The organism is Anthropogastromicrobium aceti, assembly GCF_020687335.1.
GTDB lineage: Bacteria > Bacillota > Clostridia > Lachnospirales > Lachnospiraceae > Anthropogastromicrobium > Anthropogastromicrobium aceti.
The window spans coordinates 1-57,671 of the sequence record NZ_JAJEQN010000007.1 but is presented as its reverse complement, the minus strand read 5'-3'; the positions used below and the strand labels follow the sequence as shown (position 1 = coordinate 57,671).

The window sequence follows — 57,671 nt, the reverse complement described above, 5'->3', positions numbered from 1 at the left end:
ATTGTTTAGCACAACTACTGCAGGAGCAGACGGTGCCGCAAGCAGACGACGAAGCGTTCCCTCATAAGTCTCCTCAAAAAACTCATTTGCATCATCATTAACAGAAAAGTCAACCGTCACAATATCAGGACGATAGCATAGTACATCCTTCCATGCGCGTGCACCGCCGTAATGAGAAGTTGTACCGCCAATTCCGCCATTTACAAAGGAAAATGCCGCGTTTGGAAATGATTTTTTCCACCACTCATAGACTAGATACGCATAGCAAGTCTTTGGTGTTGACGATAGACTTCCCTGCGTGATAGAACCACCTAAAAAACCGATTACAAGAGATTCACCGTTTGCAGCTCGCTTCATCAGATTTTTTAATCGTGTCATATTGTCCATATCCTAATTTTTTCCTTCTTTACTCTTCTTCTTTGCACTTATTGATGTATTCTAAGTTTTTTCTGATCAAATCACATCTCTGCTGTACGCAAAGAACGCTTCTGCCTGGATCGGCTGGAGTTGAGAATACATAATCTACAAGTTTATCTACTGTTGTAGATGCCACATGAAGTCTTGTATCACTTGCTGCATAATAAATATACACATTTCCATCTTTCTCAATCGCACCGTTTGTGAATACAACGTTTGATACATCGCCGACTCTCTCCCAATCTCTTGGTCCTATTAACATGCCGGATGGCTCTGCGATTACCTTAGATGGATCGTCAAGTGCAGTTGCAAAAGCATAGATCACATAACGAAGACCTGCTGCTGTATTTCTTACACCATGTGCGATATGAATCCATCCGCGGTCTGTCTTTATCGGAACAGCACCCGCACCATTCTTTGCCTCAGTGATTGTATGATACTTTCTCTTGCTAGTGATAATCTCCTCATCAATAACAGCGTGCTCAATGTCCTCGCAAAGACCAAATCCGATTCCGCCGCCGCTTCCAGTATCAATGAAATCATCCATTGGACGGGTATAGAATGCATACTTGCCATGAATAAACTCTGGATGAAGCACAACATTTCTCTGCTGAGGAGAATGAAGTGTTTTTAAATTGTCCAAACGTTCCCAATGCTTTAAATCCTTTGTGCGCACGATTCCTGCTGCTGCAACTGCTGCTGAAAGGTCACTTGATTTTGTATCTTTGCTCTCAGAACAAAATACGCCATAGATCCAGCCGTCTGCATGCTTTGTCAGACGCATATCATAAACATTTGTCTCTTCCGGACAGATATCATCAAGCAGCACCGGATAATCCCAAAAACGAAAACCGTCTACTGGTGAATCACTCTCTGCTATGCCAAAGAAGGACTTTCTGTCATTTCCCTCAACACGGGCAATTAAATAATATTTTCCGTTTAACTCAATAGCACCAGAGTTAAACACGGCATTCACGCCAAGGCGCTCCATGAAATATGGATTTGTCTCTGGGTTTACATCATATCTCCACTCAACCGGGATATGCTCTCTTGTCAAAACTGGATCAGTATAACGATCATAAATACCATTATAAAAATCTGACTTCTGGTTCTTCTTTGCAATCAGCTTCTCTACTTTTGCTTTTTCCACATAATACTGCTCATGAAGCTTCATTGTATTATCTCCTCCTGTCTTCTTCATTGCGCTTAAAGCCTATTAATCATTTCAAAACACATACGTCCATTGTGATACGGACATTTCCACGGCTCTACGATTGGCTTTTTATCTGACGGTTGCTTATTTTCATCAAGATCCCAGAACCACTCAGAACCAGGGCGCTTATCAACCATGTACGTTTGAATATATTCCCAGATATCCTGTACAGCCTTAAAGTACTCTGTCTTTTCTGGATGCTTCTGATAATAATTCATAAAACCAAGAACAGATTCTGCCTGAACCCACCATACACGCGTTGTGTTATCTACACCTCTCTCACATTCGTTGATTACAGAATGATCTTTATAAGCAATTTTGTAAATCTGCTCTGCTAGTGTATCTGTAATCGGTGAGAGCTTTTCTGTCACAACCGGATCATTCAAAATCTCCAGTCCTCTGTCAATCAGCCATGATGTCTCTATATCATGACCATATGAATACAGATCAATCAGTGTATTCCAGTCCTTGTCAAAGAACACTTCCTGACGCTTCTTATCTGGATTATATACCTTTTTCGCAAAAATGTCTAACATCCAACGAAGATTTTCTCCTACCCTCTTATCCTTTGTCACACGATACAGCTCCGTATAGCCTTCAAATACATGAAGCAGCGTATTCATTGTTTTCTCTGCCATGACGCCGTTTTCTGAGAGCTTTTCGTTGCTTACTGGCTGGAAATTGCGGTCAAATGCTTCTAAATATCCCTTATCATCCTTGCAGTGTGCCTCAATCACATCATAAATGCTAAATGCAATATCGAGCGCCTCTGTATCACCTGATGCATCATAATAGGAAGAAAGTGCATAAATCGCAAATGCCTGATTATATGTATGCTTCATATCTTCCTCAGGCTTTCCATCAAATGTAACAGACCAATAAACACCGCCATATGTCTTATCAAGACATGCCTCTTTTAAAAATTCATATGCATGCTTTGCATAAGAAAGAAGCTCTGGACGCTTTTGGTTCAAATACGCATTTGCAAAAAACCAAAGAATACGATTATTTAAAATGCATCCCTTGACAGCCTTTTTGTCCACGTTCAGATCTATATCCATGTAGCCATAAAATCCGCCGTACTCATCATCTTTCAAACTTTCCCAAAACGGCAGGATGACTTTATCGAGATGATCCTGTATCTGCTGTTTCATTTTATTTATTTCCTGCATGACACGCTGCCTCCTGTTTGCCTTTTATCTTCTTCCGATCTCAGTGTCAGACTCTGTTAAATGACTGTGTGTCTTAATATAATCTACAATCTCATCAACTGTTGTGAAGGCAAGTCCTACATAGCTGTCTGCACATCCATAGTAAACAGCAATCTTACCAGAAACACTGTCATGGATCGTTGCACATGGGAATGTTACATTCGGAACAAATCCTCTCTCCTCATACCACTCTTCTGGTGTCAAAAGGAAGTTCTCACAGCGATACTTTACGATAGACGGATTGTCAATATCGAGGATTGCGCCGCCGATGCTGTACACATAGCCATTGCATGTACCAGAAACACCATGATAGAATAACAACCATCCTTCAGATGTTTCAATCGGAGCTGCTCCCCCGCCAATCTTTACACTTTCCCACCATTCACTGCTGCGTCCCATAACATGACGATGCTTACCCCAGTAAACCATATCTGGACTCTCTGAAAGGAAGATATCACCGAATGGTGTATGTCCGCTGTCACTTGGTCTTGAGAGCATAATGAAGTTTCCATTAACCTTTCTTGGGAAGAGAACAGCATTGCGGTTAAATGGAATAAATGGATTTTCCAGACGAACAAATGTCTTAAAATCAGTTGTCTTTGCCATTCCAATAGAAGCTCCGTAGAAATCCTGACACCAAATGATATAATATGTATCCTCAACCTTTACAAGACGAGGATCGTATGCATAGAGCGGCATGAACGGATTTCCATCCTCATCTACAAATGGAATTTTATTTGAATCAAACTCCCAGTGAATTGCATCCTTGCTTCTGCCTAAATAAATATATGGGATACCATTTGTCTGCTCACCACGGAATACACCTATAAATCCATCCTCATATGGCATTACTGCACTGTTGAATATTCTTGCAACTCCCTCGATTGGATTTCTTCCAATAATCGGATTTTCACTATATCTCCAAATCGGAGCCCCTTTTAACCCTTCTGGCTTCTCCTGCCATGGTACATTCTTTACTTCTGGACTAATCATTTTAACTTTGCTCATATTTTCCTCATTTCTGTGCACGGCAAAAGCCGCGCGCCTTATATATTTATTTCTAATTAACCCTTTACTGAACCTGCAGCAAGTCCGCCGTAAATCTGCTTCTGACACAGAATAAAGATAATCAATGCTGGAAGAAGCGTGATGATAACGCCTGCGCAGATGTAGTTATACTGATTTCCAAGAGGACCCGTAAATTTGTAAAGTGAAGTTGCAACTGTTACAAGACGTGACTTATCCTGCAGATATAAATTTGCCATGTAATATTCATTATAAGTACCAACGCCCTTTAAGATCATAACAGTAACAATTGCCGGCTTTAATAGTGGAAGTAAAATCTTGAAGAATACACCAAAATATGTACATCCATCCATGATAGCTGATTCATCCAGTGAATTTGGAAGATTCTCAAAGAACTGGATAAAGATTGTTACGGAAATAATATCAGTTCCGCAAAGAAGAATGATATAACCTGGTATGGAATTGATCAAATGCATGTTGTACATGATCTTGTAAACAGTAACCTGCATTGCAATACCAGGAAGAAGGCTGGCAAACAAGAACAGATTTTTAATTATGCCTCTGCCTGGGAAGGTGAAACGATTTAAGATGTAGGCAAGCATGGCACCAAACATGATTGAGAAGAACAATACAACAACAAGAATGATCAAGCTGTTTAGGAATGCCACTCCCATGTTTGCCTTTTGAAATGCTTCTGTAAAGTTTTTAAAATAAAATTTTCCTGGGAGCGTCATAACATTAGTTGACGCATATTCCTCCGGTGTCTTAAAGGCGGTGATCACACAGCTGGCAACCGGCAGCACGGCAATAAAACCTGCCAGAATCAGCGAAAAATATTTAATAAACATCCACAGATATTTCGCAATACGATTTTTTGCAGTCATGTCAATTCCTCCTTATTTGATACCCTGTTTTCTAAGCTGTTTTTGTATTTTACGATTTCTTCTCTCTTCTCTCGCCTCTTCATCAATCAGCTTCATTATTACCTGCTGGAAGATCGTTACAATAAAGATCAGACCCATCAATACAACTGCCATAGCTGCTGCCAGACCAATCTTGCCCTTCTCATGTGCTAAGCTGTTCATCATAACGAAATATGTTGCTGTTCCAAAGGTACCGCCTGTGATAACGTATGGCGGCTCGAATGCACTTAATGAACCTGAAATAGAAAGAATCATATTTAATACGATAACAGACTTAATACTTGGAAGCATGATATAGCGGAATTTAGGCCATGCATTTGCACCATCAATTGAAGCTGCCTCATAAAGACATGGATCAACAGACATCATTGCACCAAGAAAAAGTACCATATTTTGTCCCATGTAACGCCATACAGATGTTGCCGCAAGGGACGCATTGTTGATTCTTGTATCTTTTAACCAGTATGGAAGATTCTCTGGATTTAATCCGATACATGACAAAACAGTATCGAGTACGAAGCCTCTTGTGTAGAAAAATTTGAAAATAAATCCAATTGCGATACCACTAATCAGATATGGGAAGAAGATAAGTCCCTTAAATAAAGAGCTTCCTCTTACCTTGAAGCACAGAATTGTTGCAAAATACAATGCCATTGCCAGCTGAATAAATGATGCCACGATATAATATCCAGCTAGCTTTAATGAGTTAAAACAGTCATCTCTTGTAAATACATCAATATAATTTTTAAATCCCACATATGTATTGTTTTTGCTGTCGTAAGATTTCATCTTATATAAACTAAATTCAAACATTTTGGCAAACGGAACATATGAAAAAACAAGAAGCAACAGCACAGGCACAATCATAAATGATACAATTACCAGCCATTGCTGAACCTTTCTGCTTTTAAACCACTGTCCAAATGTTTTCTTTGTTTTCATACTTGTAGCGGAAGCAGCCATTGCATTTCCTCCTTCTTAAAAACGCATCCTTTTATCATATACGGCACACCTGAAAACTCAGATGTGCCGTTTGTGTAAGGTTTGCACCCTATTTTTTACTTTTTCTTTCTAAAACTAACTTTATTACTCAGCAGCTACGCCAGATCCGTATACATATGGTGCAGGAGTAATATCATACTCTTCCTGAGCATCTGTCCAAGCCTGATTCCACTCATCTGCGATCTCTTCCATAGTCTTGTCACCATTAAGCGCATGCTCAAGAACATCCTGTACATGTGTATTATCAGCATTCAAGGAAATTTCAGACTCAGTATTGATCTCACCAAACAGATCTTCCTCACCTTCTGGTGCCGGATTATCTACTACAAGCTCTACGCCATCAAATGCAGCAAGTACATCTGGGTACTCATTGCCTACACAGATCGGGATACCGCCCTGATCATATGAGAAGTTGGATTCTTCGGTCAGCCACTTTACATAGATCATGGAAGCTAACTGATTGTCATAATCAGAATGAACATTGATACCATAGCAATAGTCAGGACCTGCTGATGCATACTGCTTACCGTCTACTGTGATCGGGAATGGCATATATCCGATATCATCTGCATTATCGCCTGCCTCCTGCATCTGAACAACTGCCCAGGAACCAAGAACCATGCAGCCGATCTCGCCATTGTTGATCATACCCTTGCAGCCTTCCCAGTCTGTTGTTGTCGGGTCATCCTCAACAAGCTCCTGTGAAACTGCCTGATATAAAATGTTGTAAACTGCAAACGGACCGGTCTCATCACCATTATCTGCGAATGGATTCTCACCATGTACCATACCGTAATTCATAAAGTCAGGATCACCTGTTGCACATCCGCCGATATAAGCATCCCATGCACCCATGGTCCAGCCTGCTGCAAAGTTAGTGTACAGCGGAATTGCATCTGTGTTATCCTTAATCTTCTGCAGTGCTTCAATAAATTCGGTTGGTGTCTTTGGAAGCTCTGTAACTCCTGCTTCCTCAAATACCTTCTTATTATATACGATACCCTGTGCATTACCGGTAGAAGGAATTCCATAAACATTTCCATTATAAGCGAAATTATTTAACAGAACATAATTCTCATCAAGAGTTTTCTTATCACCATAGCTGATGAATTCATCTTCCAGCTCATTCTTCTGAAGATTTGTTGGGATACCACAGATATCGCCCCAATCATCTGTTGTCAGACGAAGCTTAATGTCCTCTGCATAATCAGTAACAGCCTCGTACTCAATCGTAATGTTTGGATAAGACTCATTGAACTTCTTGATATAATCCTGGAAAGTGGTGTCTACAATATCAGTTCTGTGTGTTAAAACCTTGATTGAAGCAGTCAGATCTGTGTAATCCTCACCAAGCTTAATGGAATCGATTGTTGGCAGCTCCTTTGCCTCATCTGCAAATGCAAAAGTTCCCATAGATGCTGTCATTGCTCCTGCTAACATAAGTGCAGTCATTTTTCTTACTCTCATAAATTTACCTCCGTTTTTTATTAAGTTAATTTAACTTAATTTTTATGATCTTATAATAGCATGTGTTTTTGCATTTTGCATCATTTAATCTTGTTTTTTATATAAGAATCTTGCAGAAATTTTCAAAAATAGCATAATGAACCTAATCAGTTTTATTTACTCATTATGAATTTTCACAAACGAAGTTTTATTTTTATTTACAGGCACAATTTTTATCATTGTTTGTCTATTGCTGTTTTATTTTATATTTTCCCTATTTTTTAGTTAATTTAATCGTTTTATTTATTATTAAATTTAATCGTTTTTTCATGTTAAAACTATTGCTTTTTTAGTAAAAAGTATTTATACTGTGATCTGGAATAAAAAATATATGATTCTTGCTAATGATCAAACAATGCTGCATTCGCATATTTTTATGAATAGTTACATTTTTGTATAGAAAGGGGTATTTTAACATGGTCAGTACTACTGCAAATTTTTTATCTAATTTTTTGTCAGGTATGACTTCTGCATCAAAAGTTTCCGTATCAGCGATGCGACGTTTAATCGAACATGCCAATCCACTCATTACCTCTCTCTTTGATCCTGAACCGCCGCTTTTTCTTCCTGCAGCGCTCTCACTCTCAGATATCCGCATTTTTGATGCTAACTTTGCACCGACTGACGGCTATTGCCTTCTCCTCATCACAGAAGGACGAGGTTTTTTAGAGTTCACCAAAAATACCGCACAGAATATAACTAAGGATGACACTGATCATAATAATTTCGACCATTATTCTTTAAAAAAATACTCTCTGTTTTTCTTTCCGCTCTCGAAGCGCTGGCGTCTATACCTAGAAAATGCACCGTGGAAGTTTTATCTATTCTTTCTCTCAGGATCATCTATTTCTTATTATAATAAACTATTCTCCGATTCAGTGAAAGAGCCTTTTGTAATTTCTGGTTCTTCTATGCTGCCTGTACAGCTTTCTCATCTGTATGATGCTCTTTCAAACTGCAAGAATGATCCACTTTGGCTAGACGAACAGCTTACCAGCCTTTTATGCTTAACTATAAAAGAGGCTCGCTGCCATGCGCAGTCGAGCCTCCCATATATGATTCCTTCTTATTTAATTTCTATTCGTAATTCGTTTCATAAAAATTTTGCCAAACCTTTTTCGCTGGCAGAATTAGAAACTCAATACGAAATCAGTCGTTTCCGTATTGCCCATGAATTTACAGCAGCTTTTGGGCAGTCACCAATTGCCTACCTAAATTGTCTTCGCCTGCAAAAAGCATGTGAGCTTTTAACGTGTAGTGATGACCGTATCGGAGAAATCAGCACAGCCGTAGGATTCGAAAACACGAATCATTTTATTAATCTGTTTCGAAGACAATACGGTATGACACCTGGTACATATAGAAAACACCACAAGCAATATATTACTTCTGAGCGTCGATCTGCTTCTGAGCTTCCTCGCGAATGGTCTCCCAACCAGCCTTCTCAAGCTCTTCATTAATGGTTTCTACCATTTCTCTAGGCTCTCTTGCGCCAGTAAACAGTTCTGAATAGTACTTCTCATATACGGCACGGCAGTTTGCAAGCTCTGTCTCGATCTCAGAGGTATCAAGGTTGAAACCGATCATAACAGATGGTTTTGCATTCTCGTTTAACTCTTTTACTTCATCCCACTGATTGAAATCAACATCATCAGTCTGAGTTACGTTGAAGAAAGTACCCTGTGTATATCCAGCCATCTTCCAATCTGTGCTCAGGCGATGTACCTTATTATCCTCGGTGTACTCGAAGTCAACGCCTTCTGCACCGTAGTAGAACCAGTCACGTACCTTAGAATCAGTATTAACAAGATTCAACAGCTCAAGTGCCTTATCTGGATGCTCACATCCTGAGTAGATACCATTGATAGAACCACGAACAGTTGTATTGGATACAACAGTATCGCCGTACTGAACTGCTGTACAGTTTTCAACACCATTGTTTGGTCCCCATGTTGTCTTTGCAGCGCCACTCCAGCCCTGTGCTGCGAAGAATGTTGCATACTTACTGGAATCATCTGCTGTCGGAGCATCTCCATTGATGATGCCTTCCTGATACATCTGGTGAATAATATCCAGCTTAGAAAGAAGTTCTTCATCATTTAATGGATTTACAACAGTCATAGTCTCATCATCATACTTTACGCCGATTGCCGGAAGACCAGAACTTAAATCATCATAAGATAAATTCAGCAGGAAGTTTGCACCGTTCTTGGACATGAAGTACGGAGATCCGCCCTCACCTTCCTTAATTGTCTTTAATGCTGTGTAAAGAGACTCAAAATCAGTTACCTTCTCAACATCGATCTCATACTTATCTGCAATATCCTGATCCCATACAAAGAACTCTGAAAGGGAGCTGTCCTTGTAGGTCGGTACGCCGTAAACTTTACCATCAATTTCTACTGCATTCCAGTAATCCTCTGGAATCATCTTATACAGCTCTGGTGCATTCTCTTCAAGCATATCTGTGATATCAAGAAGTACGCCTGTGCTTACCTCTGAGCCATAACGGTTCTGATCGGTAAACAGGATATCAAAATACTCACCTGAGTTTGTGATAACATTTCTTCTGTTATCCCAGTCGCCCCACGGTACGATTTCCATCTCTACATTCACACCGATCTTCTCTTCCAGATATGGATTAATCTGATCAAGCCACTCGTCATAGGTCTTTGGCATTCCGCCGCCAACCTGAATCCACTTTAAAGTTACCGGATCCTCTGCAGCGTTTGCACTTACCACGCCTGCCATCATTCCAGTTGTCATAGCAACGGAAAGTCCGAGTGTTAAAATCTGTCTCTTTTTCATTATTGTTTCCTCCTTAAAATTGAAATATATTAAAATATTTTTTATCTTCAACTGAAAATATTTCAGTATGATTCTCTTACATTATCCCTTTACTGCACCTACTGTAAGACCAGAAATGAAATATCTCTGGAAGAATGGATAGCAGCATGCGATTGGAATGATGATGATAATAGCCATCGCCATTCGTGCACCTTCCTTTGGCATTGAGTTCATATACTGTGCTGTACTAAGTCCAAGGGATGGATTATTTGCCATAACCTCGATATTTCTCTGTACGTGATCAAGCAATGCCTGTAAGGAATACAGATTTGTATTGCTGATGTACAAGGAAGACTGGAACCAATCATTCCAATAACCAAAGGTTAAGAACAATGCGATAGTTGCCATAAGCGGCTTTGATAACGGAAGTGCAATCTTTCCAAAAATCTGAAACTGCGTCGCACCATCAATCTGTGCCGATTCAATAACTGATTCCGGAATATTTGTCTTAAAGAAAGTCTTACATATTACAACATTAAATGAAGAAACACAAAGCGGTAAAATCAGCGACCAGATGCTGTTCTTCAAATTTAAAAGCTGTGTATTTACAACGTAAGATGAAATCATACCACCATTGAAAATCATCGGGATGAATACAACCATTGTAAAAAAGCCATTCAGCTTATAGTTGCTTCTTGAAAGCACATATCCCATCAGCATTGTCAAAATAACACCAAGTGTCGTACCAACTGCTGTAACCAAAACAGAAACACCAAGTGCTCTAAGGATCATTTCACCCTCTCTAAACAAAAACTTGTATGCATCAAGTGAATAAGATTCAGGAATAAACTGATATCCATTCATCTTAATTGACTGCTCTGAGGTGATCGAAATGATAAAGATGAACACAACCGGAATAATACAAGTCAGTGCCAGAATCACAAACAAAATATTAAAAACAACATTCGTCGACTTTTTAATTTGGTTTAAATTAGAAGAATCTGCCAAATCAAGATCTTTTTTATTTTTTGCCATTTTCGTACCTCCATCAAATAATCGCACTATCTTCATCGAACTTCTTAACAATTGCATTGGCAAGAATGATGGTGATACAACATGCAACAGATTGGAAGAATGCTGCAGCAGATGTCATTCCTATTGTGGAAGAGCGCAGTGCATTGTATATATATGTGTCGATGGTTGCTGTTGTCTTAAAGATCGAACCACTTGCTCCCTGTGAAAGCTGATAGAACAATCCAAAGTCAGAGTAGAAAATCTTACCAACATTCAAAATGAACATCATAATAATAACGTTCTTCAAACACGGCAGTGTAATGTGAAATACCTGCTGTCGCTTATTTGCACCATCCATAACGGCTGCTTCATAAAGAGTTGTATCAATACCAGAGATACTAGACAGATAAATAACCATATTGTATCCTGTTGATTTCCACAAATACATAAAAGTCAAAATAGCCGGCCATGCGCCTGCAGTCATGTACCACTGAATCGGCTGCTGTCCGCTGTTTCTTAACATGTTGTTAATCAAACCGTTGTTCTGATTTAAAAAGGCATCCAAAAAGTATGAAGCTACAACCCATGACATGAAGTATGGGAAAAACATCATCGTCTGATATACCTTTGACGCTCTCTTATTGCGCATCAGGCTGATCATAATTGCAAGTCCTACAGAAACGACCATACCAAGTACAATAAATACAAGATTGTATAAAATCGTATTTCGCAGAATTACGAACAAATCATTTGATTTAATTAAGAACATAAAGTTCTTAACACCGGCCCACTCACTGTGAATCAAATTGTAGATGAAGCTCTTTCCACCAATAACCTTGTAATTTTTGAATGCAATAATCAAGCCGAACATCGGCAAGAAACAAAACAAAATGTACCAGATCGTGGTAGGCAGCGCCATGATTGTTAACTCGGTGTCATTTTTCGTCCAGTGAGTTTTTTTCCTTTTTGTTGGTTTACTCAAGATTTTCTCCTCCTTTTTTCATTCTGGAACTCTTCACTTTTCTCTGTTTTTTTCAAACAGTCTGATTCAAAACCATTGTAAAACATCATTCTGAACACAAACTTTACACTAATTTAGAATTTTGTTTCCTTACCAATGGTTAACTCGTAGCTAAATGTTAACACGTTTTTTCTGTCATGTCAATAGGTTTTTTACTATTTTGCATATTATTTTTTTATATTTTTAGTAGTTATTTGTGTAGAACGTGTATACATGCACCTTGTCCTCGTTTTTCTCTCGTCAAAAAGATAGTGTTTTGTTACCTTGTTACTTAACATTTTTATGTTAACATGTTACTTTTCTTTCATTTAACATGTTAACTGTTAAATTTTACTTCAATTTGTAACTTTTCAACAACAAAAGAGCAGGTATTTTCCCATACCTGCTCTTTTTAATATTTTGCGACTATTCAAAACTTTGCAAATTGCATTCCGAATAGTTATTTATTTTTATATTAGTGCTCTTACACTCTCTCCGTCAATCAGATTTCCACTTATGATGCTAAGACGCCCCGGTCCCTTATCGAGTCCTTTAACTCTCGAGATAATGCGCTCTGCCGCCGCCTTTGCCATTTCCGGCATATCAACGCCATATGTTGTAATAGCCACATCGCATACCGGCATAAAGACAAAGTTATCATAACCAACAACTGAAACATCCTCCGGCACACGGTAGCCGTTTCCTTCTAGTTCATGAATAAGCACACTTGCTGTCTGATCACAATTGCATACAAATGCAGTTGGCATATCCTTTGGCAGCTTTGGCTCTATGATCTCCATAGTACCTGATGCGCGATCCTCAACAATCCATTCTTCACGTTCTTCAAGACCGTACTGACGCATCGCCTTTAAATATCCAAAGTACCTATCCGCAATGCTGTTACTTGATTTTACGCTTCCGACATAGGCAATCTTTTTATGACCTTTCTTAATTAGATGTCTTGTTGCTGTGTACATGCCATAGAAATTATTTGAAATGACACAATCTACATCAAACTCTGCTGCAAAAAAGTCCAGAAAAATCATCGGCATTCCAGCTTCTTTCTCAAGCATTCTTAAGTATGCTCTGCTGATCTCTCCCATTACTATAAGTCCATCAATTCTATGATCACTGACCATAACCGGCAGCACTGTATTTTTTTCTTCATCTGGCTTCAACACGCAGAATGCCAAAAGACAATTGTGTGCTGCACAGGCAATGGCAAGTTCCTGATAAAGTCTCCAATAAAACGATGATCCATTTCCCAGATAACGTTCCTGCACAAGCACGCCAATATTTACTGCCGTTTTTGCCATTATCTGCGTTCCTGGTGCATGATAGCCCATCTCAGATGCCATCTCCTTAATTTTTTCGCGAAGCTCTTCGCTGACACCACGCTGATTGGCAAGTGCATTGGAAACTGTTACTGTGCTGACACCAAGCTTTTCTGCTATATCGGACAGACGTACTGCTTTTCGTGCCATAAATATACCTCCACTCTATCCTTATATATAATTGTAGTTGTAACAACACAAATAAACCCGAATCTGTATCGCCACGTCTTTTAATTTATTTTAAGTATAGAATGCTTTAATAAATCTGTCAAGTGAATTTAATTCACATATTTTTCGCACCTTTAATTTTAAAAGTGCCTTTTCCATTTCGTTTCACATCATAGAGCATGTTGTCCGCACTTCTGCACAGCGAAACAAAATCCTCTCCTTCGCCAATAAAGGCTACTCCTCCTGCACTGGCAGACACCGTGACATGCTCACCTCCCGACATCATCAAATGAGAAATTTCTCTTTGAAATTCGTCCATATATCTATGAGCATCATCTGACACAGCATTCTTTATGTAAACAACAAACTCATCTCCTCCATAGCGGCCAAGAATACTATCCTTAGGGAAACATTTTTTCATAGTAGCTGCAAAATGCTTCAGGCACAAATCTCCATTAGCGTGACCATATTTATCATTATAATCCTTAAAGTTATCCACATCAATAAAAATAAAAATGCCTGCTATCCTCTTTAAAAGAGTTTCATCCACAGCTGCCTGAAATGCTCTGCGGTTAAAAAGCCCTGTGAGTGCATCAGTATCAGACAACCCTTTATAAATTTCCTTATCCTTCTTTTCCATAAGAAGAATTGTCAGCATATACAATATCGTAAATAACATGAGAATGCTTCCATACACAACACCCCAAGCAGAAAAATACTGTGTAATATTAGAAATTTTTTTATTTGCCAGCTGTACTATAATATACCATCCCGGCATACTCGAAATACTTCGATATGAAATAGTTGCGTCCTCGCCTCTGACATTTGCTGTAAATCTGCCTTCTTTTACCCCCATGCGCATATCAAGCATCCAATCATTGTAAGAATATCCATTGTAATAGCGAAAATATTTTTGCTGAAGAAGCAGATTATTCCATATACCTGATGTTGATTCTTTACCGCTAATACATGTAATATAATTTTCCGAATCTGCCTTTAGCAGATGAACGCTGACTTTGCCCTGTAAAAGCTCATAAGTCCCAAGCTTTTTTAAATTTTCTATCATAACAGATACATAAAGTGCATCTATTCTGTCATCATCTGGCGCCATAGCAACAACCGTCATAACCATACCACCATTCTTGCTTGACTGATATGGTTCAGAAACAAATGATTCTTCTGCTTTTTTTACCTGTTTGTCCAATCCATTCTTTTTAAGATCAGCCACCGCACAGGCACCGCCATAGATCTCACCGTCTTTCATAAAAAAACCTATATCACAAAAAACAGTCTGATCAAGATCGCGCTTCAAACGCGCTAGTATCTCCTCTGGCTTTTTCTCCTCTATATTTCGTACTGTTTTGACATTTTCCTTTGCATAGCTTTGAAGATAATCTATAGTTTCATTCATCTTTTCAGCATATAATCCACTGATTAACTCCAAATGCTCTGTATTATAATCCTTGGCAATCTTCGTTAGATGAAAATAGGCTATTACAATTACAGCAGTACACACTACTAGATATAATACGAGCATTCCTCTTCTCTTTTTTTTGCTCTTTCTTCGATCCTTCACGGTCATTCCCTCCCACTAAGATAATCCGCATCAATCAGTACCACTCCAGTATCAAAATACTTTTGTTCATACCTACTTCCACTTACAAAATCATATAAAGCAGTAAGACCAAGATACCCCATTTGATCCTGTCTCTGCATAAGTGTTCCTGCAAAATAATCCGGATTTCGAATGATCTGAACCGTAATATCTGCCATGTCAAAACCAACTAAAACAATATCTTTTCTATTTTCTTCTAAAAGCTCACTTGCTATGCCGATGGTTGATGTATTGCTACACCCAAAAATACCTTTCAGGTTTTCATGCTGATCAATAAGCTTCTTCGCATCAGACTGCGCTTTTTCTACGTTACCGCCATTTAAGTAAATGTCCTGTGCAATCTTCCATTTTGCCGGTGAATGCAAAGACCAGTATTCTAAAAAACCTGATACGCGATTTATCATCGCCTGTGATGTATCAGATGACAGCATAATACCTACTTCAAGCTCCTCTGACGGTAAATTGCCTGCTTCCTTTAATAAACCAAGCATTTCCTTTGCTGCCATCTGTCCTGCATTTACATTATCTGTCATATAGCAGGCATCAAATTCGCATTGATTAATGGAAGAATCAATCAATGCCACATATATCCCACTCTCCCTTGCTTTTTTACAGCTTTCCACAAGCTCATCCGAGGTTGCCGGTGCAAGCAAAATTCCACTCGCACCGCTTTCTATTGCTTCATCAATCAATTTAATCTGACCTTCAATATCAGTCTCATTGTCGATTCCGCCAAGATATACAGATGCATCTATTTCATTTGCCGCTTTTGATACGCCTTCTATCACCGTCTCCCAGTAGACTCCATGGTAATTCTTTAAAATTACATAAAAGCTTTTATCACTGTCAGAATCTGAAATACATGTATACTCCACTATAGAAGACTGTGCTTTTAAGCTTGTATCAACCTTCTTTTGGCATCCGATTGCTGTCAAAAAAAGGATTGTAGACACGACAATCATCAAAAAATATACTTTTTTATAATTTTCGCGCGCATTTTGTTCTGTTTTTCGAGTTTTCATTCCTTCCCCCACACGAATATAGTCTAATTGCACTATTTTTATAATGCAAAACTCTTCTTAACTATTATAGCGCACGGAGTTTTTATGTCAATTTATTTTTTTCGCTCCCTTCGTGCATACAGTCTGGAAAGCACAAAAAAAGCACCGACCCCAGAGCTCATATGTCTCCAAAACCGGTACTTGATGCGCCTCCAGGGGTTCGAACCCTGGACACCCTGATTAAGAGTCAGGTGCTCTACCAACTGAGCTAGAAGCGCGTTTTTATTTTGTATGTTGTTCTCATCAACATGTGCTTAGTATAATACAACACGCGATAAAAGTCAAGCAAATTTGACAAAATCTTACGTTTTCTTTACATATTCATTAAGTTTTACAAAACAATTGGGAAAGATTTCAGATTTCGTCAACATTTTATACAATTAGCTTCATCTGTATTCTTTCCCAATTGACATTTATTATACACCTATTTTCAATTTTTCTCAGAATCAATGGCAACTGTGCCATGTGTACGGAAATAATCCATTATAATCTCTACCATCTCTGTATTAATTTCCTTTACCAATGGGCATGTTGGATACATCGGATAGCCGCCTGCACCACTGTAACGGTAATTATTCATGCACAGTGTAAACTCATCATCAGGCTGCACTGGCTTTCCCTGGTAACACAGATTCTGAATGCGACTTCCCATCGGTGCCTCTGGGTGGATCTCCCACGTAACACCTGCAAAGTAATCATAATTATAATGCTCGACCTTCGGAGAAAGGAAGCTCTTTGCTACTACTACTTTGCCATTTTCGTCGATCTCGAAATATTCTGCGGCACGTTCCATAGCTGCTCTTAACTTCTCTCCTGTGATACGGCATACTACAAGAGTATTGGGGAATGGATATGTGGCAATTATATCTCTTGTTGTTACACAAGCATTAAAGCCCACAATATCATTTGCAAGTCCAACTATGGACAGCTGTGCCCCAGATACATCAAGCTGTATGCGATTAATCAAATCGGCAATACCACTTCCTTCTAATGCCATTTTCACCTTGTCCTCTGGGTAAAGCGGTCTGCTTAGATGACCAAGCGGCTCATCAAGCCACTCCTGTACCTTAGCCTCCACAAAACTATACTTCCCACACAATTCCTTTGCATTATCAGGGTTTGGCTGAACCTTCTTTGAATTGATGGAGGTAATTGTTGCCGGATAAGTTGCGTTTCCAGAAGAAAATGCTTCCTTCTCAAGATCAATTTCTACATAGGCATACTCTCTGCCATTTGCAAGCGGCTGAAGTGTGTAAGTGCCGTTAACCATTCTTCCTGCCACCGGCATGTGCTGATGACCTGTTAATAGTACATCAAAGCCAAGTTCAGTACAGATTTTGTAACCGATATTCTCAGTCGTCTCTGACAAACGTTTTCCAGTCTCTAAATCACTCTCAAAGCCGCCATGATAAATACATATCGTCAGATCAACCTTGCCCTGTAAATCTTCCAGCGCCTTTTTTGCAGCCTCAAACGGATCAACCACCTGAATGCCAACGAGATTTTCTTTTTTCTCCCACACATTGATATAATCAGTTACGATACCGACTAGTCCGACCTTCACACCGTTTTTCATCGTGTGAATCATATGCGGATAAAGAATATTTCCCTCGCTGTCAAGCACATTCTCACATACACAAGTACCTTTATGGTTATTGCGGTAAATAGCCTGATATTCCTGACCATAGTTAAAATCATGATTTCCAAGCGTATAGAAATCATATCCACAGTCATTTGCCATCTGTGCAATATATTCGCAGCTTCCAAGAATATTTCTGCTGTAGTAGGCATATGCAGAGCCCTGAAGCATATCGCCTCCATCAATCACAAGTGTATCGTCATCCTTTTTGTATTCAGACGCACACGCAAACAGACCCATCGGTTTTACCTCTCGGTCACCATATGATGTCGGATAGAAATATCCGTGTACATCTGACGTATAATAGATTTTTACTTTTCTTTTTTCCATTATTTAACCTAGTCCTTTTGATATCCAAGTGCCGCGCAGCGCACAGAACCTATGGATATGTAATTATTGAGAAGCGCACTGATATCAGTACCTTCCTCTGCCTTTTCTGTCATTACACCCTTTGAGCGAAGTGAGAAACTTCCGTCTGCATGATTTGTACGAACATAGTCGTCCTGATAAAACTGGTGCTTTGCAGGGATACGATCACGCAAAATCCCCTTACACTCTGAAAGTTCACAGCCTGGAAAGTTCACATTCCAAATGCGATCCATTGAAAGATTTTCATCAAGAAGCTCTTTTACAATCGAAATAAGATATGCGTCTGCAGTCTCCCAGCTTGTATCATTTTTGTTAGAAAAAGCAAATGAACGGATGCCATTTGCAAGCGCCTCCATTGCTGCACCAACAGTTCCTGAGTAAAGAATGTCAATTCCAGTGTTATAACCACTGTTAATTCCTGAAAATACAACGTCTGGCTTTTCTGGCATCAAAAACTCAAGCGCTACCTTTACACAATCTGCCGGAGTTCCGCCCACACTATAGGCACGCACGCCATCTACATCATAGCATTCAGGTGTCACTTCAATATCTTCAAATAAGGTAATTCTCTGTGACATCGCGCTGCACTGGCTCTTTGGTGCCACAACCCACACCTCGCCAAGCTGCATAGAAAGTTCAGCCAGCTTTCGTATACCAGGAGCTTTTATTCCATCATCATTTACAATTAAAATTCTCATTTGATGTCGCTCCTATTTTAATTCTTCTTTAAGATCATCTCGCCATTTTCAAAACCAAAGCACTCACCATACTCTGGCAGGATACGCTTATCTGCATGTGCGGTGTTTACCTGCTCCGGACGGAAGCTGTGAAGCGGAACGAGAATATGCGGTGCAATGGTATCCAGCATAGTTCTTAAATAGTATGGTCTGGAATGACCTCCGATTCCAATATTCATGTATGGAATGTTCATATGATCTAAAATACGGTGCATCTTTCCAAAAGAAGGATCATAATCGCCAAGCGGCGCACCATCCATATGAATGTAAAGTGTAATTACAGAACTTAAATCCATCAGCTCATAAAAGTTTACGTAGTCCTGCTGTAAAATATATTTTGACGGATTAGAAAGAAATTCCTCTCTTGTGATAATACTCCAGCCACGCTCCTCTGCCTTCTTAGCATCAGCACCAACGCTGTTTTCATACATCAAAATCTCATCCTCTGGATAGAATGTCTGCACATAATCTGCCTGAACACCGTCCATGACAAGCTTTCTTCCAGTCTTTTGTGCTGTCATGATCAAATGATGAAGACGCTCTACATTTCTATTATATGGGTTAACAATAATAAGTCCCTTCTGCTCTGTGGACTCCTTACATATCGTATCTTGTAACCACTCCTCGCTTCTTTCTGGTTCTTCTGGCTTAGTAAGAGAAAGTATATCCACATCGTCAAAGCTTACTGTAACACCCTCGGTAATAAGCACATCCACGCCCTTCATTTTCTGTCCAAATGCTTTTGTAATCTCTGGATGGAAGCCATGGAAACGATAATCTCCTGTATAGCAAATCGTTCCTCCCGGTGTCGTAATTCGATATCCGCATGCACCGACCACGTCATGATCTATTGCCTCTACTTCAACTGTAATATCACCTACGGTAAAGCTTTCACCATATGGGATGCCGATGCAGTTTTTATGGCCCTTTACCTGAATATCACTGCAAGCCTCAAGTCTACGATATAGCTTTAAAGAATCCTCACTCATATAAACTGGAAGATTCTGATAAAGCATTCCAAGACCTCCCATATGGTCGATATGCATATGAGAAATCACAAAAAAGTTTTTCTTCTTGTCGTTTTCAAAGCTGACAAGGCCTAATGTTTTTGCCGTCTCTTCATCATAAATGCCATCCTGTGAAGCTAACACTCCAAGACGTGCATAATCTGCCGCGCACTCATTATAGCGCACTGCAATCTTATCATCCATGCGATCCATTACTGCAAATCCGAAATCAAACATGCATCTTGCCTCATCTGTTTCAACTACAACAAACGTGCCGCCGATTTCTCTTAATCCATTATAAAATGTTAATGTTGTCATAAAATTTCCTTTCCTTAAAAGATGAAAAAGGAGCTGCCATTAACTGACAGCCCCCGTATGTTCCTACTTTTAACTTATTCAGCTACGGAAGAAGGCTCCTCTTCTGCAGCAACACCGTCAACGCCTAACTTATCGTTGAGCTCAGTTACAAGATTCTCAAGAACTTCTTCTGGTTCAAGCTCGTCCAGAATAGAATCCTCTAAAACAGTGCTTACAGTATTCATTACATCATAGCTGCCATCAAATACTGGCTGAGCGAAGAAGTATGGAGACTGCTCGTATGCAGACTTATAGTTGTTGGTCTTATCCTCGTCCATGAACTTCTTAAATTCATCTGTCTCATATGCAGACTTTCTTACTGGCAGATATCCTGTCTCTTCAGACCACTGGATAGTGGAATCAACGCTTGTTAGATACTTCATGTATTCCCATGCAGCATTCTGCTTGTTTTCATCGGTGCTGAACATATAAATGTTAGTACCTGCCTGATTAACGGCCTTTTCCTTGTTGCCCGGAACAGGTGCTACGCCAAGCTCCCATCCATCTGCAGTAATGTAAGAAACACCAGTACAAGAACCGATGTAACCGCCGATCATCTGGTTGGAGATAACATTGGAGAAGTAGCTGTCCTCACCTACAAGACGTGCATATCCGCTGTTGTAAAGGTTCATGATATAAGAAACTGTCTCAAGACCTGCCTCATTATCAAACAGAGCGCCGTCCTCACTTACGTACTCACAGTCATTCTGATGCAGAGATGCCTCTAAGAAGCCTGAAAGATCATCTACACCAAGAATTTCAATATCCTTTGCTTCCTTTAACTTCTTTCCTGCCTCAGTCAGCTCATCCCATGTGGTCGGTACATCAATGCCAACCTCATCAAACAGAGTCTTATTGTAGAAGTAAACGTAAGTACTCTTGTTGAATGGTACACATGCAACAAAGCCATATACTTCGCACTCATCCTTGTAGCTGTCGATCAGATCATCATAATCGAAATCCTCATCGGTAACGAAATCATCCAGCGGAACGATCTTATCAGTATAAGCAGTTACCCAGTTGTTATAGCCCTGTGACAGATCCGGCAAAGTATCTGCAGCTGCGTTTGCTGTCAGTTTTGTGCTTAGGTCACTGTAGTTACCCTGATTTACAAGTGTAACTGTGATACCGTACTCATTCTCCTCATTGAACTTATCAGTAAGAGCTGTCAGAGATTCTTCCTGCTTACCGTTCATTGCGTGCCAGAATGTGATCTCACATGGCTCAATGGTCTTTGCCTCGTCTGCAAATGTCGGAACAGCCATTGCACCAACCATAGACATTGACATTAAAACTGCACTTACTTTTCTTAACTTCATGAATTTCTCCTTTCTTTTGCCCGTCTCGGGCATGGGGACTAAATAGTACTTTTGTACTCTCTATAGAATCCGGATTTCCGGTTTCTAACATAATAATCACAGCAAGTTATCCCTTAATACCACTCTGTGTAACACCCTCGATGACGTACTTTCGAAGAATCAGATAAACGACAACAATCGGAAGTACCAAAATACAAGACGCTGCCATTATAAGCTCATATGACGAACCGTTCTCTGTCTGAAACTGCATCAGTCCATAGGAAAGAACACGCATCTCCTTGCTGTTTGTAACAAGTAACGGCCACATAAAAGAGTTCCAGCATCCGATTGCATTTAAGATACATACCGTGGTAATCGGACTCTTATTAATCGGAATCATGATCTTGATCAAATACTTAAAATCATTACACTTATCAACCTTTGCCGCCAGATAAAGTGCATCTGGTACCTGTGAAAAGAACTGTGTCAGCAGGTAAATATAGAATACACTCGCTAAATACGGAACGATCATTGCCTGATAAGTATTGATCCATTTTAACTTCGTGATGGTAATGAAGTTTGTAATAATTAACATTTCTCCAGGAATCATAAGTGTAGCTAACATTAACGAAAGCATAATCTTCTTTCCAGGAAAATTCAAACGTGCAAATGCATAAGCAGCAAGTACAGTAGTCACAAGCACTCCTGCTGTAGAAATGATAGTAACGACCAAAGTGTTAAAAATATAGCGTGGAAATGGAGCAGACTTCCAAGCCTCAGCAAAGTTTGAAAACTGAGGTACCTTCGGGAAGAGGGAAGGCGGAATGGCCGTGATCTCCGCTGATGTCTTTAGTGATGACAAAATCATCCACAAAAACGGAAGAAGCGTAAAGATTGCACCTGCAATCAATATGGCATATTTCAACACCTCTGCAACAACATTTACAATTTTTCTTTTATTCATCTTTTCTCTTATCCATCCTTTCTTCCTGTCAGCTTCCTCTGAACGAAGGTAAGGACTAGGATAATTCCAAATAAAACAACTGCTGATGCAGATGCTTCACCGTATTCATACTGATTGTAAAACTTATCGTACAAATAGTAAACAACGGTAATCGCACTGTTTGCCGGACCTGCCTTTGATGCAAACAAAGAATACACTTCATTATAAACCTTAAATGCATTTATCATACCCATTACAAGCGCGTATGATACCATAGGCATAATACCAGGAAGTGTGATCTTTGTAAAGACTCTCCACTTCGGCGTTGAGTCAACCTTTGCAGCATTATACAAATCAGGTGAAATGGTCTGAAGTCCTGCTAAAAAGATTAAAATATCAAATGCCATGCTCTTCCAGATACTAAAAATAATAAGTGCCGGAAGCGCATACTGCTTCTTGTTCAGCCACGGAATTGCTTTGATGCCAAACCATGAAAGGATCTGATTTAACAGACCATAATGCTCGTTAAATATCCATCTCCAAACAATACCAATTGCAATAACACTTGTAACATATGGCAAAAAGTAAAGTGTCTGGAAAAATCCCTGAAACTTGATCTTACTATTTAATAAAACAGCGATCAAAAGAGATAATGCAATAGAACACGGAACTACAAATGCAACATAAATTCCAGTATTAGTCAATGCCTTAATGAAGTATTTATCCTTGAAAATACTTACATAATTACTAAAGCCCACTGATGAATACGTACCGTTTATCATGTTATAATCTTCCATGAAGCTCATAATAAAAGCACGAATCAACGGATAAATCGTAAATAAAAGAATGACAATTAATGCGGGCATCAAATAAAGATAGCCCTTCATGCTTTTCTTTTCCATAGGGTTCTCCTTATTAATATTTTCCTACTGTCTTTCCTGTCTGGTCAAACAAAAGGATCTGGTTGTCACGAATAGTTACACAAAATTCAGTGCCGACACTAACCTGCATATCAGAATGAACTAGCACGCGAAGTTCTTCTTTTGCAAGTGCTACGCGAAGCTGTAACTCTCTTCCTGTCATGCGCACATGAGTTGCCTTAACTAAAATACCGTTTTCTGATACATTAAAGGCCTCTGGACGAACACCAGCCTTGTAGTTGCCATCAGCTGCCTTGCAGCCCTCACGAAGAACGACATCATCGCACATAATCTTTCCGCCCTTAACAGTTACATCAAAGATATTGATCTGCGGAGTACCAAGAAACTGTGCAACAAACAAATTACCCGGATTTAAGTACATCTTCTGCGGTACCTCGAACTGCTGTACAACTCCCTTTTCCATAACTGCAATGCGGTCAGATATACTCATCGCCTCTTCCTGATCGTGAGTTACAAAAATTGTGGTGATACCAACCTCCTGCTGGATGCGGCGAATCTCTTCACGTGTCTCAACACGAAGTTTTGCATCAAGATTTGAGAGTGGCTCATCTAAAAGTAGTACCTCTGGCTTCTTTACAAGTGCTCTTGCAATTGCAACACGCTGCTGCTGACCACCTGAAAGAGCCTTAGGCTTTCTGTCCATCAGATGATCAAGCTGTACAAGCTTTGCCATCTCCTGGGCACGCTCTCTTGCCTCTGCTTTGGGAACCTTACGGTTAATTAACGGGAACATGATGTTGTCCGCAACAGTCATATGCGGATACAGTGCATAGTTCTGGAATACAAGGCCGATCTCACGATCCTCCGGTGCAACCTTTGTTACATCTTTTCCTCCAAAATAGATGTGTCCAGAAGTCGGATCATTCAAACCAGCAAGCATGAACAGTGTGGTGGATTTTCCACAGCCAGACGGTCCGAGCAGACCAACCAACTCACCATCTGCAATGTTCAGGTTCATGTTGTCAACAGCTTTGAAGTCTCCATATGCCTTCGTCAGATTCTCAATTTTAATCTCCATTCTTACCTCAATCTGCTGCCAGCGCAGCTTTTACCTACAGTTTTCGTGCCATATGCACGTTTTTTAACTTTCTCATCTATAAATTATAATATATCTTTTGCAAAAAATCTAGTGGTATCCTATAGTTTTCGCTGTATTTTGAGTAAATTTTACTTTACAAGTTCATAATTTCATGCTTGCAAATATGCTTCAATTTTTTCTTTATTAAGACCCTCTCCTATCACGATAATGATCTGCTGACCATTTGCGATTGGATTTAGCTGGCGCTGTGCAGCAGTTGCATTTAATTCAAACCAGCCATCTGGTGTCTCAAGAAATCCTTTGATACGATGCACATGACCACAGGATGGATCTCCCAAAATTTGAGTTGCTGCATTTAAAATCTGTTCCTTTGTTAATGGCAGATTCATAAATGAAAGTGAGGAAAATGATTTATCATCTTCGACATCACGCTTTTGCCAGCTCTCGGTGTGGTAGCCACATGTTAAAATACGATTCCAGTCATCGTTTGTAAGCTCATCCCATTTCTTTTTCATAACATCTTCTTCTGACAATTTTCTTGTACAAGAAATAGATTCCATTGCGCGATTTATATGCGGCAAAATAGTATCTGACTGCTCTTTTGATGATTCATCAAGCTTGCTTACAAAAACAAGACCTGCATCTGCTGCTTCTGATCCTAGAAGATACTCGGCGTCCTTTGACATCTGCTCTGGCAGTCCTGCATCGGCAATCGCGATAACATTTCCTATCTCATACCATTTATCAAGCGGATCTTCTCTCAGTGCATCAAAAAACTCATCCACATCAAATATACCTGACGGCTCCACAATCACACGGTCATAGCCGCACATACCCATAGCAATCAACTTTGTCTTAAAACGTCTGCGGTGGCAATCCTTATCGCAGCCGCCAGAAACCATTTCAAGTTCACATTGATCCCCCATCAGATCCTGTAAAAGCATCATATCTACATTGACAGCACCATAATCATTTTCCAAAATTCCAATGTTTTTACCGCTGTCAATCAAATATTTTGCATACTTCTTTATGAAAGTAGTCTTTCCTGAACCAAGAAAGCCTGTAATCAAATCAATTTTAACCATGGTTAGTTCCTCCTTACTTTGTGATGCACCCCTATTATACTTGACTTTTGCTGGTTTGTGGTATAGAATCTATTTAAAATAATTTTTAAATAGATTTGAGGTGATGAGATTGGCCGTTGCAGAAGTACTAGATGCTCTTGCAGATAAGAATCGGCGCAATATTTTGCTAAAGTTAAAGGAAGGAAAAATCAGCTCAGGTGATCTGGCAATTGCTCTTGGCATGACGCCACAGGCACTCTCCTATCATCTGGCGAAATTAAAAAAAGCAGACTTGATCTACGAGACTCGCGAAAAGAACTTTATTTATTATGAACTTGATCTTTCGATTTTGGACGAAACGATCTTGTGGATTACTCAATTGAGAGGAGAGAAAAACAATGAAAAATAAGAAATTACTCACAGCGCTGTATATTATTTTAATGCTTCTTCCACTGATTGCGGTTGTAGTGGCTTATCCATTCCTACCAGATAAGATACCTGCCCATTATGGAATGAACAATCAGGTTACACGTTGGGGAAATAAATCTGAGACTTTTATTTTTCCTATTATTACACTATTCTTTGGATTTTTTATGTATATTGCAGCCCGAGGTGCCGTCGAACAAGAAAAGAAAGGAAGCGGTAGCGAAAAAAATAACAGCACGATCACTTTTGTAGCCGGAATTTTAAGTATCATGGTATTTGATATTTTGACCTTCTATTTTCTCTATGCCGATTTTCATCAGGTAGAAAATCTGAATGATGTGCCATTCTCCCTCACAAAGATTTCATTTGGCGTTCTCGGAATTGCCCTCATCATTCTAGGAAATATCATGCCGAAACTAAAACGAAATTCCATTATCGGCCTTCGCACCCCATGGAGCATGAAAAACGTTGTCGTTTGGAAAAAAAGCCAGCGGTTCTGCGGCATTTTATTTATGTTGTCAGGTATCATTATTCTGATATTATGTTTCTTATTAGAAGGAACTTTACTAACTGTTATTTCTCTGGTATTGTTAGTCAGTGCTGCAATCGCAGGTAGCATTTATTCCTATTTAGCAGCACAAAAGGAAACTTGATTGAGCCACCCGGGACAGTAAAAGAGCCAGCGTACCTGTCCCGGTGGTCAAAAGAAGCAGGAGAAAATCGTCTCGATTTTCTCCTGCTTCTTAATATATATGCAAGAAAACAACTTACTCGTCTTTCTTGTCCTCTACAATTTTAATATGAACATCTGCCAGCTGCTTCTCGCTTACTGTAGCTGGTGCGCCCATCATAACATCCTGTGCATTCTTATTCATTGGGAATGGAATGATTTCGCGGATGCTGTCCTCACCTGCAATCAGCATGATCATACGGTCAACACCTGGTGCAATTCCTGCATGCGGCGGAGCACCATAGCAGAATGCGTTATACATAGCCGGGAATTTTGCCTTTACATCTTCCTCGCCGAGACCAACTAACTGGAATGCCTTAACCATGATCTCTGGATCGTGGTTACGAACAGCGCCTGATGAAAGCTCTACGCCGTTGCAGACTAAATCATACTGGTAAGCAAGAATATCAAGCGGATTCATAGTCTCAAGTGCCTGTAAACCACCCTGCGGCATAGAGAATGGATTATGGCAGAACTCTAATTCGCCAGACTCCTCACCGATCTCATACATCGGGAAGTCAACAACCCAGCAGAACTCATAGCAATCCTTCTTCATATAGCCTTCGAAGGAAGCACCGATTGTCTTGCGGATGACACCTGCTGTCTTCTGAGCAGTCTTTAAGTCACCTGCAGACAGTGCAACGAAATCACCTGCCTTTAAGCCAAGTGCGCTCACAACTGCATCCTTGTGATCAACAACAAACTTGGAGATTCCTCCAGTCAGCTCGCCCTTGTCATCTAAACGGAACCAATATGCCTTCTGACCGCTTACTACCTCAACATCAGCACACATCTTATCGATCTGCTTTCTGGTACCCTTGAAGTTTTCAGCAACGACTGCCTTTACCTTATTTCCTGCAAATGGACCGAAGCCACATTCTGCAAGCACTTCTGTAGCATCCTGAACGATCAGACTGATACGAAGATCCGGCTTATCAGAACCATACTTGTCCATTGCCTCAAGATATGGGATTCTCTTAAACGGCGGCTTTGATGCCTCATGGTAAATACCATACTTTGCAAAGATTGGCGGAAGGACATCCTCAAGGATCTCAAATACGTCTTCCTGATCAGCAAATGCCATCTCCATATCAAGCTGATAAAACTCACCCGGAGAACGGTCTGCTCTTGCATCCTCATCACGGAAGCACGGAGCGATCTGGAAATAACGGTCAATTCCAGAGGTCATAAGAAGCTGCTTGAACTGCTGCGGAGCCTGTGGAAGAGCATAAAACTTGCCCGGATGATTTCTTGCTGGAACAAGATAATCTCTTGCACCCTCTGGAGAAGAACATGTCAAGATTGGTGTTGTGATTTCCATAAAATCATGACCAATCATAGAAGCACGAAGATCTGCAACAACCTTGCTTCTCAAAACAATCTTCGACTTAACCTGCGGATTTCTCAGATCCAGATAACGATATTTCAGACGAACATTCTCATCTGCTTCCTTTGAATGGTTAATCTGGAACGGAAGCTCGTTGTAACGGCACTTTCCAAGAACTGTAAGCTTACTTGGAACTACCTCGATCTCTCCTGTTGGAAGATTTGCGTTCTTAGAACTGCGCTCTCTTACAGTTCCAATAATTTCGATTGTAGACTCATAGTTGATAGAAGACAGCTGCTCCATGATTTCCTCTGTCTCTACTACAATCTGTGTTGTTCCGTAAAAGTCTCTCAAAATCAAAAATCCAAGATTCTTGCTGACCTTACGGAGATTTTCATACCAGCCGACAAGCTTTACTTCCTCGCCGACATTTGCCAGTCTTAACTGACCACAATTGTGTGTACGTCCCTGCATAGGTATTATATCCTTTCTAGACCACCTGTAGATTCTAGCTTTTTTCGTTACGATTATATCATTCACGTTCTTTAAAGTCAATAAGCCGCTTGAGGCACTGTAGGCAGTTCGCGCGTTATGCTACCATGTTACGAAAGTCCTTCGGTGCAATGGTTTCGTCGCCGGACCAAACTCCGCAGGTTCCTTTTACATTCTTTATTATCAAACATTACTTTGAAAGACCTGCTCCAAGTGTCCGGCTCGTGAAAGCCATTCACCTCAGGGCTTTGCTATAAGCATTGACTGATCCGTGAACTGTAAAAAAACGGCCCAGGGTTTTCACCCTGGACCGCTTGATTTAAATAATAACAATTATTCAGTTATAGAAAATTACCAGATGAACAGCTCGTCTCCTGTCAGCTTCCAGATTGCCTCGATGAAGTAGTAATCTGCGTAGATCATTGGGAAGTTATGATCTGTCTCGTTGTAAGCTGCTGTACATTTCTCAAGAAGCTCGTCTACGTTTGGATCGTAGTTACAGCCCTTCTCATCAATTGCCTTCAAAAGTCTGATTGCTGCGTCCATGTACTTCTGCTTCTTCCAGTTCTTTGTTACCTTGCTCAGCTCGATAAGACCACATGCTGCAATTGCTCCTGCAGTATCATCTCTCCAATCACAAGACGGATCCTGATAGAAGTCTACCGGAATCAGGCCGCTCTCCGGAATACAGGAGATGAAGTAATCAGCAACGCGCTCTGCTGTCTCTAAGTAACGCTCCTTCTTTGTATGCATATAGCTTAAGGTAAAGCCGTACAGTGCCCAGCCCTGTCCTCTTGTCCAAGAAGAACCATAGGACATACCCTGTCCGCCGTAAGAACCATTACAATCGCCTGTTACAGGATCAAACTCAACGATATGGCGGGAAGAACCGTCAGGACGGATAAATACCTTTGCAGCGGTATCAGCATGATTCATAGCGATATGTAAGAAGCTCGGATTTTTGCTCTCCTCATATGCCCAGTACAGAAGCGGCAGGTTCATCATACAGTCAATGATTGCCCATCCATCTACCTGATGATCTGGTCTGGAGTTCCATGCAACGATATACTCACCCTTTGCATTATAGCGTCCTGCCAGGTTGGAAGCTGCGATCATACCTCTGTTTCTGGACTCCTTAGAGCCAAACAGACGATAATTTGCTACTGCAGTCGGCAGCCAACGGAAACCACTATCATGATCCATTACGCTAGAATCAAGTAATACAGAATCCATCTTCTTCTCAAGATTTTCTGCAACCTCTTTATAAATCGGCTCTTTTGTTGCCTGATACAACTGCCACATCATACCGCCCCAGAAACCATTGGTCCACCATCCGAGTCTTGTCTCAGAAAGATCATCAAATACACCATTCTTTGCGATATAAGGAACCTTGTTTACACTTCTCTTGATTACTTCAATTTCTTTTTCCTTAATCTTCTTGGCAACTTCCTGTGCCCATGCCTTGTTGTCCATAACGTTTCTCCTTTTTAATCTCTATTTTTTTATTAAAACAACAGCAAGCCTTTCTTCACCAGATGATATCGCTATTGCTTTCTAGCGTAAAAATTTTTACCACCCAGGCAATTACTTATCTGGCTGTTCCAGATAAAAATACATTTTGCAGTCTGCATTTTGTTCATTATGCAAAACTTCCCAGCTGATGCGATTAACCAGCTCATCTTGTGCTTCATGGTTGACATGCGGCTCTTTTGTAACTAAAACAGCTCCGGCTGCCTCGCCAAACGCAATAACAAGTTTGTGTCTTTCCCCATGAATTACCACTTTATTTTTGTGATCCTGACCTGTGTGTACTGTTACTGGATAGCGTGTTACCAGATTTTCAAAAACTGGAACATCTGCATCACATACAACATGATCTCTTACAGTAAATGAACCTGTTTCTTTTTCAAATGATATTTCTCGCAAAACAGTATCCACACCAGATACGTCATATGCCTTCGCAAAGGAAATTAAAATAGTATTCTCATCCTTTCGCTCAAATGCATCTGCGCGATACTTTGATCCAGCCTTCTGGTCTACACCGCCTATAATTGGCATGTTATGGCCTTTTCCGCGTGTACAGAAAATTTCATAGCGTTCATCTGAGAAATACTTCTTTGTGTATTCACCTGAACCTAAATCCTCTAAAAGTGCCTCGCCATCTGCCAGATATAAGAAACTTCCTACATCATTATGGTTATGAGGTTCATCATTATTTCCACCCTTAGCAACCAATGCTGTATTATCTTTACCTCTAAGAATACACCACTGCGCATCCTTTAAAAAATCAGTACCTTCTTCTAAAAGTGGCTTTGGCTCCTCTACTATCTTCTTTTCAACATCTTCCAGATAATTCTTAGTCCAATACCATCCTGTATACAGCTCGTTCCAGTTCCAACAACGATCTCCTGAAAAGCCTCTTGCGTAGATTGGATCCGGGAACCTAATATCCTTGTAAAGATTTGCCAGACAGCATGTCAATCCAATTGGATATTCTCCATTGCTGCTTCCATCTGAAAAGCTGATCGTGCGGCCATGTGAAAAATAACACATTTCCTGGAAATGAGCAATTTTCTCTACCTTCTTTAATGCCATCATATCATAAGTCGGATTATATAATCTCTGATCCATAGCAAAGACTACCATGTTCATAAAGCCATATACCCAGTAGCCAAGACCTTCTTCACAGACACCATCCTCGCCAAAGCCAGCAAGATAATAAGTTTCAATAGCATAGCGAATACGTTCTAAAAAAGCATCCTTCTCTGGTCCATCCTCTAACAGATATATCGCTGTGCTTCCGATATTTCCGCAGCAAACTGCATTCCAGTTATTTGTTGCATCCTCCCACCCATATGCCGGTGCCTTCGCACTCATAAACGGTGTCAGAATACGGCGAAATACTTCCTTGCGAATACATTCCTTTGTCTCCTCAGACAACTCATCTTTAAGCAGCGTATATAGATGTGCCAACGTATGTCCTGTCTCACTTGCAGTAAGATCAATAGTCATACGCCAGTTTGGATTCTCCAGACGCTTTACGTGTGCAGAGAGTGCCCAGCATTCCTCTGAGCAAATTCCTTTTATAACATACTCAAGCTTTTCAATATCTTCTTTCTTATGCCAGATCACACTTGCAAGGCCAAATGTAGATAAAAACTCTCTTCTCTTGAAGTAGCCTTCCTCATAGCGCAGACGATTTCCAGTAATCTCATATTCGTCAAACAATTCTCTTGAAAGCTCTGGCATCATTTCATCTCTTAGCTGATTTGAAATGTCGCGCACTTCGTTTTCATAATGTTCAGCATAATTCTTGAGTTTATCAAGCATTTTCATTTTTCAAACATATTCAACACAAGACTGTTGTTTTTATGCATTGCATCAATCAACTATGTCCTGTATTTTTCATCCTCCCCTTTTGATTATTGTATATTTTTTTCCTATATAAAGTATTTATATTAGTCATCTGTTTGTATGTTATGTTCAAACAGTATTCTTTTTTCATTTTCTTTTATCATACATCATTGACAAACTTGATGCAATAACATAAACTAGTAAGAAAACTAACATATCCTATCATGTAACTATTCAGAAGGAGGTATATGTTTCATGATCAAGGCAATCACAGGAGGATATATTAACATTCACCCAAGCACTTTTCGAATGAGCCGTCCAAAAGGGCTACCTCATTTTGTACTGCTCGTTGTTCGTTCACACGGAAGCTTTGATATCGGTTCAGAGCATTTTTCCGTTGAGCCTCCGCAAATAATTATCTTAGCACCACACACACCAAATTATTATGGAAATCCAGACGGTGATTATGTAAATGACTGGCTTCACTTTGATACTGATGAACCCAAGCTCATTGAACGCTTAAATGCGATCAGCAACCATCCGTTCTCAATTGAAGACACTGATATTTTTTCCTTCTGCATCCGTCATATTCTACTAGAACTTTCCTTTGGACAGCCTGACTTAAAGGATGAAAATATGCGTGCTCTGTTTACCTTTTTATTTAACAGCCTTTCTACAGCACATGCATCTTTCAAAAGCCGTACATATATCACACCTCTTGAAAATCAGCTTAAACAGCTTCACCTTGAAATTTCTAATTCACTTGAACAAAAGCATTCGATTGCACGATGTGCCAAGCAGCTTAATATAAGTGAATCATATTTTCAGCTTATCTATAAAAAACTGTTTGGCATTTCCTTTCAGCAGGATCTGATTCTTATGCGTGTGACACGAGCGAGATTCAATCTGTCTACTAGCAATCTGTCGCTCTCTCAGATTGCAGAACTTTGCGGCTATAACAATGAAGTTCATTTCTATCGCCAATTCAAGAAATTAACTGGTGTAACACCTGCATACTATAGGAAGCACCCATTTTAAAAAAGCAAAAAAACAGAGACAAATCATTTTACCGATTTTGTCTCTGACTTTTTATCTAATTTATTTTATTTCGTATATTCTTTATGCCTGCAGCAAGATTTCTCTCAATGCTGCCTCAAGTGCCTGCATCTGCTCATCAGTACCGATCGTGATACGCAGATAATTATCAATACCTGGCTTGTTAAAATAGCGAACAAAAATATTTCTAGCCTTTAATGCTGCAAAAATCTCCTTTGCAGGCATGCTCTTGTGTGCTGCAAAGATAAAGTTTGACTGAGAGTCAGGGAAAGAAAAACCAAGCGCTGCCAATGCTTTCTTTGTCTTTTCACGAGTTTCACAAATCTTTTTTACATGTTCCTCAAAATAAGCTTTATCATTTACAGCCTCAACACCGCAAAGAAGCGCCACACGGCTCATTGTATAGGAATTAAAAGAATATTTTACATCATTAAGTGCTTTAATCAGTTCTTTATTTCCCATCGCATATCCAATACGCATTCCAGCCATGGAACGTGACTTAGAGAAGGTCTGAACAACTAGCAGATTTGGATACTTTTCAATCAGAGTGCGTGCTGATGGGCCGTCTGCAAAATCCACATAGGCTTCATCGACAATGACAACAACATCTGTGTTCTTCTGTAAAATTTCCTCAAATGTCTCAAGCGGCTCATACACTCCAGTCGGTGCATTCGGATTTGGAATGACAATACCGCCATTTTCTTTGAAATAGTCTTCCTTTTTGATCATCATCTGATCATCAAGCGCGCATGTCACATACGGGATACGGTACAGATCAGCCCACACATCATAGAAAGAATACGTCACATTCGGAAACAGAATTGGTTTTCCAGAGTTAAAAAATGTCAGAAAACTCATACTTAAAACATCATCAGAACCAATTCCCACAAAGACCTGATCCTCTGCTAACTCATAGTAATCTGCCAGTGCTTTTACAAGACAGCCATTTGTCGGGTCTGGATAAAGACGCAACAAATCTGCGTCCATGCTTTTTAACACACGCGCTACGCCAGGTGCAGGTGAATATGGATTTTCATTTGTATTTAGCTTTATCACGTCTGGATTTTGTGGCTGTTCTCCCGGAACATACGGCACTACTTTTCTGATATTCTTTTCCAATGCTTCTGTCATTTTTTATTCCTCCTGCTGTCCTATATGATGTCTTGTCTTTGGCATCTTCGCTTTCATTTTTTTGCTTTGATGCCTTATTTTGTCTTACTTTTATATATTACTTTTCTGTCTGCCTCTGCATTTTTCTTACAAATTTTCTTACTATAAGCACCATGCCCATCATTGCAAGCAGACATCCAGCTGCTGCTCCTGAGCTGTCTATACACACATCTCTTACCTGCGGGGAACGCTCTCCGGTAAACATCTGGTGAAACTCATCACTTGCTGCATAAAGCGTACCTGTGATCCAAGCAATAAACCAGATGCGGCGTAGGCGAAGCTTCATTATATGCATATTTTCCTTTTGCGGCACCTGAAAAATCTTCGGTCTCCACTCATAATAAAATAAAAAAAGAAGCACGCCCAGAATCATGTATTCTGTAAAATGCGCTCCCTTGCGTACAAAAAATGTGACCATCTCCCGAAATCTGATCTGTTCGCTCTTTGCAAGGCTGTTAAAATCAGGTTTTACTACGGCAATCACCCGTTCTACTACCCGACCGCTCGTCTCAGACGACGCAGCGCCGTCCTGACTGGAGAACATGAAAATCACGCCCATCCATCCAAGCACCAGCGCTGCCATCAATATCACACGATATTTTCTTTTCATCATTATTTTATTTGTCGATGTACTTTCCATTCATGACATCTAACAGATAAGCACCGTACTGATTCTTCTTATAGATCTCATAAATCTCCATTAACTGCTCCTTTGTGATCCATCCATTTAAGTATGCGATCTCCTCCAGACAAGCAATCTTTCTATGCTGATGTGTCTCAACGGTACGCACAAAGTTAGTTGCATCTACTAAAGACTCATGTGTACCAGTATCAAGCCATGTAAATCCCTGTCCCAAAAGCTCAACATTTAATTCACCGTTCTCCAGATAAATGCGGTTCAGATCAGTGATTTCAAGCTCTCCTCTTGCAGATGGCTTTAAGTTCTTTGCATACTCAACAACACGGTTATCATAGAAATAAAGACCAGTTACACAATAGTTGCTCTTTGGATGTGCCGGCTTTTCTTCGATAGAGATTGCCTTTCCATTCTTATCAAACTCAACAATACCAAAACGCTCTGGATCGTCTACATAGTAGCCGAATACAGTAGCACCGACTTTGCGGTCTGCTGCTTCCTTTAATCTCTTTGTCAGACCATGACCTGCAAAAATGTTATCGCCAAGAACCATTGCTACATTATCATTGCCAATAAAATCAGCTCCGATAATAAATGCCTGAGCCAGTCCGTCTGGGCTTGGCTGCACAGCATAAGACAGCTCGATTCCAAACTGATGACCATCACCTAAAAGTGCCTCAAATCTCGGTGTATCATCTGGTGTAGAGATGATTAAGATCTCGCGGATTCCTGCGTTCATAAGAACAGACAGCGGATAATAAATCATCGGCTTATCATAAATCGGAAGCAGCTGCTTTGATGTTACTCTGGTCAGCGGATACAGTCTTGTACCACTGCCGCCTGCTAAAATAATTCCCTTCATTGTTTCATTTACCTTTCTTTTTTTGTGGTGCTCTCTTTGGCAAACGATAGCATTTAAACCAACATCTGCCGGACAGCTTCTATTCGCAGTATAGCATAAGCGTTACTGGTTGTAAAGAAAAAACATGATGCTTATCTTTCCTGATTTTTCATTTTATGCTATACTGTTTTTGTTACAGTCAACAAGTTTGCTGCAAAATGCCTCGCAGCAGAATGGAGTCTTATGTTATCTATACAATCTATTTCAAAATCCTATAAAAAACAGCAGGTTTTGCAAAATGTATCTTTTGATGCTGCACCTGGCGAATGCATTGGCTTACTCGGTCCTAACGGCTGCGGAAAGTCTACACTTTTGCATATTCTTTCAGGAACAGATACGCCAGACAGCGGAACTATTCTATTTGATGGAAAGAATCTGTTAAAAAATCCGTCTCTGCAGTCCACAAAAATCGGATATGTGGCTCAAAATAACCCACTTTTCCCTGATATGACTGCCATGGATCACTTAAAATTATGGTACAGCGCTACCGAATATTCCATTGAGGATGATTTAAAGGATGGTTTTCTATCCATATTAAAAATTGAACCTTTCCTCCACAAAAAGGCAAAGGCTCTCTCCGGCGGCATGCAAAAGCGCCTAAGCATTGCCTGCGCACTTGCATCGCGCCCAACGCTTTTACTTCTCGATGAGCCTGATGCTGCGCTAGATCTTGTCTGCAAGGAGGATATACGCGAATATATTCGTCTGTACTGTGCTCAGGGAAATACCGTTCTTCTTGCTACGCATGAGGAGGCTGATTTTGATTTGTGCAGCAAACTGATTCTGTTAAAGGACGGTCATGCAAGAACGCTTGCAGCCGACACACCAGTAAAGGAGATTATTGAATACTTATCATGAGTTCTACTTTAAATTTGCGTCGTTGTTATCTGGCTTTTACCTGGAAGCGCTGCTTTAGAAGACTCGGAAAGCTTTTTTGCGGCCTCGCTCTTTTAGGCATCATCTGCGCAGCAGCCATATATGGCCTTTCATTCGTCAATCAAAAAAACGACACTTCAGCCGCTTCTCACTTTAACGTTGTCTTCGTTATGCCCAAAAATGCAGGACTTCATTACTCACTTGCACTCGGCATGGTCTCAAACATGGAAAGCTTATCCTCGATGGTCACAATTAAACAAACCACCTCTGAGGACGAAGCAAAAGCCATGCTCGATTCAGGTGAGATTAAGGCAGCCGTCATTATCCCAGAAGGCATGATCCACACTATCATGAGCGGCACGAATGATCTTCCTGCCCGCATCATTTATCCTGGTGAGCCAAGCATTGAGATAGTAATCTTTCGTCAAATTGTTGACAACCTCTCCCAGATGGTAGCAAGCTCTCAAACTGGAGTCTATGCGCTGTATGAAATCTATGATGACTTTGATGCTACCGAAAAACAGCAGGATAAAGCAAACACACAGCTAAACGATTTGTATATCAATGCTGTTTTGAAGCGTGATGCACTGTTTCAAATTGTTGGAAGCGACATCGAAGAGAGTAGTCTTGAAAAGGAAGAAATCTCTTCTGACAACGCACCTGCCACAGATTTCGTTCTTGTTGGCTATCTATGCAGTGGACTTGCTCTTTTGTTCTTGCTGTCGGGCATAAATCTGTGCTTTTTCTTTGTTGCTCCAAACCGTACCGTACTGCCTGCACTCTCGCGCCTTGGCCTTTCTGATTCTTTTTGTCTGCTGGCAGATTTTTCAGCAGCAGTAATATGTCAATGGCTTATTTTTTCAGCCATCTGTCTCTTGATCGGTACAATTGGAAGTACAGCATATATTGTTCCTGCCTTTTTGATTGGACGCACTCTCGTTTCATGTTTTGTATGCGCATTTTTTTCATGCGCACTTGAACTTTTTATCTGCCGCATCTGCCATGGCAAGCAGGCCTGTATGATAACCACATTTGCTGTATCTCTTCTTGTAATGTATGCCTCAGGCTGTCTGATTCCTTCTGCATTTTTGCCGGATATGCTTCGCCGCATAAGTGCCACACTGCCTGGAAGCCAATTAAAAAATATGATATTCTGGCAATTTGGTCAAAGCGTTTCCAGTTTTGACAGCATTATTCTGATTATAGAAGGAATCCTTTTGATAATCGCTGCGCTCCTTGCTGGCACGTTCAAAAAAGGTAAGCTGACGCACTCTCTCAGAGAAAGGAGCAAGTATGAAGAAAAATAAAAATTTAAAATTACTTCGTGCCTGGTTCTCATTCCTTGCCCGCTATACAAGAAAGAAAAAATCGCTCTGGTGTATGGCCGCTATTCTTCTTGTTATTGGCATTGCTGCGGCACAAAATGCAGACCGCCACGAAATCATCCGCATTGGATTATACTGTGCCAATCCTGATGAAATGACCGAAGCTGTGCTTACTAATCTTGAGTCACTTGATGATGGATTATATCGTTTTTACCGATCTTCATCACTAGATTACATGCAGGAAGATATTAATCTTCGAAAAGCAGAGTGCGGTTATGAATTTCCAAATGATTTAGAGTCACAGATGCAGGCTGGCAAAGACGGATGTATCAGCGTTTACACTTCTCCTTCAACTGTTCTTACGGCTGTTGTAAACGAAGCTGTCTACAATGCAATTTTTCAAGAATATGCAAAGACAATGCTTGCTGATTTTATTGCATCTTACGATGTCGTCTCATTAAAAAAAGCCGATGAACTAAAAGCACTTGTCGATGAGCACTATGAATATGAGAAGGAAAATACACCAGTCTTTCATGTTGTATATGAGGATATTCCAGAAAATTTCTATGATGATCAGGCACTATTTCAAATTCCAGTTCGCGGACTTGCCATACTTTTTATAATGCTGACTGCACTTGCAGGCAGCTCCCAGTATCGTCATGACGCAAAAAAAGGTCGCTTTCTGCTTCGCCGCCCAGATGAAAAATGGTTTGTCCCTTTTTTGTATAGCTATCTTCCAGCTCTGTTTCTTTCTGTTTTTGGTTTGCTTGCACTTATCATCGGCTCTGTCGCCCCAGTAAATGTAACGCTTATCGCAGAGCTTGCACTTTTGATTGTTTTTTCTGCGCTGTGTAGCATCCTCTGTACACTTTTAGGCCAGATCATAAAATCATCGCTCGCCTTTGATGCGCTGATTCCAGTGATTTTACTATTTTGTCTTTTGTACTCTCCGGTTTTAATGGATCTTGGAGATTTCATTCCAGGGTACAAAGTTTTGTCGTGGCTTGCGCCGACAAAGTGGTATTTTGCGCTGCACAATTTCATTTTGTAACTGGTTAGGCCAAATTCTGCTGTGCAACCAGATGCTCGGCACCATATTTCTTTCGAAGGGCCGGCTTTTCGATCTTTCCAGTTGCATTGCGCGGCACTTCGGCAAAGATAACTTTCTTTGGTCTCTTATAGCGAGGCAGCTTCTGACAGTACTCATTAATCTCTTCTTCTGTGCATTCCATACCATCTTTTACTTGAATGACAGCTCCCGTGATCTCACCAAGACGGCTGTCAGGCAGTCCAATGACTGCGACATCCTGCACCTTCTCATAGGCACTTAGGAAATTCTCAATCTGAACTGGATAGATATTCTCACCACCGCTGACGATGACATCTTTCTTTCGGTCAACGAGGAAGTAGAAGCCATCCTCGTCCTGCATTGCCATATCTCCAGTGTAGAGCCAACCGTTTTTGAGTGTCTCAGCTGTCGCTTTCGGATCGTTATAGTAGCAAGTCATCACACCAGGACCCTTGACACAAAGCTCACCAACCTCGCCCTGCTTGACCTCGTTGCCATTTTCATCGACAATTTTACAGGACCAGCGATAGCCTGGAATACCGATGGAACCAACTTTATCAATGTTATCAAGTCCAAGATGCACACAGCCAGGACCGGTGGACTCAGACAAGCCATAATTGGTATCATACTTGTGGTGTGGAAAATACTGCTTCCAGCGGCGAATTAATGACGGTGGAACCGGCTGGGCACCAATGTGCATCAGTCTCCACTGGTCAAGCTTATAGTCTTCTAGCTTGATATCTCCTCTATCAAGAGCGGCTAAAATATCCTGAGCCCACGGAACCAAAAGCCAGACAATTGTGCACTGCTCTTTTGAGACCGCATCGAGAATAATCTCTGGTGTGGTTCCTTTCAAAAGGACGGCCTTACTTCCTGCATATAAGCTGCCCATCCAGTGAAATTTTGCTCCGGTATGGTACAGAGGCGGGATGCACAAAAAGACATCATCACGGCTGGTCAAATGGTGCTTTTGCTCCATCTGTGCCGCCTGAGACAAGCTCTCATGATTATGTAAAATGGCCTTTGGAAATCCGGTCGTACCAGATGAAAAATAGATTGCCGCATCGTCCTCTTCCTCAAGTCGAACAAGAGGCGCCTGGCTTGAGCAGTCTGCAACCAGCTCCCTATAGCTCTCTGCAAAGGTTGGGCAACCATCTCCAACATAAATTAGCAGACGACCCTTTTGCAGCTCATCAGCAATCGACTCAATTCGGCCAATAAATTCAGAGCCAAAGAACAGAATATGAACCTGAGCCAAATCGGCACAGTATTGAATCTCGTCTGCTGAGAAACGAAAGTTAAATGGAACCGCAATTGCGCCCGTCTTTAAAATTCCAAAATAAATCGGAAGCCATTCCAGACAGTTAAACATCAAAATCGCAACACGATCTCCTTTTTTGATGCCACGGCTTAAAAGCATGTTGGCAACACGGTTCGCCTTCTCATCAAAAACGCTCCATGTAATCTCTCTTCGATAGGCAACTGGGGAGGTCTGCTGAACCAGATCATACTCCTTCCAAGTTGTCTTTCTTGTATCCTTCATCAGCGGATTTAGCTCCACCAAAGCGACTTCATCTCCGTATAATTTATGATTTCGCTCCAGCAAATCAGTTACAGGCATTTTCTTTTTCCCCTTTGTTTAGTTTTCGCCATCCAGCTTTGTATTTCGTCCCAGAAGGAAGGCTCTCTGGTTGATCTCAAGAAACTTCTTTGGCACACATGCCTCAATCGCAGCCTGCCAATGTTCAATTGGAATGTCATAGTGTCTTGATAAGCGACCAAGAAGGACCAAATTGACGGCCTTCTCAGAGCCTGCCTCTCTTGCAAGGGTCAGGCAATCCATCGCATCCACATTTGCACCAGCCACTTTCATCTTCTCGATTAAATCCTGCGGATAGACAGTTGCCCCTGTCACAACCGGCATTGGATCAATCTGCTGTGTGTTGACAACCACTGTGCCATCTGGCTTTAAATAATCCAGATAGCGGGCTGCCTCAAGCTTTTCAAAGGAGACAATCAAATCTGCCTCGCCCTTATCTATAATCGGTGAATACACCTTCTCGCCAAATCTCACATAGGTGACAACACTTCCGCCTCTCTGGCTCATACCGTGCACCTCAGAAACCTTTACATCATAGCCTTCATTTAGTAAAAGCCATCCCAAAAGCTTACTTGCCAGTAACGATCCCTGTCCGCCGACACCGACGATCATAATATTCTTTGTCATTTTGTTACCTCCCCTAATGCACCTGGACGACACAACTTACTGCAGACACCACAGCCAACACACTGTGTTGCATCAATCATTGCCTTTTTGCCTCGAATGCTGATTGCCGGACAGCCTAGCTTCATGCAGGCGCGACAGCCAACACATTTCTCCTGATCGACAACAAGAGCCGGCTTATGCTTTACATATTTTAACAGTGCACACGGACGACGACTGATGATAACAGACGGCTCTGGGGTTGCAAGCTCTTCCTTTACGGCGCGGTCACACGCATCCAAATCATATGGATCAACAACTGTGACACGGCGAATGCCCATCGCACGGCACAGACTCTCCAAATCAATCTTTCCGGCCGGATCGCCCTTGATATTATAGCCTGTCGTTGGGTTTTGCTGATGTCCAGTCATTCCAGTAATTGAGTTGTCCAAAATGATGACGGTGGAGTTACTCTGATTGTATGCGATATTCGCAAGTCCAGTCATTCCAGAATGCATAAATGTGGAATCACCGATTACTGCAACTGTTCTCTTCTCGCTCTCTTCTCCGAGCGCCTTGTTAAAGCCATGGATTGCGCTGACAGATGCACCCATGCAAAGTGTCATATCAATGGAAGATAACGGCGCAGCTGCACCAAGCGTATAGCAGCCGATATCGCCAAGCACGGTACATTTATTCTTTGACAATGTATAGAATAATCCACGGTGTGGACATCCAGCGCACATCACCGGCGGACGACCTGGAATCTCCTCATCAAGTTTTCTGCCAGATGGAATCGTTCCTATTAGTTCAGCAAGCTTTGGAAATGCTTTACTTAGCTTTTCTGCAAGCAGATTTTGTGAAAACTCACCTGTCATCGGAAGTACATCTTTTCCGTGAACCGAAAGACCTAAGCTCTTGCAGTAGGTTTCAATCACTGGATCAAGCTCTTCCACAACCAGCAACAGCTCTTTTCCCTTGGCAAAGTCTAATAGTAACTTTTCTGGAAGCGGATTGACCATTCCCAACTTTAAAATGCTGACGTGATCGCCAAAAATCTCCTTCACATACTGGTAGGAGGTTGAAGAAGTGATGATTCCGACTGGCTCACTTCCCTTTTCCACGCGATTTAGCGAGCTAGTATTGGAAAACTCAGCCAGACGTGCCGTTCTCTCCTCAACAAACGGGTGACGCGCAATCGCATTGGCCGGTGTCATGACATACTTCCTGATATTTTTTTCGTACAGCTTTGTCGGTGGACAGACACGCTCTTTCGTATCAACAATACTCTGTGAATGCGCAATTCTTGTGCACATGCGAATGATAACTGGTGTGTCAAACTCCTCTGAAATTTCATAAGCTGCCTTTGCAAACTCACAGGCTTCTGCAGAATCTGCTGGCTCTAGCATCGGCACCTTTGCTGCGATTGCATAGTGTCTGGAATCCTGCTCATTTTGAGATGAATGCATTGCTGGATCATCTGCCACACATATAATCAGTCCACCGTTTACTCCAGTATAGGAGCAAGTAAAAAGCGGATCTGCTGCAACATTTAAACCTACATGTTTCATACCACAGAAGCTTCTTTTTCCTGCTAGCGATGCGCCGAACGCTGTCTCTAGCGCAACCTTTTCATTTGGTGCCCACTCGCAGTAAATTTCCTCAAACTTGACCGCTTCCTCTGTCACCTCTGTGCTCGGAGTTCCCGGATAGCTTGATACAATACTGCAGCCGCCCTCATACAGACCTCTTGCGAGTGCCTTGTTTCCTAACATTAGCTGTCTCATTTATCTATTTTTCCTTTCATTGCCGCGTTGGCGCGGTAAACTATTGCACTTTAAATCAGTAAATGCCGTTAGATACAATAATACCACTTTTCGCAGCTTGCGTAAAGTGGTATTGAAATTTTTACCTAGGTTTGCAAGATTCCCTCTCTATTAGCTCTGGCTCTATGACGATCTGACGGTCGGCGAGGGAGAGTGTTTTTTCCTGCATCAGATCTAACAAAAGCTTTGCTGCGATTTCCCCTAACTTTTCGTGCGGATGAGCGATGGTTGTCAGGCCAACTTGATAATTTTCTGCCAGAAAGGAATTGTCATATCCCGTTACTGATACATCCTCTGAGACGCGAATGCCAAGCTGAGACAATGTCTGAATTGTCTTGATTGCAATCTGGTCGTTGTAGCAGACAACGCTGTCAAACTTTATTCCTGACGCTGCCATTGCACGCAGTCTTGCAAATGGTTTAACAGCACGATCTTCTGTGTGAAACCAAATGATCCTGTCGGGATCGTAGAAAACTCCGTACTCTTGAAGCGCTTTTGCATACCCGCGATGCCTTTCTATTCCCTGCCTGTCATCTGCCTTAAACATACCAAGTATTTTCCGATGTCCCAAGGAGAGCAAATATTTTGTGATTAAATATCCACCTTTAAAATCGTCCATCATCACATATGGGCGGTCACTTAATTGTTCCATTGTTCCCTGAATAAACACATATGGGATATGGAATTCGTCTAATTTTTTGTACAGAGCAATATGACGACAGTAAATCTCACTCTTACTTGGTTCAATAATCAGACCTTCTATATCCTTTGAAAGAAGCTCCTCCAGGCATTTTCCTTCTGCGCTGGAGGAATTTTTTGTATTCTTTAAGATAATACTGTAGCCATTCTCTGTCATAACTTGATCAATTCCCTGAATAACAGACGGAAAAATATAATCTGACAGGTATGTCGTCACAACAGCAATATTGCGAGATGTCTTTGTATGACGTCCCATCTCCGAACAAAATGTTCCTTTGCCGTGAACAGCATAAATATAGCCTTCATGCTCCAAAATTGCGAGTGCCTTTCTAACTGTATGACGGCTCACCTGATAAAAAGCAGCCAGTTCATTCTCCGACGGCATTTTATCACCTGCCTGGTAAGTACCATCTACTATTTTTTGTTTCAGTTCACTCATTAACTTCCAGTATTTAGATTCCTGGCTGTCTGGGTTTGCCATATTATTTTCTCCTTCAAACAATCACTTTTTTTCTAGCTTATCATTTGTCCTTTCTTTTTGCAACAAAAAAACACCAAAGACAAACTAAAACCTTACGATTTTGCCTGTCCTTGGCGCTTCTTTTATTCATTCTTATATCTTATTCTTTTTCCTTTTTAACTTGCGCTGTTTATTTTTCCAGCCAACGCTTTCTAATTGCAAATGCTGCTGCCTTTGGCTGACGCTGTCTTGTGAAGATTCCCTTCTTGTTGCCATCAATACGGCGAAGACCGAAGCTCGTCATGAAATCTGCAAATGCCCAAATATGCTCACCTGCTACGAAATCGCAGGAATCAATTGCACGATTATTTTCCTCTAGATAGGATACCTGATATTCCTCTGAGAAAATTACCTCTGGAAGCTTATGCATTCCAGCAATCGTATCAGCGCCATACTCTGTAACAATAACAGGCTTATGATATTTTGCGTGCCAATCTTCCAGATCCTTTTTCATCATTGGATAGATGGTTTCAATTCTGCCGGTATGCAGATACCAAGCAAAATAACGGTTGATGCAGACAACATCAAACAGCTGAGAGATATTGTCTTCCTGTACATCTACGCACATAACGCCTGTAACTGGGCGCGTGTCATCAAGTGATCGAATCTGCTTTACTACCTCTGTAAAATACGTCCGCGCACTCTCCTCACTTGAATGAGGCTCATTGGTCACACTCCACATTACAACACATGGATGATTCTTATCGCGCTGATACAGCTCTCTTAGAACGGTCTTATGATGCTCCAATGTCTTTTCATTGACGCGCTCCGGTGTAAAAACATCCGGTGCATTCGGAATAAACAGATTCATACCAACTGCCGGAACTTCATCAATGATAACAAAGCCCTGACGGTCTGCTAGCTGCATCATTTCTTCAGAGTACGGATAATGAGATGTACGGAAAGAGTTTGCACCCATCCACTTTAACAGCTCAGCATCTCTTACGTTAAGCGCCTGATCCAGACCCTTTCCGCGAATATCGCTGTCCTCATGCTTACCAAAGCCCTTGAAGTAGAAGCGCTTTCCATTGATCTTAAACTCTTTTTCAGTAACTTCAATTGTTCTCACACCAAATGGCAGTGTGTAATGATCTGTATTTTCAGCAGAATTTTCCCCATATGTAATATCAAACTGATACAGATATGCTGCACCTGGTCCCCACAGATGAGCATTGTTAATAATAATTTTTCCCTTTTGACCCTCTCCGTGCGCAACTACTTCCCCTTGTTCGTCGCGAATCACAACATGTACTGGCTGCTCACTAGAAGCTCCAGCTGTTTCGATTTCATATGATACAATTCCGTCAGTACCCTCAATTGTTGTCTTTACGGTAACGTCTGATACGTATGACAGAGGCGTTGTGTAGAGACGAACAGGACGATGGATACCAGAATAGTTAAAGAAATCGAAGAAATATTCCTGCTCCCAATGTCCCTCTGGATAGAGCCAGTTTTTAACAAATTTGTACTCACCGCTTGGAATGCAGCTCCAGTCAAGAAGATTGCTGACAGCTACTGTCAAACGATTCTTTCCCTCATGCACCTTATCGGTGATATCTGCCTCAAATGGAAGGAAGCCGCCCTTATGACGTGCAATTTCCTCACCATTTAAATAGACAACTGCATGCTGAGTTACACTGCCAAAACGAATCACAATGCGCTGATCTTTCATCCAGCTGCGCGGAATCACGGCATCAGTCTCATACCATACCCAGCCAACATGATCTCTGAGCTCTTTATCGGTTGTGATATCATTGTAGCTTGCTGGAACTGGCATGTCAGAAAAACCTTTTAACGGCTTCTCATACCACTTTTCCTCAAAACCCTGCTCCATTTGGTTGTCCTTTTTAAATCTCCAGATACCATCAAGACTTTTTACCTGGCGTATCTCGTTTTCAATTGGATACAGCATCTTGTTTTCTCCTTTCGCAAATTATATTTTATTATTCCTTTACAGCACCGATCATAACACCCTTTGTAAAGTACTTCTGAACGAACGGGTATACACAAAGAATCGGAACTGTTGCAACTATTGTTGTCGCGTAACGAATTGTGATACCAATTGCCTCTGTATCACTTCCGCCTGATCCAGTCTGCATAGACTGAGTTGAAGAAAGAAGAATCTCTCTTAAGATAACCTGCAGTGGAAGCTTGGAGCGATCACGGATAATAGCAGATGCCCAGAACCAACCATTCCACTTCTCTACGCCGTAATACAGAACCATAACGGCAAGTGTTGCCTTTGACAGCGGAAGCACAATACTTCTTAAAATTTTCCAATGAGTTGCACCATCAATCTGCGCTGCCTCAATCAAACTTTCCGGTATGGATTCAAATGCCGTTCTCATGATAATCATGTTAAAGGTATTGATCAACCACGGAATAATCAGACCCCAAAGGGTATTATTTAAATGTAAACTCTTCAAGTTTAAGTACGTTGGGATCAAACCACCACTAAAGAACATAGTAATCATGATAAAAATCATTAATGGTTTTTTCCACATTACGTTCTTTCTGGACAATACATATGCTGCTAAAGATGTCATAACCAGGTTCAGTGATACACCTACTACCAGGATAATTAATGTATTCTTATAACCAGATATGATATTCGGATTCAAGAAAACTTTCTTATACGCCTCTACTGAAAATCCTAAAGGTGTCAGTAACGGTCCCATATGTGCCATCATTTTGCTTGGCTCACTGAAAGATGCCATTAAGCAATACCACATTGGGTACAGACACATCATAACCAGTGCAGTCAGAAAGCAATAGTTAAATACCTGAAATACATAAACCGAAGCCGATTGTCTAATTTTTTTCCTGCTTGCCATTTCGCATTCTCCTTTCTTACCACAGACTGGTTGCTGCAACTCGTTTGCTTATCTTATTTGTCACAACCAAAAGGATACAGTTAATTACTGAGTTAAGCAAACCAATTGCCGTTGAATAACTCCAGCTCTGCTCCTGCAGACCAACTCTGTAGATATAGGACGAAATAATATCGGCAGTTTCATATGTTGCACTACTGTAGAGCAGGATTGTCTTTTCATAACCCATGCTCATCAAATTTCCGACTCTTAAGATAAACATGGTAATGATTGTCGGCGTAATTCCAGGTATTGTTACGTTAAGCGTCTGCTGCCACTTTCCTGCACCATCAATTTCTGCTGCTTCATATAACTGCTGATCAATTCCAGCAAGTGCAGCTAAGTAAATAATGGATCCCCAGCCGACCTCCTGCCAAATATCAGAAACGATATAAATCGTTCGATATAGCTCTGGTCTTTGAAGAAGTGCAGAACGTGATCCGCCAAACAATACAATGATATCATTCAACAGTCCGTCAGACATACAGAACTCTTTAATGATTCCTGCAGTAACAACCATAGAAACAAAGTGCGGCAGATAGCTAAGTGTCTGCGCAACAGATTTATATTTTTTACAATGTACTTCATTTAAAAGAAGTGCGAGAATAATCGGTGTTGTAAAGCAAAACAGAATGCTATATAAACTAAGAAGTAGTGTATTTCTTAACAGACGGCCAAAATATGGTCCTGTAAAAAATCGCTCAAAATGTTTCAAGCCAACCCATTTACTTCCCCAAATTCCTTTTGCTGGTGCATAATCCATAAATGCAATGATAACGCCATACATTGGCTTATACATAAACATCACATAAAACAAAACAACTGGAATAAACATAATGTAAAGTGAACGGTTTCGTTTCCAGTCCTTTTTCACTCTTACTCCAAAAGACCCGTGAATATTTTCTTTCATAGTTATGTCCCTCATTTTTCTTTTTAAAAACAAACGGGAAGAAGTCTGCCCTCTTCCCATTTGTCTTCAGTCCTGCAGCAATAGTTATCTTGCGTTATAACGAGCAAGTGCATCGTTCAGGATCTCAGTTGCACGTTCAAGACCAAACTGATCCAGGGTCTTAAGATAAGCATCAAAACCAGTCTCAATATCCTCGGTACCCATGATGAACTTTGTTGTCATCTCTTCTACATAGGTACTCATCTCATTGATGATAGTTGCATACTCGTAGCTCTCGTCCTCTGTCGGAGAAACAGTCGGGAGTGTGGTTTCCTTGGAATTGCAGTCGTTCCATGTATACATAGCGTTGATTGCTTCCGGATCCTGGAAGTACTGCATCTGATAATCACCAGACTGTACAAACGGTCCATTGTAGCATGCCATTGCATACTTAGCGATTGCCTGGCTGATCGGCCATCCTTCCGGATTATTTAAGATCTCATCAGTGTAAACTGGCTTGCCATCTTCAATTGTGTAGCTGACACCCTCTTCACCAAAGTTAAACATCATATATCCTTCTTCGCTGTAGCCATAGTCAAGAAGCTTTGCTGCAGTTACAGGATCCTCACATGTTCCACCGATTGCAATACCTCCATCGTAGAACTGAGTATTACGGAATCCGTACTGTGGCTCATCACCCTTATTCAGAACCGGCCACTTTGCTGCTGTCAGATTGAAGTCTGGGTTTTCTTCCTTTGCTAAGGTATTTACAGTCTGTAAAGTACCGCCAGCCCATGCCATAGTTGCTGCAATCTTACCAGATGCAAGCTTTGTGTTAGTCTGATCCTCACCGCCGGAGAACATATCCGGATCAAGTAATCCTTCCTCATACCACTGATGCATGGTAGTTAAATAATCCTTATACTCTGCCTTAGATGGTCCATATACACATACACCATCATCTACTACAAATCCTTCTGGTGTTCCATATGCGTAACCAAAAGTCTTTCCCTTGTCACCAAAGTTCCAGGAAAGCGGAACGTCTACGCCATTCTCCTTGAATGCAGTCAGTACATCATGCCACTCATCGATTGTCTCCGGTACCTCAAGATCCAACTCTTCCAGAAGATCCTTTCTGATCATCGGTCCCATACAAGTACATCCCTCATCAATTTCCTTGATACTTGGGAATACATAATACTTACCAGAGTCAGTCTTTACCTGACGGTCAATATCTGGGTTTGCTTCCAAGAATGCCTTTAAGTTCGGACAGTAGTCGTTAATCAGATCAGTCAGATCAAGGATAACGCCATCAGCGATAGCCTTCTCTGGTCCACCCGGATAGGTGCTGCTACTTGACCAGTTTCTATGCCACAGATCCGGATAATCGCCGTCTGCAATAATCAGGTTAAACTGCTCAGTTGCCTGTCCTGCTGTCGGATGCTGGAATTCAATTGTAACTCCAGTCTTCTCCTGCCAGTCTTTTCCGATTTCGGTATCTGCCAGGCTGTTGAAGTTTGCGGATACACTTGAGTTAAGCTCGCCCCAGTACACGAATGTTGCATCTGTGTCCATTGGATAAGTGGTCTCCTCTGCCATTGCAGCGGTTCCCATGCCCATTGCCATAACAGATGCCATAGCAAAGCCTAATACTCTTCTTCCTACCATCCTTTTCATAGAAATCCTCCATCTTTCTGTCTGAAAACCCCTGTTTTTTTATACTTTTTCAGACAATTTATTGTGATTTATTTTTTGCTGTCCTTTTTTTATGAATCTAGTTGTGTACTTTTCACAATTCAAATTCATATTCCCCAAAACGTTTTGTCTGATTCTATTATATCAGCTCTTTCTAATAAAACTTTGCATTTCAAGTACAAAATATGTGTTTTTCTGCTTTTCAAAATGAACACTTGCACAAATTCAAACATATATAGCCACTATTTTTTGAGTGATAATTACTTACAACAGTCCTAGAGATACAGTTTAACCATGTATGAAGATGGTTCTTCCTTTCCATACTGCTTCGGAGAACACCCAAAAGTTTTTGTAAAACTCTTAATAAAATGGGCATAATCTCTAAATCCACTCTCATAGCATGCCTCTGTTACTGAAATGCCCTCCAAGAGAAGTTTCTGTGCATAAACAAGTCTTTTTGATATGACATAATTCCACAGCCCATATCCAGTGCTCTTCTTAAAGGCATGGCTTAAATATGACTGGCTGACATTTAGGGCATCTGCAATATCCCGAACCGATATATTCTCTGTCATGTGTGTATTAACATAATCAAGTGCCTCACCGACAAAACCTGCAGCACTCTCCCATTCACCAGATCCTTCCGCCATACGCATTTGCTGCGAAATCTGAATCAGCAAAATCTGAAACCATGCAGAACATAAAAGATCTGCTCCATATTCCTTTTTCTTCCACAGATTTCTCATCTGCATATGGTCATGCACAAACCTGTTCATATCATTCTCTGAAAAGTGTAAAATATGTGCCTTGTTCTTATGAAACACACTCAGCAGATTTGTCTGTGCTGTCGACAGATCCTTTAACATACTATCTGATACATGTATAAGAATACGCTCATACTCCGAATCATCCTGGTGAAATGTGCGGTGAATCTCACGAGGATTAACAATCACGATGTCGCCATATTCTAATTTTTTTCGTCTTCCTTCAATCCAAAAATCCACGTTTCCGCGAATAAATACAATTACTTCATAATGCGTTGAATGAATATGTAGTCCCCACTGCTGCGCAACAGTAACAGGACGATCAATCTCAAAGTTATGCTGAAAATCCGTTACCTCATACGTTTGACATCGCTTCTCATTTTCAAATTTATTCATAAAAAAAGCCCCTTTCTTCGATTATTCGTCCATGCCATTCTGATATGGTCATTATACTAATTCTCGAAGAAAAAGGCAATTTTGCTTCTTAAAATATCCTTTATATCAGCCCTTTACAGCACCAATCATAACACCCTTTACAAAGTACTTCTGAATGAACGGATAGATACAAAGTACCGGTAACGTTGTCAGAATAATTGTAGAATATTTGATAGCCTCTGCGAACTGATTTACCTGATCGTTTTCTGCTGCAGCAGAGTTCAAAACATTAGAGTTTGCAATCAAAATTGCACGCATAATATTCTGAATCGGAAGCTTCTCATTATCCTTCAGGTAAATAGATGCGTTAAACCATGCATTCCAGTGAGCAACACCATAGTAAAGCAAAAGAACTGCCAGTGTTGCCTTAATCAGCGGAACGATAATCTTAAACAGGATAATTACATCATTTGCACCGTCGATGTATGCAGATTCCTTAAGGGACTCCGGAACAGACTCGATCGCTGTCTTACAGATGATGGAATTATATACGCTCAGTGCGCCAGGAAGAATCAATGCCCAGAGAGAATTGTAAAGACCAAGACTTCTAACATTCAAGTATGCAGGAATCATACCACCCGAGAAGAACATCGTAAACATAATTAGTCCCTGAATCAGAGGCTTGAACATAACATCCTTAGATGCCATAAAATATCCTGCGAACAGTGTCAGCAAAATGTTGATTGGCAGAGAAACTGCCAAAACAATCAATGTGTTCTTATATCCAGACAAAAGCAGCGGATGAGAAAATGCCATCTTATAAGCACCAAACGTTACCTCATGCGGCCACAGCATAATACCTGGATGAGATACCAGATAAGTATTCGATGTCATGGATGCACAAAGTACATACCAGATCGGATACAATGTCACAAAACACATGCAGAGAAGAATTACAGTGTTAATAATAACAAATATTTTATCTCCCAAGGAGGATTTCATTTTTTGTTTTTTTACTTTTGTTTGCATCCCAAACTCCCTCCCTTTATTAGAATAAACCTGCATCTGTTGCCTTCTTACTGATCATATTAGTAAGCATCAGGAAGAAAACATTGATAATGGTGTTGAATAATCCAATCGCGGTTGACTTTGAATACATTGGGTTTCCACTTCCGCCAAAGGACAGACGGTATGTATAAGTAGAAATAACATCAGCCGTAATATAAGTTGCTGAATTGTACAGAAGCAATATCTTCTCATAGCCTACGTTTAAGATATTACCCATACGAAGGATAAACAGAACCATGATCGTAGGAACAAGACCTGGCAGTGTAATATGAATCATCTGCTTGAAGCGGTTTGCACCATCCACACGTGCTGCCTCGTACTGCTCCTGATCGATACTAGAAAGAGCTGCCAGATAAATAATGGAGTTCCAGCCAATTCCCGACCATATATCGGAAAGGACATAAATAGTTCGGAAATATGCTGGATTAGCCAGATAATTTTGTGCCTTTCCGCCAAATAATACTGCTATCTGTGCAAACAATCCATCTTGCATACAAAATGTTTTTAAGAGTCCACATAGCACAACCATAGAAATAAAATATGGCATATATGTTATGGTCTGTACTGTTCTCTTAAATGCACTGTTCTTCACCTCATTGATCATAAGCGCCAGAATAATTGGTGCCGGGAATCCGAACAAAATCGTAAGACCACTAATTAAAAATGTATTTTTCAGTAATCGTCCAAAATACGGATCTGTAAAGAAATTCAAAAACCATTTATACCACGGATTGGACCAGCTTGATCCCTCAATTCCACGCGTAATCTTGTAATCCTTAAATGCAATTACAAGTCCATACATCGGTTTATAGCAGAAAAGGAAAAGATAAATCAATACAGGAAGAATCATAATATACTTCCATTTATTTTTATGCCAATCTCTTTTCAGCCGTTTCGATAAGGGTGCTTTGTGTCCCTTAGCTACTGCGTTTGCTTTCATAAGAGCCTCCTTTTTTGAATAGATCAGACATGTCTCTGAAACAATTCCGGCAGTGGAAACTACTTTTTCCACTGCCGGAAAAGGCAGATTACTTATTTTAGAATCTTATTTTGCTTTTTGACATATCTAATCAATAACTGATTATGAACGGTTGATTAACGAGCCAGATATCTGTCATATGCAGCCTGACGGATTTCAAGAATCTCACTCAGGTTATAAGACTCAAGATCTTTCTGATACTGCTCCCATACAGCATCATCATTGATATCCTTAGCACCTGTCAGGAATGAAGCGTAGCTTTCATTTACAAAAGTAGGAATATTCTGGGAAATCTCATCAAGTTTATCAGATTCTTCGATTGTGAAGCTGATACCAACTGGATATCTCCAACCGCTAGTAATCTCTCTGTTCTTCTCTTCATCTTCATCAATATAGAACCAGGTATTATTGGCATCAATTGCAGTCTGGCTATTCTTCTGATACAGAAGGTTAGTAGCCTGAATACAGCAGCTTCCCCATGTTGCACCATTGTACTTTGTCATAGGGTCAGTATCTGGATCATCCTTTACAAGGCTTGTGAACTGCGGAACACCGTCCTCATCATACTCCCAAGATACACCCTCATCACCATAGTTCCAGTAAAGCATACCCTCTTCTGTATATGCATAATTAAGCATCTGTAAGCAAAGCTTCATTGTATCTTCATCTGCAGTCTTTGTTATAACTGTTGTATGTTTTCCAACGCCAGGGCCTCCAAAAACAGCTGAAAGAGAACCATCATCTGCTGTTGGATATGGAATGCCAATCCATGTACCCTCATTTCCAGCAGCTTCCTCTTCCTTGTTCCATATATTCAACTGTCCCATAGACGTGTAGCTGACACCACACTTTTCATTATGGATTTTATCCTTAATGGTCGTATCATCCTCAGTCAGCATATCTTGATCAAGTAGACCTTCACTCCACATCTTATTCATCCAACTGACATAATCACGCCATCCATCATCCGCTGCCCCTAAGCCTACCTTGCCATCATGTACATAATAGCCGTAGTTTGTATTAACCGAGAAACCGGCGTATGCTCCAAATGCGCCACAAATACCCATATCATTGATACGTGTAGAAGCACTATCAAATGTTGCACCATACTTCTCATTAAATACACGGATTACATTCTCAAACTCAGAAATAGTCTTCGGAACTTCAAGACCACACTCATCCAGCCAGTCCTTACGAACAACCGGGCCTTCGTAGCTGTCATTCCAACCGCCATCCTCACGGAAGAATCCAAATGTATAGTAACGACCCTGGTCATCCTTCATCGCCTTGTCATATGCCGGGTTAGTCTGCAGGAATGCATAATAATCTGGTGCATACTCCTGAATATAATCAGTCAGATCCCAGATGATCTCGTCATCAATATACTGTGCTGCATTATCCATTACATAACATTGCATTATATTTGGAAGACTAAACGGATCTGCCATCAATGTGTTTGTAAATGTGTTTGCATCAGAACCTGTGGTCGGGAAACTCCAATCAATATTTACACCAAGATGCTTAGCCAGACCAGTATGGAACGGAGACTCAGATGCATCCTTAAATTTTTCATGAGGCACAATACCTTCCTGTGCATACCAGGAAACGCTCTCAATATCTGTCTCAAGAGGATAAGTGATGCTGCTTGTCTTCTCTTCTGCTGCTGCAGGCATAGCGAACATTGATGCTGCCATCGCTGTCATTGTGATGGCGCTAACCATCTTCTTCATGTTTTTTTTCATTTTTATTCCTCCCTTTCATGACAAAACATAACAAAACTCAATACCACTATTTGCAATAAGAAGCAGGATTATTTTTCCATCTTCACCGCAAAAAAATTCAATTTCATTTGCTTTTTGTTTTGTTATTTGTCATATTTTTATTGTTTTAAAACCGTGTCGCAACCATGATTATGAATTTTTCACAATCATTTCTCATTTTTTTCAAAACGTTTTGTTTGATTACATTATATCAGCACTTTTCTATAAAACATTGCTTTTTAGGTGCAAAATGTGTGTTTTTGTGTTCTTAGCAACTTAAAAACTCATCAATATCAACATTATTTTTAACTTTTAATCCCTTTATTTATAGATTTAGCTTTACCATATAGATAGAATCATCACTTTTTCCATATTGTTTTGGCGAGCATCCGAATGTTTTTGTGAAGCTTTTTATGAAATGTGCATAATCTTTAAATCCACTCTCGTAGCATGCCTCTGTTACTGATGCACCTTCTACAAGAAGCTTCTGCGAATATACAAGACGCTTTGAAATAACATAATTCCACAATCCATATCCTGTGCTTTTTTTAAACTCATGGCTCAAATAATAGCGACTGACATTTAAAGCATCTGCAATGTCCTGCACAGAAATATCCTCCGTCATATGTACATTAACATATTCAAGCGCCTCACCGACAAGACCTGACACACTTTCCCAAGGTCCAGCTCCTTCTTCCTGACGCATTTTCTGCGAGAGCTGCAAAAGCAGAATCTGAAACCACGCAGCTCCCAAAAGATCTGCTCCAAACTCCTTTTTCTTCCACATTTTCTTCATCTGCAGCTGATTACTTATAAACTGCGACATTTCTTCCTCTGAAAGATGAATAATATGCGTCCTATTCTTATGAAATACGCCTAAAAGGTTAGTCTGCGCCGTTGACAACTCCTTTAGCATGCTGTCTGATACATGAATCACAATGCGCTCATATTCAGTATTATCCAAAATAAAAATACGATGCATCTCACGTGGACTTACAATTACTACATCACCATACTCGAGTTTTTTCCTTCTTCCTTCAATCCAACACTCCGCATTTCCGCGGATAAATACTAATAACTCATAATGAGTGGAATGAATATGAAGCCCCCACTGCTGCAGCGTTGTAGTCGGATGCGTAATTTCAAAATTATGCTGAAAATCTGTCACCTCATAGGTCTGACATTTCTTTTGATTTCCAAATTCATCCATAAAAAAAGCCCCTTTCTTCAAAATTTGCATTTTGTCAGCCGTATTGGGACTATTATACAAATTTTCGAAGAAAAAGGCAATTTTTTTCAAATTTCAAACATCATTTAGCATTCACGTTGCATTTTCTTATGCAAACTGTTCTGTCAGCGTAACCGCCTCAATCCAGCACGCTTTTTTATCATCCATTTTTGGCCATTCCTGCAGGTAGATATGATCTCCCTCATGCAATGGATGAAGCACTGCTGTGATTTTTGTTGGGAAGTCAAAATATCCTAAACTAAAGAGTGCCTTCTGACCCGTATAGAAATAATCGTTTACCTTTCTGCCATTTACAAAAAGTTCCATGCTTTCACATGCATAATCAAAAGAAAGAATACAATCATAGCCTTCCTTACGGCCATTTCTATTTTCCCTTTCATACTGCATGCTGATCTCATAGATCTTTTCGTCACCATTTAATGTTTCTGGCTGACCGCAGCTGTTTACAAGCTTGCCAGAAAGCTCCTCTGATGTCTTGGCAGACTGTGCAAATAAAACGCTTGTCTGTACATTTGCATTATTCTGGCTTCTCTTATAAACTGTAAGCTCACCCTCGCCTGCAATCTCCTTAAAATCTGCCGGTAATACATCCTTTGACAGCTTCGGGAATGTACGAATAATAGTTTCTTCACCGCCAACTACACGAAGAACACCGCTCTCTTCCCATACAAAATCATCTGACAACACAAGATATTCCTGATGATCCTTTAATGTAACTCTTGCTGCTGACAATGCGTCTGCACGGCTAAGATGCAGAACCTTCGCAGGTGTACCATCCCATGTAAACTGTGGGTCTTTATCACCGTAGAATACGTATACATCCTCATCCTTGCATGACAGCTTGCAAAGAGGTGTCGCAAGTGCACTCACCAAAACTGCATTTTTGAGCTTCATATTATATGGATAGAATGCGTACTCGCCAGAAGCAATATCTGTTTTAGGAAAACGAACTGGCTCACCTTTTGTTTTTCCTTCAAGCACAACATCTTTATGATCATCCATTGTCAATCGTCTCTGATAGTTGTTTACAAAGATATAGCCATGGCTATCGTCGTGACGAATGGACATGCGAAGCGTATGGGTGTCACCCGGCTTTACAAATTCCGGATCAATATCGGCTGGAAGCACTGCCAAATCACCACCAAAATCCTGTAAAAAGTAAGCAAGCAGGCGAATCTCACGGTAATTGTCAGAGATCGTTCCGTACTGGCGAATCGGTGCATTAAAATCATAGTTAATCTCTGGAAGATCATTTGAATATCCTGTCGCACGGCTCTCCTGAAGTGTGGAAAGCTTGCTATCTGGATTGCTGCCACCATGATACATGTAGTAGCCTAGCAGTCCAACACCGCTTCCAAGCTTTGTAAGCGACATCGCACCCACATCATTTCCAGAAACAATAGGACGTCTGTGCTTTGTCACCTGTAAGCCGCCGCCAAGCTCTGCTGTAAGATACGGAAAATCATCCTGATTGAATGTAACTGTATCGTCCACATGATGATCACTTGCAATAAGTGCATCGTTTCTGATATGGCTAAATACATAATTTGAGTTTGGCTCAATCTCGGTAATGCGCTGATCCCAAGGTGCCTCGCAGTAACCACCCATGACAGGAAGAAGTCCTCCAGTCACAGCGCCGCCCCAGCCTGTTGCCGTGTAAAGTGGCAGATCAAAACCGATCTCTCGTGCCATTGCTGTAAGTGTGCGCATATGCTGCTCACCCTTTTCTCCATTATATCC

At 40.7% G+C, this 57,671-nt stretch carries 48 protein-coding genes and 1 tRNA gene (1 of these 49 running past the window's edge); 7 read left to right on the top strand and 42 right to left on the bottom strand.

Annotation, left to right across the window (positions count from 1 at the left end; all coding sequences use genetic code 11):
* The 7 genes from LKD48_RS04000 to LKD48_RS03970 form a co-directional block, all read right to left on the bottom strand.
* Positions 1-387, bottom strand: partial view of an SGNH/GDSL hydrolase family protein gene (locus LKD48_RS04000; protein WP_308731265.1) — the start only. The gene continues 708 nt to the left of window position 1, outside the view; the window shows 387 of its 1,095 coding nt (coding positions 1-387); its start codon is at positions 385-387; the stop codon falls past the left edge of the window.
* A 19-nt stretch (positions 388-406) separates the two neighbouring features.
* Positions 407-1,618: a glycoside hydrolase family 130 protein gene (locus tag LKD48_RS03995; protein ID WP_308731264.1), complete on the bottom strand. Its 1,212-nt coding sequence runs from the start codon at positions 1,616-1,618 to the stop codon at positions 407-409.
* Between the two features lie 5 nt (positions 1,619-1,623).
* The gene (locus LKD48_RS03990) at positions 1,624-2,802 is read right to left on the bottom strand and encodes an AGE family epimerase/isomerase (protein ID WP_308731263.1); all 1,179 of its coding nucleotides are present in this window, start codon (positions 2,800-2,802) and stop codon (positions 1,624-1,626) included.
* Positions 2,803-2,826: 24 nt separating this feature from the next.
* Entirely contained in the window at positions 2,827-3,849 is a 1,023-nt protein-coding gene (locus LKD48_RS03985) for a glycoside hydrolase family 130 protein (RefSeq protein ID WP_308731262.1), read from the bottom strand.
* Positions 3,850-3,905: 56 nt separating this feature from the next.
* Complete coding sequence (locus LKD48_RS03980) at positions 3,906-4,751, bottom strand: carbohydrate ABC transporter permease (protein WP_308731261.1); 846 nt, start codon at positions 4,749-4,751, stop codon at positions 3,906-3,908.
* Between the two features lie 12 nt (positions 4,752-4,763).
* Positions 4,764-5,753 (bottom strand): carbohydrate ABC transporter permease, encoded by a 990-nt coding sequence (locus tag LKD48_RS03975; protein WP_262537647.1) that lies wholly within the window; start codon positions 5,751-5,753, stop codon positions 4,764-4,766.
* Between the two features lie 123 nt (positions 5,754-5,876).
* On the bottom strand, positions 5,877-7,259 hold the full coding sequence (locus LKD48_RS03970) for an ABC transporter substrate-binding protein (protein ID WP_118614183.1): 1,383 nt from the start codon (positions 7,257-7,259) through the stop codon (positions 5,877-5,879).
* 455 nt (positions 7,260-7,714) lie between these two features.
* Between LKD48_RS03970 and LKD48_RS03965 the strand changes: the two genes are divergently transcribed.
* The gene (locus tag LKD48_RS03965) at positions 7,715-8,758 is read left to right on the top strand and encodes a helix-turn-helix domain-containing protein (RefSeq protein WP_308731260.1); all 1,044 of its coding nucleotides are present in this window, start codon (positions 7,715-7,717) and stop codon (positions 8,756-8,758) included.
* On the opposite strand, the gene LKD48_RS03960 is transcribed toward LKD48_RS03965, so the two are convergent.
* The 15 genes from LKD48_RS03960 to LKD48_RS03890 form a co-directional block, all read right to left on the bottom strand.
* On the bottom strand, positions 8,682-10,106 hold the full coding sequence (locus tag LKD48_RS03960; protein ID WP_118614268.1) for an ABC transporter substrate-binding protein: 1,425 nt from the start codon (positions 10,104-10,106) through the stop codon (positions 8,682-8,684). The genes LKD48_RS03965 and LKD48_RS03960 overlap by 77 nt on opposite strands.
* Positions 10,107-10,187: 81 nt before the next feature.
* The gene (locus LKD48_RS03955; RefSeq protein WP_118614270.1) at positions 10,188-11,120 is read right to left on the bottom strand and encodes a carbohydrate ABC transporter permease; all 933 of its coding nucleotides are present in this window, start codon (positions 11,118-11,120) and stop codon (positions 10,188-10,190) included.
* A gap of 13 nt (positions 11,121-11,133) precedes the next feature.
* Positions 11,134-12,081, bottom strand: a complete 948-nt coding sequence (locus LKD48_RS03950) for an ABC transporter permease (protein WP_331466789.1) — start codon at positions 12,079-12,081, stop codon at positions 11,134-11,136.
* A 488-nt stretch (positions 12,082-12,569) separates the two neighbouring features.
* The gene (locus tag LKD48_RS03945) at positions 12,570-13,583 is read right to left on the bottom strand and encodes a LacI family DNA-binding transcriptional regulator (protein ID WP_308731259.1); all 1,014 of its coding nucleotides are present in this window, start codon (positions 13,581-13,583) and stop codon (positions 12,570-12,572) included.
* 133 nt (positions 13,584-13,716) lie between these two features.
* Positions 13,717-15,177: a diguanylate cyclase gene (locus tag LKD48_RS03940; RefSeq protein ID WP_308731258.1), complete on the bottom strand. Its 1,461-nt coding sequence runs from the start codon at positions 15,175-15,177 to the stop codon at positions 13,717-13,719.
* A 2-nt stretch (positions 15,178-15,179) separates the two neighbouring features.
* Positions 15,180-16,238, bottom strand: a complete 1,059-nt coding sequence (locus tag LKD48_RS03935) for a substrate-binding domain-containing protein (RefSeq protein WP_308731257.1) — start codon at positions 16,236-16,238, stop codon at positions 15,180-15,182.
* 184 nt (positions 16,239-16,422) lie between these two features.
* Positions 16,423-16,495 (bottom strand) — tRNA-Lys (locus LKD48_RS03930).
* Positions 16,496-16,707: 212 nt separating this feature from the next.
* On the bottom strand, positions 16,708-18,246 hold the full coding sequence (locus tag LKD48_RS03925; protein ID WP_308731256.1) for a bifunctional metallophosphatase/5'-nucleotidase: 1,539 nt from the start codon (positions 18,244-18,246) through the stop codon (positions 16,708-16,710).
* Positions 18,247-18,254: 8 nt separating this feature from the next.
* Positions 18,255-18,983, bottom strand: a complete 729-nt coding sequence (surE, locus tag LKD48_RS03920) for a 5'/3'-nucleotidase SurE (RefSeq protein WP_308731255.1) — start codon at positions 18,981-18,983, stop codon at positions 18,255-18,257.
* A gap of 17 nt (positions 18,984-19,000) precedes the next feature.
* On the bottom strand, positions 19,001-20,347 hold the full coding sequence (locus LKD48_RS03915) for an MBL fold metallo-hydrolase (RefSeq protein WP_308731254.1): 1,347 nt from the start codon (positions 20,345-20,347) through the stop codon (positions 19,001-19,003).
* Positions 20,348-20,421: 74 nt separating this feature from the next.
* Entirely contained in the window at positions 20,422-21,705 is a 1,284-nt protein-coding gene (locus LKD48_RS03910; protein ID WP_308731253.1) for an ABC transporter substrate-binding protein, read from the bottom strand.
* Positions 21,706-21,811: 106 nt separating this feature from the next.
* Entirely contained in the window at positions 21,812-22,648 is an 837-nt protein-coding gene (locus LKD48_RS03905) for a carbohydrate ABC transporter permease (protein WP_118614284.1), read from the bottom strand.
* A gap of 8 nt (positions 22,649-22,656) precedes the next feature.
* On the bottom strand, positions 22,657-23,529 hold the full coding sequence (locus LKD48_RS03900; RefSeq protein WP_066559782.1) for a carbohydrate ABC transporter permease: 873 nt from the start codon (positions 23,527-23,529) through the stop codon (positions 22,657-22,659).
* Between the two features lie 13 nt (positions 23,530-23,542).
* Positions 23,543-24,586 (bottom strand): ABC transporter ATP-binding protein, encoded by a 1,044-nt coding sequence (locus LKD48_RS03895; protein ID WP_308731252.1) that lies wholly within the window; start codon positions 24,584-24,586, stop codon positions 23,543-23,545.
* 170 nt (positions 24,587-24,756) lie between these two features.
* Positions 24,757-25,692: a GTP-binding protein gene (locus LKD48_RS03890; protein ID WP_308731251.1), complete on the bottom strand. Its 936-nt coding sequence runs from the start codon at positions 25,690-25,692 to the stop codon at positions 24,757-24,759.
* A gap of 103 nt (positions 25,693-25,795) precedes the next feature.
* Here LKD48_RS03890 and LKD48_RS03885 point away from each other — a divergent pair, with 103 nt between their 5' ends.
* Together LKD48_RS03885 and LKD48_RS03880 are read left to right on the top strand one after the other, a co-directional pair.
* Positions 25,796-26,080 carry a metalloregulator ArsR/SmtB family transcription factor gene (locus LKD48_RS03885; RefSeq protein ID WP_308731250.1) on the top strand — a complete coding sequence of 95 codons (285 nt, stop codon included), beginning with the start codon at positions 25,796-25,798 and terminating at the stop codon, positions 26,078-26,080.
* Positions 26,070-26,750 (top strand): SdpI family protein, encoded by a 681-nt coding sequence (locus LKD48_RS03880; protein ID WP_308731249.1) that lies wholly within the window; start codon positions 26,070-26,072, stop codon positions 26,748-26,750. Before LKD48_RS03885 ends, LKD48_RS03880 begins: the two co-directional genes overlap by 11 nt.
* A gap of 114 nt (positions 26,751-26,864) precedes the next feature.
* On the opposite strand, the gene aspS is transcribed toward LKD48_RS03880, so the two are convergent.
* The 3 genes from aspS to LKD48_RS03865 all read right to left on the bottom strand — a co-directional run bounded on the left by aspS (position 26,865) and on the right by LKD48_RS03865 (position 31,976).
* Positions 26,865-28,628, bottom strand: a complete 1,764-nt coding sequence (gene aspS, locus LKD48_RS03875) for an aspartate--tRNA ligase (RefSeq protein WP_227100072.1) — start codon at positions 28,626-28,628, stop codon at positions 26,865-26,867.
* 369 nt (positions 28,629-28,997) lie between these two features.
* Positions 28,998-30,119 carry a glycoside hydrolase family 88 protein gene (locus LKD48_RS03870; RefSeq protein ID WP_308731248.1) on the bottom strand — a complete coding sequence of 374 codons (1,122 nt, stop codon included), beginning with the start codon at positions 30,117-30,119 and terminating at the stop codon, positions 28,998-29,000.
* Positions 30,120-30,230: 111 nt separating this feature from the next.
* Positions 30,231-31,976: a heparinase II/III family protein gene (locus LKD48_RS03865; protein WP_308731247.1), complete on the bottom strand. Its 1,746-nt coding sequence runs from the start codon at positions 31,974-31,976 to the stop codon at positions 30,231-30,233.
* Between the two features lie 279 nt (positions 31,977-32,255).
* Here LKD48_RS03865 and LKD48_RS03860 point away from each other — a divergent pair, with 279 nt between their 5' ends.
* Positions 32,256-33,038, top strand: coding sequence for a helix-turn-helix domain-containing protein (locus LKD48_RS03860; protein ID WP_308731246.1), 783 nt, complete (start codon positions 32,256-32,258; stop codon positions 33,036-33,038).
* Between the two features lie 81 nt (positions 33,039-33,119).
* Here LKD48_RS03860 and hisC read toward each other — a convergent pair whose 3' ends face one another.
* The 3 genes from hisC to rfbA form a co-directional block, all read right to left on the bottom strand.
* A complete protein-coding gene (gene hisC / locus LKD48_RS03855) occupies positions 33,120-34,187 on the bottom strand; it encodes a histidinol-phosphate transaminase (RefSeq protein WP_308731245.1) in 1,068 nt (355 codons plus the stop codon).
* 97 nt (positions 34,188-34,284) lie between these two features.
* Entirely contained in the window at positions 34,285-34,839 is a 555-nt protein-coding gene (locus LKD48_RS03850; RefSeq protein WP_308731244.1) for a VanZ family protein, read from the bottom strand.
* Positions 34,840-34,843: 4 nt separating this feature from the next.
* Positions 34,844-35,725, bottom strand: coding sequence for a glucose-1-phosphate thymidylyltransferase RfbA (rfbA, locus tag LKD48_RS03845; protein WP_118614333.1), 882 nt, complete (start codon positions 35,723-35,725; stop codon positions 34,844-34,846).
* Between the two features lie 222 nt (positions 35,726-35,947).
* On the opposite strand from rfbA, the gene LKD48_RS03840 reads away from it, so the two are divergent.
* From LKD48_RS03840 to LKD48_RS03830, 3 genes are read left to right on the top strand one after another with little or no spacing between them, the layout of a single operon-like run.
* The gene (locus LKD48_RS03840) at positions 35,948-36,622 is read left to right on the top strand and encodes an ABC transporter ATP-binding protein (RefSeq protein ID WP_308731243.1); all 675 of its coding nucleotides are present in this window, start codon (positions 35,948-35,950) and stop codon (positions 36,620-36,622) included.
* A complete protein-coding gene (locus LKD48_RS03835) occupies positions 36,619-37,947 on the top strand; it encodes an ABC transporter permease (RefSeq protein WP_308731242.1) in 1,329 nt (442 codons plus the stop codon). The genes LKD48_RS03840 and LKD48_RS03835 overlap by 4 nt, the downstream gene beginning before the upstream one ends.
* A complete protein-coding gene (locus LKD48_RS03830; RefSeq protein WP_308731241.1) occupies positions 37,934-39,016 on the top strand; it encodes an ABC transporter permease in 1,083 nt (360 codons plus the stop codon). Before LKD48_RS03835 ends, LKD48_RS03830 begins: the two co-directional genes overlap by 14 nt.
* A gap of 4 nt (positions 39,017-39,020) precedes the next feature.
* Here the strand turns inward: LKD48_RS03830 and LKD48_RS03825 are convergent, their stop codons facing one another.
* From LKD48_RS03825 to LKD48_RS03760, 14 genes are all read right to left on the bottom strand, one after another.
* On the bottom strand, positions 39,021-40,655 hold the full coding sequence (locus LKD48_RS03825; protein WP_308731240.1) for a class I adenylate-forming enzyme family protein: 1,635 nt from the start codon (positions 40,653-40,655) through the stop codon (positions 39,021-39,023).
* An 18-nt stretch (positions 40,656-40,673) separates the two neighbouring features.
* Entirely contained in the window at positions 40,674-41,261 is a 588-nt protein-coding gene (locus LKD48_RS03820) for an indolepyruvate oxidoreductase subunit beta (protein WP_308731239.1), read from the bottom strand.
* Positions 41,258-43,024 (bottom strand): indolepyruvate ferredoxin oxidoreductase subunit alpha, encoded by a 1,767-nt coding sequence (iorA, locus tag LKD48_RS03815; RefSeq protein ID WP_308731238.1) that lies wholly within the window; start codon positions 43,022-43,024, stop codon positions 41,258-41,260. The genes LKD48_RS03820 and iorA overlap by 4 nt, the downstream gene beginning before the upstream one ends.
* A gap of 121 nt (positions 43,025-43,145) precedes the next feature.
* On the bottom strand, positions 43,146-44,243 hold the full coding sequence (locus tag LKD48_RS03810) for a GntR family transcriptional regulator (RefSeq protein ID WP_308731237.1): 1,098 nt from the start codon (positions 44,241-44,243) through the stop codon (positions 43,146-43,148).
* Positions 44,244-44,412: 169 nt separating this feature from the next.
* Complete coding sequence (gene uidA / locus LKD48_RS03805; protein ID WP_308731236.1) at positions 44,413-46,194, bottom strand: beta-glucuronidase; 1,782 nt, start codon at positions 46,192-46,194, stop codon at positions 44,413-44,415.
* Positions 46,195-46,225: 31 nt separating this feature from the next.
* A complete protein-coding gene (locus LKD48_RS03800) occupies positions 46,226-47,116 on the bottom strand; it encodes a carbohydrate ABC transporter permease (protein WP_227100087.1) in 891 nt (296 codons plus the stop codon).
* A gap of 16 nt (positions 47,117-47,132) precedes the next feature.
* The gene (locus tag LKD48_RS03795; RefSeq protein ID WP_227100088.1) at positions 47,133-48,062 is read right to left on the bottom strand and encodes an ABC transporter permease; all 930 of its coding nucleotides are present in this window, start codon (positions 48,060-48,062) and stop codon (positions 47,133-47,135) included.
* 84 nt (positions 48,063-48,146) lie between these two features.
* The gene (locus LKD48_RS03790; RefSeq protein ID WP_308731235.1) at positions 48,147-49,718 is read right to left on the bottom strand and encodes an extracellular solute-binding protein; all 1,572 of its coding nucleotides are present in this window, start codon (positions 49,716-49,718) and stop codon (positions 48,147-48,149) included.
* Between the two features lie 293 nt (positions 49,719-50,011).
* Positions 50,012-50,896, bottom strand: coding sequence for a helix-turn-helix transcriptional regulator (locus tag LKD48_RS03785; protein ID WP_227100090.1), 885 nt, complete (start codon positions 50,894-50,896; stop codon positions 50,012-50,014).
* Positions 50,897-51,001: 105 nt separating this feature from the next.
* Positions 51,002-51,904 carry a carbohydrate ABC transporter permease gene (locus LKD48_RS03780; protein ID WP_227100091.1) on the bottom strand — a complete coding sequence of 301 codons (903 nt, stop codon included), beginning with the start codon at positions 51,902-51,904 and terminating at the stop codon, positions 51,002-51,004.
* 19 nt (positions 51,905-51,923) lie between these two features.
* Positions 51,924-52,883 (bottom strand): ABC transporter permease, encoded by a 960-nt coding sequence (locus tag LKD48_RS03775; protein WP_308731234.1) that lies wholly within the window; start codon positions 52,881-52,883, stop codon positions 51,924-51,926.
* Between the two features lie 155 nt (positions 52,884-53,038).
* Positions 53,039-54,664, bottom strand: coding sequence for a type 2 periplasmic-binding domain-containing protein (locus LKD48_RS03770; RefSeq protein ID WP_308731233.1), 1,626 nt, complete (start codon positions 54,662-54,664; stop codon positions 53,039-53,041).
* A 343-nt stretch (positions 54,665-55,007) separates the two neighbouring features.
* Entirely contained in the window at positions 55,008-55,892 is an 885-nt protein-coding gene (locus LKD48_RS03765) for a helix-turn-helix transcriptional regulator (RefSeq protein ID WP_308731232.1), read from the bottom strand.
* A 126-nt stretch (positions 55,893-56,018) separates the two neighbouring features.
* Positions 56,019-57,671, bottom strand: a 1,653-nt coding sequence (locus LKD48_RS03760; protein ID WP_308731231.1) for a beta-galactosidase, incomplete at its 5' end; no start/stop codon positions are given.

Excerpts from the sequence above, each read along its gene's own strand:
- LKD48_RS03970 (WP_118614183.1), bottom strand. The coding sequence starts at position 7,259 with ATGAGAGTAAGAAAAATGACTGCACTTATGTTAGCAGGAGCAATGACA.
- rfbA (WP_118614333.1), bottom strand. The coding sequence starts at position 35,725 with ATGAAGGGAATTATTTTAGCAGGCGGCAGTGGTACAAGACTGTATCCG.
- LKD48_RS03995 (WP_308731264.1), bottom strand. The coding sequence starts at position 1,618 with ATGAAGAAGACAGGAGGAGATAATACAATGAAGCTTCATGAGCAGTAT.
- LKD48_RS03870 (WP_308731248.1), bottom strand. The coding sequence starts at position 30,119 with ATGGACAACAAGGCATGGGCACAGGAAGTTGCCAAGAAGATTAAGGAA.
- LKD48_RS03795 (WP_227100088.1), bottom strand. The coding sequence starts at position 48,062 with ATGAAAGAAAATATTCACGGGTCTTTTGGAGTAAGAGTGAAAAAGGAC.
- LKD48_RS03880 (WP_308731249.1), top strand. The coding sequence starts at position 26,070 with ATGAAAAATAAGAAATTACTCACAGCGCTGTATATTATTTTAATGCTT.
- LKD48_RS03865 (WP_308731247.1), bottom strand. The coding sequence starts at position 31,976 with ATGCTTGATAAACTCAAGAATTATGCTGAACATTATGAAAACGAAGTG.
- LKD48_RS03985 (WP_308731262.1), bottom strand. The coding sequence starts at position 3,849 with ATGAGCAAAGTTAAAATGATTAGTCCAGAAGTAAAGAATGTACCATGG.
- LKD48_RS03945 (WP_308731259.1), bottom strand. The coding sequence starts at position 13,583 with ATGGCACGAAAAGCAGTACGTCTGTCCGATATAGCAGAAAAGCTTGGT.
- LKD48_RS03840 (WP_308731243.1), top strand. The coding sequence starts at position 35,948 with ATGTTATCTATACAATCTATTTCAAAATCCTATAAAAAACAGCAGGTT.
- LKD48_RS03900 (WP_066559782.1), bottom strand. The coding sequence starts at position 23,529 with ATGGAAAAGAAAAGCATGAAGGGCTATCTTTATTTGATGCCCGCATTA.
- LKD48_RS03935 (WP_308731257.1), bottom strand. The coding sequence starts at position 16,238 with ATGAAAACTCGAAAAACAGAACAAAATGCGCGCGAAAATTATAAAAAA.
- LKD48_RS03765 (WP_308731232.1), bottom strand. The coding sequence starts at position 55,892 with ATGGATGAATTTGGAAATCAAAAGAAATGTCAGACCTATGAGGTGACA.
- LKD48_RS03910 (WP_308731253.1), bottom strand. The coding sequence starts at position 21,705 with ATGAAGTTAAGAAAAGTAAGTGCAGTTTTAATGTCAATGTCTATGGTT.
- LKD48_RS03990 (WP_308731263.1), bottom strand. The coding sequence starts at position 2,802 with ATGCAGGAAATAAATAAAATGAAACAGCAGATACAGGATCATCTCGAT.
- LKD48_RS03835 (WP_308731242.1), top strand. The coding sequence starts at position 36,619 with ATGAGTTCTACTTTAAATTTGCGTCGTTGTTATCTGGCTTTTACCTGG.
- LKD48_RS03810 (WP_308731237.1), bottom strand. The coding sequence starts at position 44,243 with ATGGCAAACCCAGACAGCCAGGAATCTAAATACTGGAAGTTAATGAGT.
- LKD48_RS03895 (WP_308731252.1), bottom strand. The coding sequence starts at position 24,586 with ATGGAGATTAAAATTGAGAATCTGACGAAGGCATATGGAGACTTCAAA.
- LKD48_RS03980 (WP_308731261.1), bottom strand. The coding sequence starts at position 4,751 with ATGACTGCAAAAAATCGTATTGCGAAATATCTGTGGATGTTTATTAAA.
- LKD48_RS03790 (WP_308731235.1), bottom strand. The coding sequence starts at position 49,718 with ATGAAAAGGATGGTAGGAAGAAGAGTATTAGGCTTTGCTATGGCATCT.
- surE (WP_308731255.1), bottom strand. The coding sequence starts at position 18,983 with ATGAGAATTTTAATTGTAAATGATGATGGAATAAAAGCTCCTGGTATA.
- LKD48_RS03780 (WP_227100091.1), bottom strand. The coding sequence starts at position 51,904 with ATGCAAACAAAAGTAAAAAAACAAAAAATGAAATCCTCCTTGGGAGAT.
- uidA (WP_308731236.1), bottom strand. The coding sequence starts at position 46,194 with ATGCTGTATCCAATTGAAAACGAGATACGCCAGGTAAAAAGTCTTGAT.
- LKD48_RS03770 (WP_308731233.1), bottom strand. The coding sequence starts at position 54,664 with ATGAAAAAAAACATGAAGAAGATGGTTAGCGCCATCACAATGACAGCG.
- LKD48_RS03825 (WP_308731240.1), bottom strand. The coding sequence starts at position 40,655 with ATGCCTGTAACTGATTTGCTGGAGCGAAATCATAAATTATACGGAGAT.
- iorA (WP_308731238.1), bottom strand. The coding sequence starts at position 43,024 with ATGAGACAGCTAATGTTAGGAAACAAGGCACTCGCAAGAGGTCTGTAT.
- LKD48_RS03775 (WP_308731234.1), bottom strand. The coding sequence starts at position 52,883 with ATGAAAGCAAACGCAGTAGCTAAGGGACACAAAGCACCCTTATCGAAA.
- aspS (WP_227100072.1), bottom strand. The coding sequence starts at position 28,628 with ATGCAGGGACGTACACACAATTGTGGTCAGTTAAGACTGGCAAATGTC.
- LKD48_RS03800 (WP_227100087.1), bottom strand. The coding sequence starts at position 47,116 with ATGGCAAGCAGGAAAAAAATTAGACAATCGGCTTCGGTTTATGTATTT.
- LKD48_RS03850 (WP_308731244.1), bottom strand. The coding sequence starts at position 34,839 with ATGATGAAAAGAAAATATCGTGTGATATTGATGGCAGCGCTGGTGCTT.
- hisC (WP_308731245.1), bottom strand. The coding sequence starts at position 34,187 with ATGACAGAAGCATTGGAAAAGAATATCAGAAAAGTAGTGCCGTATGTT.
- LKD48_RS03885 (WP_308731250.1), top strand. The coding sequence starts at position 25,796 with ATGAGATTGGCCGTTGCAGAAGTACTAGATGCTCTTGCAGATAAGAAT.
- LKD48_RS03890 (WP_308731251.1), bottom strand. The coding sequence starts at position 25,692 with ATGGTTAAAATTGATTTGATTACAGGCTTTCTTGGTTCAGGAAAGACT.
- LKD48_RS03960 (WP_118614268.1), bottom strand. The coding sequence starts at position 10,106 with ATGAAAAAGAGACAGATTTTAACACTCGGACTTTCCGTTGCTATGACA.
- LKD48_RS03955 (WP_118614270.1), bottom strand. The coding sequence starts at position 11,120 with ATGGCAAAAAATAAAAAAGATCTTGATTTGGCAGATTCTTCTAATTTA.
- LKD48_RS03975 (WP_262537647.1), bottom strand. The coding sequence starts at position 5,753 with ATGGCTGCTTCCGCTACAAGTATGAAAACAAAGAAAACATTTGGACAG.
- LKD48_RS03830 (WP_308731241.1), top strand. The coding sequence starts at position 37,934 with ATGAAGAAAAATAAAAATTTAAAATTACTTCGTGCCTGGTTCTCATTC.
- LKD48_RS03925 (WP_308731256.1), bottom strand. The coding sequence starts at position 18,246 with ATGGAAAAAAGAAAAGTAAAAATCTATTATACGTCAGATGTACACGGA.
- LKD48_RS03785 (WP_227100090.1), bottom strand. The coding sequence starts at position 50,896 with ATGAATAAATTTGAAAATGAGAAGCGATGTCAAACGTATGAGGTAACG.
- LKD48_RS03915 (WP_308731254.1), bottom strand. The coding sequence starts at position 20,347 with ATGACAACATTAACATTTTATAATGGATTAAGAGAAATCGGCGGCACG.
- LKD48_RS03860 (WP_308731246.1), top strand. The coding sequence starts at position 32,256 with ATGATCAAGGCAATCACAGGAGGATATATTAACATTCACCCAAGCACT.
- LKD48_RS03965 (WP_308731260.1), top strand. The coding sequence starts at position 7,715 with ATGGTCAGTACTACTGCAAATTTTTTATCTAATTTTTTGTCAGGTATG.
- LKD48_RS03905 (WP_118614284.1), bottom strand. The coding sequence starts at position 22,648 with ATGAATAAAAGAAAAATTGTAAATGTTGTTGCAGAGGTGTTGAAATAT.
- LKD48_RS03820 (WP_308731239.1), bottom strand. The coding sequence starts at position 41,261 with ATGACAAAGAATATTATGATCGTCGGTGTCGGCGGACAGGGATCGTTA.